Annotated in this window: 42 protein-coding genes and 4 pseudogenes (1 of these 46 only partly in view); 30 read left to right on the top strand and 16 right to left on the bottom strand. The window is 60.2% G+C overall.

From position 1 onward, the window contains the following. Positions 1-105: 105 nt before the first annotated feature. Positions 106-921 (top strand): hypothetical protein, encoded by an 816-nt coding sequence (locus tag MJ602_RS13140; RefSeq protein ID WP_243021197.1) that lies wholly within the window; start codon positions 106-108, stop codon positions 919-921. Between the two features lie 12 nt (positions 922-933). Here the strand turns inward: MJ602_RS13140 and MJ602_RS13135 are convergent, their stop codons facing one another. The 4 genes from MJ602_RS13135 to tcmP form a co-directional block, all read right to left on the bottom strand. Beyond that, the gene (locus tag MJ602_RS13135; RefSeq protein ID WP_243021196.1) at positions 934-2199 is read right to left on the bottom strand and encodes a three-Cys-motif partner protein TcmP; all 1266 of its coding nucleotides are present in this window, start codon (positions 2197-2199) and stop codon (positions 934-936) included. A 62-nt stretch (positions 2200-2261) separates the two neighbouring features. Continuing rightward, complete coding sequence (locus MJ602_RS13130; RefSeq protein WP_243021195.1) at positions 2262-3041, bottom strand: DUF5131 family protein; 780 nt, start codon at positions 3039-3041, stop codon at positions 2262-2264. Further along, positions 3038-3589, bottom strand: a complete 552-nt coding sequence (locus MJ602_RS13125; protein ID WP_243021194.1) for a LexA family protein — start codon at positions 3587-3589, stop codon at positions 3038-3040. The genes MJ602_RS13130 and MJ602_RS13125 overlap by 4 nt, the downstream gene beginning before the upstream one ends. Before the next feature lie 177 nt (positions 3590-3766). Beyond that, positions 3767-4624, bottom strand: coding sequence for a three-Cys-motif partner protein TcmP (tcmP, locus tag MJ602_RS13120; RefSeq protein WP_243021193.1), 858 nt, complete (start codon positions 4622-4624; stop codon positions 3767-3769). 10 nt (positions 4625-4634) lie between these two features. Here tcmP and MJ602_RS16815 point away from each other — a divergent pair, with 10 nt between their 5' ends. Further along, positions 4635-5249, top strand: coding sequence for a DUF4926 domain-containing protein (locus MJ602_RS16815; protein WP_243021192.1), 615 nt, complete (start codon positions 4635-4637; stop codon positions 5247-5249). A 23-nt stretch (positions 5250-5272) separates the two neighbouring features. Here the strand turns inward: MJ602_RS16815 and MJ602_RS13110 are convergent, their stop codons facing one another. Next, positions 5273-5578, bottom strand: a complete 306-nt coding sequence (locus MJ602_RS13110) for an MbcA/ParS/Xre antitoxin family protein (protein WP_243021191.1) — start codon at positions 5576-5578, stop codon at positions 5273-5275. A 71-nt stretch (positions 5579-5649) separates the two neighbouring features. Between MJ602_RS13110 and MJ602_RS13105 the strand changes: the two genes are divergently transcribed. Further along, positions 5650-5940 carry a hypothetical protein gene (locus MJ602_RS13105; RefSeq protein WP_243021190.1) on the top strand — a complete coding sequence of 97 codons (291 nt, stop codon included), beginning with the start codon at positions 5650-5652 and terminating at the stop codon, positions 5938-5940. A gap of 3 nt (positions 5941-5943) precedes the next feature. Here MJ602_RS13105 and MJ602_RS13100 read toward each other — a convergent pair. The 3 genes from MJ602_RS13100 to MJ602_RS13090 all read right to left on the bottom strand — a co-directional run bounded on the left by MJ602_RS13100 (position 5944) and on the right by MJ602_RS13090 (position 8727). Further along, a protein-coding gene (locus tag MJ602_RS13100) for an IS3 family transposase (RefSeq protein ID WP_243021189.1) occupies positions 5944-7166 on the bottom strand; the annotation gives its coding sequence in 2 pieces (ribosomal slippage) (positions 5944-6899 and positions 6899-7166; 1224 coding nt in all). A gap of 366 nt (positions 7167-7532) precedes the next feature. Further along, complete coding sequence (locus MJ602_RS13095) at positions 7533-8399, bottom strand: ImmA/IrrE family metallo-endopeptidase (protein ID WP_243021188.1); 867 nt, start codon at positions 8397-8399, stop codon at positions 7533-7535. A gap of 1 nt (position 8400) precedes the next feature. Then, on the bottom strand, positions 8401-8727 hold the full coding sequence (locus MJ602_RS13090; RefSeq protein WP_182342510.1) for a helix-turn-helix domain-containing protein: 327 nt from the start codon (positions 8725-8727) through the stop codon (positions 8401-8403). 147 nt (positions 8728-8874) lie between these two features. Here MJ602_RS13090 and MJ602_RS13085 point away from each other — a divergent pair, with 147 nt between their 5' ends. The 4 genes from MJ602_RS13085 to MJ602_RS13070 are packed head-to-tail and all read left to right on the top strand — an operon-like array spanning position 8875 to position 13943. After that, the gene (locus tag MJ602_RS13085; protein WP_243021187.1) at positions 8875-10482 is read left to right on the top strand and encodes an SAVED domain-containing protein; all 1608 of its coding nucleotides are present in this window, start codon (positions 8875-8877) and stop codon (positions 10480-10482) included. Positions 10483-10509: 27 nt separating this feature from the next. After that, the gene (locus MJ602_RS13080) at positions 10510-11751 is read left to right on the top strand and encodes a nucleotidyltransferase domain-containing protein (RefSeq protein ID WP_243021186.1); all 1242 of its coding nucleotides are present in this window, start codon (positions 10510-10512) and stop codon (positions 11749-11751) included. Then, positions 11708-13465 (top strand): ThiF family adenylyltransferase, encoded by a 1758-nt coding sequence (locus MJ602_RS13075; protein WP_243021185.1) that lies wholly within the window; start codon positions 11708-11710, stop codon positions 13463-13465. The genes MJ602_RS13080 and MJ602_RS13075 overlap by 44 nt, the downstream gene beginning before the upstream one ends. A gap of 7 nt (positions 13466-13472) precedes the next feature. Beyond that, complete coding sequence (locus MJ602_RS13070) at positions 13473-13943, top strand: Mov34/MPN/PAD-1 family protein (RefSeq protein ID WP_243021184.1); 471 nt, start codon at positions 13473-13475, stop codon at positions 13941-13943. A gap of 101 nt (positions 13944-14044) precedes the next feature. Here MJ602_RS13070 and MJ602_RS13065 read toward each other — a convergent pair. Continuing rightward, a pseudogene (locus MJ602_RS13065) lies at positions 14045-14192 on the bottom strand (IS481 family transposase); the annotation flags it as partial. A gap of 512 nt (positions 14193-14704) precedes the next feature. On the opposite strand from MJ602_RS13065, the gene MJ602_RS13060 reads away from it, so the two are divergent. The 5 genes and pseudogenes from MJ602_RS13060 to MJ602_RS13040 form a co-directional block, all read left to right on the top strand. After that, entirely contained in the window at positions 14705-18256 is a 3552-nt protein-coding gene (locus MJ602_RS13060) for a DEAD/DEAH box helicase (protein ID WP_243021183.1), read from the top strand. Continuing rightward, a complete protein-coding gene (locus MJ602_RS13055; protein WP_243021182.1) occupies positions 18253-20013 on the top strand; it encodes a phospholipase D-like domain-containing protein in 1761 nt (586 codons plus the stop codon). The genes MJ602_RS13060 and MJ602_RS13055 overlap by 4 nt, the downstream gene beginning before the upstream one ends. A gap of 30 nt (positions 20014-20043) precedes the next feature. Further along, complete coding sequence (locus tag MJ602_RS13050) at positions 20044-21552, top strand: SMODS-associated NUDIX domain-containing protein (RefSeq protein ID WP_243021181.1); 1509 nt, start codon at positions 20044-20046, stop codon at positions 21550-21552. A gap of 502 nt (positions 21553-22054) precedes the next feature. Next, positions 22055-22818 (top strand): IS5 family transposase gene (locus MJ602_RS13045; protein ID WP_243021171.1). Its coding sequence is split into 2 segments (ribosomal slippage): positions 22055-22373 and positions 22373-22818, totalling 765 coding nucleotides; the frame shifts between segments, so codons are not numbered across the junction. Positions 22819-23097: 279 nt separating this feature from the next. Continuing rightward, positions 23098-23727 (top strand): annotated as a pseudogene (locus MJ602_RS13040) (tyrosine-type recombinase/integrase); the annotation flags it as partial. Between the two features lie 4 nt (positions 23728-23731). Here the strand turns inward: MJ602_RS13040 and MJ602_RS13035 are convergent. Continuing rightward, positions 23732-23977 (bottom strand): annotated as a pseudogene (locus tag MJ602_RS13035) (IS110 family transposase); the annotation flags it as partial. A 273-nt stretch (positions 23978-24250) separates the two neighbouring features. On the opposite strand from MJ602_RS13035, the pseudogene MJ602_RS16870 reads away from it, so the two are divergent. The 18 genes and pseudogenes from MJ602_RS16870 to MJ602_RS12945 all read left to right on the top strand — a co-directional run. Further along, positions 24251-24409: pseudogene (locus MJ602_RS16870) on the top strand (helix-turn-helix domain-containing protein); the annotation flags it as partial. A 158-nt stretch (positions 24410-24567) separates the two neighbouring features. Continuing rightward, positions 24568-25137 (top strand): Hsp20/alpha crystallin family protein, encoded by a 570-nt coding sequence (locus tag MJ602_RS13025; RefSeq protein ID WP_243021200.1) that lies wholly within the window; start codon positions 24568-24570, stop codon positions 25135-25137. 93 nt (positions 25138-25230) lie between these two features. Then, on the top strand, positions 25231-28080 hold the full coding sequence (gene clpK, locus MJ602_RS13020) for a heat shock survival AAA family ATPase ClpK (RefSeq protein WP_243021180.1): 2850 nt from the start codon (positions 25231-25233) through the stop codon (positions 28078-28080). A 16-nt stretch (positions 28081-28096) separates the two neighbouring features. Beyond that, positions 28097-29527 (top strand): cardiolipin synthase, encoded by a 1431-nt coding sequence (gene cls, locus MJ602_RS13015; RefSeq protein ID WP_243021179.1) that lies wholly within the window; start codon positions 28097-28099, stop codon positions 29525-29527. Positions 29528-29554: 27 nt separating this feature from the next. Continuing rightward, the gene (gene ftsH, locus MJ602_RS13010; protein WP_243021178.1) at positions 29555-31372 is read left to right on the top strand and encodes an ATP-dependent zinc metalloprotease FtsH; all 1818 of its coding nucleotides are present in this window, start codon (positions 29555-29557) and stop codon (positions 31370-31372) included. An 89-nt stretch (positions 31373-31461) separates the two neighbouring features. After that, positions 31462-31920, top strand: coding sequence for a small heat shock protein sHSP20-GI (gene hsp20-GI / locus MJ602_RS13005; protein ID WP_005409665.1), 459 nt, complete (start codon positions 31462-31464; stop codon positions 31918-31920). A gap of 22 nt (positions 31921-31942) precedes the next feature. Continuing rightward, complete coding sequence (gene yfdX1, locus MJ602_RS13000) at positions 31943-32857, top strand: heat resistance protein YfdX1 (protein WP_243021177.1); 915 nt, start codon at positions 31943-31945, stop codon at positions 32855-32857. Positions 32858-32959: 102 nt separating this feature from the next. Continuing rightward, positions 32960-33847: a heat resistance protein YfdX2 gene (gene yfdX2, locus MJ602_RS12995; RefSeq protein WP_243021176.1), complete on the top strand. Its 888-nt coding sequence runs from the start codon at positions 32960-32962 to the stop codon at positions 33845-33847. Positions 33848-33943: 96 nt separating this feature from the next. After that, complete coding sequence (gene hdeD-GI, locus MJ602_RS12990; RefSeq protein ID WP_111197259.1) at positions 33944-34555, top strand: heat resistance membrane protein HdeD-GI; 612 nt, start codon at positions 33944-33946, stop codon at positions 34553-34555. A 79-nt stretch (positions 34556-34634) separates the two neighbouring features. Continuing rightward, a complete protein-coding gene (locus MJ602_RS12985; RefSeq protein WP_243021175.1) occupies positions 34635-35780 on the top strand; it encodes a hypothetical protein in 1146 nt (381 codons plus the stop codon). Continuing rightward, positions 35770-36210: a heat resistance system thioredoxin Trx-GI gene (trx-GI, locus tag MJ602_RS12980; protein WP_000787151.1), complete on the top strand. Its 441-nt coding sequence runs from the start codon at positions 35770-35772 to the stop codon at positions 36208-36210. Before MJ602_RS12985 ends, trx-GI begins: the two co-directional genes overlap by 11 nt. Before the next feature lie 3 nt (positions 36211-36213). Continuing rightward, a complete protein-coding gene (gene kefB-GI, locus MJ602_RS12975; protein ID WP_243021174.1) occupies positions 36214-37929 on the top strand; it encodes a heat resistance system K+/H+ antiporter KefB-GI in 1716 nt (571 codons plus the stop codon). Next, on the top strand, positions 37926-38423 hold the full coding sequence (gene psiE-GI / locus MJ602_RS12970) for a heat resistance protein PsiE-GI (protein ID WP_012761374.1): 498 nt from the start codon (positions 37926-37928) through the stop codon (positions 38421-38423). The genes kefB-GI and psiE-GI overlap by 4 nt, the downstream gene beginning before the upstream one ends. Continuing rightward, positions 38401-39366 carry a zinc metalloprotease HtpX gene (locus MJ602_RS12965; RefSeq protein WP_243021173.1) on the top strand — a complete coding sequence of 322 codons (966 nt, stop codon included), beginning with the start codon at positions 38401-38403 and terminating at the stop codon, positions 39364-39366. The genes psiE-GI and MJ602_RS12965 overlap by 23 nt, the downstream gene beginning before the upstream one ends. Before the next feature lie 23 nt (positions 39367-39389). Next, on the top strand, positions 39390-40541 hold the full coding sequence (locus MJ602_RS12960) for a S1C family serine protease (protein WP_243021172.1): 1152 nt from the start codon (positions 39390-39392) through the stop codon (positions 40539-40541). A gap of 232 nt (positions 40542-40773) precedes the next feature. Beyond that, the gene (locus MJ602_RS12955; RefSeq protein WP_124082457.1) at positions 40774-41688 is read left to right on the top strand and encodes a LysR family transcriptional regulator; all 915 of its coding nucleotides are present in this window, start codon (positions 40774-40776) and stop codon (positions 41686-41688) included. A 373-nt stretch (positions 41689-42061) separates the two neighbouring features. Continuing rightward, positions 42062-42825 (top strand): IS5 family transposase gene (locus MJ602_RS12950; protein ID WP_243021171.1). Its coding sequence is split into 2 segments (ribosomal slippage): positions 42062-42380 and positions 42380-42825, totalling 765 coding nucleotides; the frame shifts between segments, so codons are not numbered across the junction. Between the two features lie 556 nt (positions 42826-43381). Then, positions 43382-44173, top strand: a complete 792-nt coding sequence (locus MJ602_RS12945) for a heparan-alpha-glucosaminide N-acetyltransferase (RefSeq protein ID WP_279236249.1) — start codon at positions 43382-43384, stop codon at positions 44171-44173. 59 nt (positions 44174-44232) lie between these two features. Here MJ602_RS12945 and MJ602_RS12940 read toward each other — a convergent pair whose 3' ends face one another. The 6 genes in view from MJ602_RS12940 to MJ602_RS12915 are tightly spaced (at most 47 nt apart) and all read right to left on the bottom strand, a layout consistent with a single transcriptional unit that may run on beyond the window. Continuing rightward, positions 44233-45018 (bottom strand): peptidylprolyl isomerase, encoded by a 786-nt coding sequence (locus MJ602_RS12940; RefSeq protein WP_162016170.1) that lies wholly within the window; start codon positions 45016-45018, stop codon positions 44233-44235. Between the two features lie 47 nt (positions 45019-45065). Continuing rightward, positions 45066-45335: a BolA family protein gene (locus tag MJ602_RS12935; RefSeq protein ID WP_243021170.1), complete on the bottom strand. Its 270-nt coding sequence runs from the start codon at positions 45333-45335 to the stop codon at positions 45066-45068. Further along, a complete protein-coding gene (locus tag MJ602_RS12930; RefSeq protein ID WP_162016172.1) occupies positions 45332-45886 on the bottom strand; it encodes a septation protein A in 555 nt (184 codons plus the stop codon). Before MJ602_RS12930 ends, MJ602_RS12935 begins: the two co-directional genes overlap by 4 nt. A gap of 21 nt (positions 45887-45907) precedes the next feature. Further along, the gene (gene msrB, locus MJ602_RS12925) at positions 45908-46321 is read right to left on the bottom strand and encodes a peptide-methionine (R)-S-oxide reductase MsrB (protein WP_243021169.1); all 414 of its coding nucleotides are present in this window, start codon (positions 46319-46321) and stop codon (positions 45908-45910) included. Beyond that, on the bottom strand, positions 46318-47820 hold the full coding sequence (locus MJ602_RS12920) for a protein adenylyltransferase SelO (protein WP_243021168.1): 1503 nt from the start codon (positions 47818-47820) through the stop codon (positions 46318-46320). Before MJ602_RS12920 ends, msrB begins: the two co-directional genes overlap by 4 nt. 44 nt (positions 47821-47864) lie before the next feature. After that, positions 47865-48167 carry the 3' portion of an AraC family transcriptional regulator gene (locus MJ602_RS12915; RefSeq protein ID WP_243021167.1) on the bottom strand. Its footprint extends 723 nt past the window's final position, so 303 of the gene's 1026 nt are visible here — the last part of the coding sequence; the start codon falls outside the window, past its right edge; its stop codon occupies positions 47865-47867.

The following is a 48167-nucleotide window of genomic DNA, read 5'->3' as shown; positions in this document are numbered from 1 at the left end:
TACGGACAGGCCGGCTTGCGCCGGCGGTGGATTGTCCGTTTACACAAAATTCTGTACACCCTCGACTATGCGTGACAACGACGGTCTGAAAGACGAGCATCCCGCATGCCGATCAGTTTCCTCATTCAGCCTGATGAATGGATCAGTCATAAAAAGCAGGTCAAGAGCGCGCGGGGTACCGTTTGCTTTGGTGCATTGGCCGCACATTTCGGCACGGAATCAGCCAGAGCACTGGAGTGGCGCGTTGATAGGCGAGAGCCTTACGATTGCGATGGCGACTTGTCGCCCTCCCACAAGTACCTACGCTGGCGGCAAGGCAAAGCACTCCCGCACGACGAGTCGGTGGACCGCATTCATGCACGCACAGCCGGAGCTGTACGGCTTGGGTTCTGGCGGGATCTACCGCTTTGGGAACTCCTTGGATCTCAAGCACCGCCCATCTCATGGATGCTTAGACTGCTTGAGAAATCCCCCGTGAATATCCGGCGCATCCTGTTCGCTGATGACCAGGCCAGTCGATATGGACGATTTCACCATGCTGTGCCAACTCGAACACAGATCCTGGGAATCCGTAACCTGTATTCCCTCGACGCATTCATCGTTTTGCTTTGTTTGGCCAGAAAAGGGGAAGTGCTGGAGGATGATCCCCAGCACTTTCTTCCGTCCGCTTGCGCGTTCGACATCTTTCCACGCATTCTCTACAGCCACCGCCCGCTACGCTATCGCTGGGAAGGTCTGTTCACGTGTATAGAGCGGTTGTTTTGGAACCGCGTCTACTTAGATGGCATCTATTACAGGTTCCCAATAGAAGTGATTCGTGCCAACCTCGCTCTGCTAGATGCAAACCCAAGTTCTTGCTTCCATCAGATCTCGGGCAAACGGCTTAGCGTTGTGAGCGAAGACAACATACCGGTGACCTGAACCTGAGCGCGGCTAGAACGTAAAGCCGAAAGAGCGTTGCGAAGGCAGACGTAGCACGTAGTCGGCCTTAAGCTTTACACGTGCCTTGGACGCATCGCCGCCTTCATCCTGCACGATGATCTCACCACTCTGATGCAGTTCTAGCAATGTGGCTTCCACCATGCTGCGTGTTGCAGGCGTCGTATTGATCAGCTTCAGGAAGAACTGCTCAAAGGTCATGCCCTCAGCTCCGTCGAAAAGCATGGCAGGAATTTGTTCCATCATGGTGCTCTTACTGACGGTCGCCGCTACTTCGCTGAAATCGAAGCCCATCTGCATCCGTTTTTCGTCGTCGATTTTTCCGATGTATCCCGTGCTGAACATGTGAAAACCCGCCTCGCCGTAGTGCGCAAAGTGGTTGTGGTGTTGCCAATGGGTGGTTGCCATCACGTCACGCGCCTTCCAGTGCTGCGAGAGGTGCAGCAGCCAGAAGTCACCATGCCCACGTTCGGGACGGATGAAGAAAGGCGTATAGAACTGAGCTGAGCACTGGCTGGTCAAGCTCTGGTACAGCGAGGACTGCAACTGAACCCGCCAGCGCGGCGACTTCTTAATCTCGTCGAGATCGGCTGCGCACACGGAGGAGTTGATACCCGTAGACAGCTCAAAGTCCGCGAGGTTCTTTTCGTTGAGATAACTGATCAGACTGTCGATATAGAAAGTGAGGATGACCTCGGCGTGCTTAAGCTTGGCGAAGATATCGCGCAGGCAGTGCATCGGTACCGCCGAATAGCCGTATTGGTCTAGGACAAACAATGCGCGCCCCGACCGTGGGCTTCGATCTTGTGCACGCTGGATGGCAGCGTCGCAATGCGTCGCAAATTCACCTTTCACGAGCTTCACCTTGCCGATGGTGAGAGCTTCCCCGTAGCCGCGTTCAATCAGCACATGACGTAGGTAACCCAGGGCGTAGTTGCAGTCGTCGATACAGATCAACTCCACATCGATCAGGATTGGCTTGCGGCGCTCCTGGCGCACATTTACACGGACCTCCGCTTCGCGGATTGCCTCCAGAATCACCAACGGAGAACCAGGAATCTCCTCGCCGGACTCGCTGAGGTAGAGACCGCCACCGCAGAAGCCGTCTGTGATGGTTAGCTGAATCTTGTCCTGTTGCGGCATCGAAACCAGCGTCAGGAAATAGTCGACCAAATAGTTGCGCAGCAACGCGTGCTTAACTTCACTATGGCGCTTGAGCAGCGGAGGCGGATTTCCCCAAACCCAGTCGTAATGTGGCATGAATGGTACGCAGCGCGCGTTTTGATGACCTCTACCCAATGTGCCCGCACGGGCCTGCAGAATCAAGCGCGCTGTGGTTCCGCGCCGACGGCTGAGACGCGATGGACCACGTGTACCGGCATTTCATCCCAGGTTCGGCCATTCAGTTCGCGACCATTGGCGGCCTTGGCGCGCCTTTTTCCATCTGCGCCCCAGCCCCCCCATTGCTTGAAAAAGAAGGCTACGCCTTGCTCCTGGCACTGCTCGCGCACAGCCTCCGCCCATTCCATCTTCATCGGGCGAGCTTTCGGCCCGGATTCTCCGCCTACGATGACCCAATGGATGTCCTTCAGGTTGAGCTTGCCAACGTCAGATAGCAGAGGCTCGACGGAAAGGAATCGAATGGTGGCCGGCACTTGGCGTAGATAGTCGATGCGCGGAACACCATACTTTCGGTCTTCGACTGAAACACCCAGCCAGGCATTGGTCGGTACCGTGCGGGTGCGGAAATACCGGGCCATCCGCGCCGCGCGCTTTGTGAGGATCTGGTACGTGTGGTGAGGCGTCTGTGCGATGACCTCGAACACCTTATCAATGTAGTGATTCGGCACCCGATCATGGAACAGGTCGGACATGGAGTTGACGAAGTAAACAGTAGGCTTCTTGCGCTTTATCGGATCGTTGAGCCGCTCCGGCAAAAGGGTGAGCGCGAAACCATTCTCATACCCTGGCGTGCCCATCGCGGTAAGGCGCTTTGACATGGTCTCCGCGTAGCAATGCTTGCACCCGGGCGAAATCTTGGTACATCCGACGGTTGGATTCCAAGTCTGCTCGGTCCACTCGATTTTGCTGGTTGTTGTCATCGCGATGCTCCCGATTTTGATAGCCTAGCCCCATCTGCTGTCGATGGTCTATAACTTCGCACGATCCCCCTGACTACGCCGATGATGTTCAGCGTTTCCCTGGCGCTCATGACGCGTTTATCTTGCCCATGTGCAGCCAACCGCGGCGCGCCACGATCGGTCTTAAATTCCTTGATGGTGTGGCTGCCGTCAACCTCAGCAACCACCACGTCCCCGTGGACTGCCTGCCGGCTTGTCTCAACGACTGCAACGTCGCCGCTGAAAATGCCGGCGTCGACCATTGAATCGCCCCGGACCTTCAGGAACACCGTTTTTGATGGCTTGGTGAGCAGCAACTGGTCAAGCGCCTGGGCCTGAAGAAGGCCCGTTGCGTTCCCCTCCCACCCAAAGCCCGCCCGCACCTCGTCGTCACTGAGCTCGACGGCGAAGAATCTGGTCCCGGGAACTAAGCGTCCACCAACGGATTTCTGCAGATGGCCTGACGCGATCAGGCGCTGCGTCAGCTTGAAGGCCGCATTCTTGGCCTTGAATCCGAGTGACTTGGCCATCTCGCTGTACGAAGGCATGCAACCCAGACGAGCGTACAGATCACGTAGACCTCGCAGATGCCGGGCGTCATTGTTAGTTCTAGCCATGCGGCATTTTAGTGTACGTTCGTCCACTAATCAAGGAAATTTATGCGCTTGAACGTGGCCGGAGCCACGGCCACGGCATTTGCGAGTCTCCTAATAACTGGCGAACAAATCCAGATTGGCGCTACGCGCAATGTCGTTCCAGATACGGTCAGGCAGTGGGTGGCGCGAGAAGAACACCAACCGATAGATTGAGCGGCCTTTGCCGTCCGTGATCAAGGGCATCTGACCGCTGATCTTGAAGCCCAGGGCCTGTACCGCTTTGCACCAGGTATCGAAGAACCAGGCCGGCAAGCTCGATTTGGACAGTTCGTTGGTTGGCGCAGCAAGGCGCCAACCAGGCAAGGCATGATCGAACCGGTCCCGCTTGGGGTCCAGTTCCATATCAATGTTGCGCGTCAGGTCCATCAGACTGAAATGCACTGCAAAGTCTACGTACTGCAGCCTAGCTAGACGCTCAATGATCGAGAAGGAGAGAAATTCTAGGTTGTAGGGGTCGATGTAGGCCAACGCCAAGGCGCCGAAGGGCACAGCTTTGGTCATCGCACTCACGGTCTCCTCGGCTGGTCCCACAAAGCTCTGCACCGTGGCGCCCGCTGCCTTGAGCCGCAACTCATTGGCGTGGACACGCTTGCCCTCAATGTCGCCGACCAAGAGCTTGGTGAACGGCGCACCAGACTCAACCGACTGGCGGTAGGCGGCGACAGAGCCGCCGTCGCGCGTGAAACTCTCTCCCTCTACCTGAATGCGCCCCGGACCACAGAAAGGGTCAATCAGCACGCGCTGCTTGAACTTCTTCTGCGCTTCGCGGGTGGCGTCCAGATACCGCGCAAGGTAACGGTGCTTTTCCTGCACCACCCAGCGCCCGACGCCACGACCGTGCGGGCCGCGCTCAATCGGCAGAGCGGGATAGGGGTCAGGCACTACTTGAGCTGATTCGTCCGTTTTCAAGTCTTCTCCCGTGGAATCGCACGGTCACAATGTATTGCTTAGCCCCCATCGCCGCATTGATCGGCCGCAATCGACCAATTCTGTTGAAAAACTCGCCTTGAAAGGCAACCTGGGTTCAGTGATACATCATGAGACTGCGGGTTTGCGGGTCTTAGCTGAAGGACTGCTCGGGTCGGTTCCGCACGGCACCTTAAGCCGAACCGGCCCTTTAGGATCGGATCGCCGCAGCCAGTTGTCGAGAGGCGGGTTGCGGAGCACTGCCGGTTTGCTGGTGGGCAATGTGCCAGGAATCCCAGGTGCGCACACTCAAGGTGAAACTGTCGAAGAACTCTGCGCCCACCTGACCGAGGTATTGGAGGTGCTGCAAGAACACACCGGAGTCATCCTCAAAAAGCCCATTCCAGAGATTGGGCTGGATTCAGGCTCGTCGGGCGTGGTGGTCCATGTTCATGGACAAGGAGGGGCCTACGAGGTGGAATTCTTGACTCAGGATGGGCAGGCCATTTGCGTTGAGACGATCAAGCCAGAATACCTGACTCTGGCACCGCTTCCCGCCATGCACGACGATGTCCGCAAGGACTTGCCTATCTGCGAAGAACACAGCCGCAAGCCCAAGCCACTTTGATCAAATCCAAAAGGTTTGCCGTGTCATCGTGCTTCTGCAGGCGAGGTCATTAGCTGGCACACCCGCGCAAAACCCTCAGGTGTTTTTGCCACCTCTTCAGGCGTCAAGCCATCCAGTGCCTGGTTGGGGGCATCCAACCACCGGCGAGCCGCAAGCAGGCTGCCTTTGGCCTTGACAGCCAGATGGTCGAGTTCTTCCAGCCGCTCATAGTCAGGACTGCCGAATTCTCCACCCACGGGTGCCATGCGATCCCAGTCTGTCAGCTGGTCCTGCTGTGCCTTGTCGCCCATATCATGCGTGGTCGGAGCCTGGGTTCTTTTCATTGCCATACAACCCTCGCAGGTTCTGTCTTGAACATTCGCGCTGAGTATTCACATCGCTCCTTGGGGGAAGGATCCACATGAAGAATCCGCATTATGAGTATCTGGGCAGGCGCATGCGTGAGTACCATCGCACGCACCAGTGGCGCCTGTCAGAGGGCGGCCTGTACGTCCCACACGCCTACTGGAACATGGGGCCGGAGAGTCTGTCGTACTGGGATGATGTGGGCTTTATCCTCAATGGGCGGCGCGTCATGGTTTGGTGGCGGCATCCTCGGGACATCTTTAGAGCAGCCATCTCCTCGCTGGCTTGGGAAGAGGCAGGTGACGGTCTGGAGTTGACCCGCTTTCGTGGACGGGTACTGGTTTGATACTCAAACCGTTTCGGGTGTTGTCTCGGCATGCACATGGGCATCCTCGACAACATCAAACAGGGCTTCGTTGCTCCTTTCAAAGTTCAGGGGTGAGAGGTAGCCCAGGCCGCTGTGGCGGCGCCTGGGGTTGTACCAGCCTTCAATCCAGGTAAAGACTGCCATGCGTGCCTGCGCCTTGCTCTGGAAGGTGCTGCGCTCGATGAGTTCGCCTTCCAGGCTGGCAAAGAAGCTCTCGGCCATCGCTTTGTCGTTAGCGTCGCCCACCGTTCCCATGGAAGGCCTGACCTGCATCTGCTGGCAGCGCTCGCCAAAGGCCAGGCTGGTGTACTGACTGCCCTGGTCGCTGTGATGAGTGACATTCTTGGGCTTGCGCTGCTCCAGCGCCATGTTCAAGGCGGTGAGCACCAGGTCGGCTGTCATGCGTTCACCCATGGACCAACCCACCACGCGCCGGCTCCAGACATCGATGACCACCGCCAGATAAAGGAAACCCATCCAGGTCGGCACGTAGGTCATGTCGGCCACCCAAAGCTGGTTCGGGCCAGTGGCATGGAGCCGCCGGTTGACCAAGTCATGGGCCGGGGTCTGGCGCTTGTCGCGACGGGTGGTGGCGGTGAAGCCTCTGCGCTTGCTGATGCCGTGGATGCGGGCTTCTCGCATGAGACGGGCCACACGCTGGCGGCTGATGCTCACGCCTTGCTCGATGAGCTCGGCTCGCACCCGGGGCATGCCGTAGGACTCGTAGGAGTTCCGGTGAATCTGGCGGATGCGCTCGGTCATCACTGCGTTGGCGATGCTTCGCTGGGACGGGGCACGCTCTCGCCAGGCATAGAACCCGCTGGCAGAGACACCGAGTACGCGGCACATGGTTCGCACAGGGAGGTCGGCCTGGTTCGCCATCATGAGTCCGAAGACTTCGTGGATGTCGCATCGCTGCGACCGGCAAACCAGGCCGTAGCCTTTGCCAGGATGTCTCGCTCCATCTGGACCTGGCGCAACTGCCGGCGCAGCCGCACCAACTCTTCCCGTTCGGCGGTGCTCAGGCCTTCCTTGCCAGGTAAGGGCTTGCCCTCATCAATGGCGGCTTGGCCGACCCAGTTGGTGATGGACTGGGCGGTGACGCCGAACTCACGCGAGAGCTGCGCAGGTGAGCGGCCGGCTCGAACCAACTCGACCATCTGCTGGCGAAACTGCGCCGGGTACGGCGGTCGTACTTTGGACATTGGTGACTCCTTGAACACAAAGCATGATGTGTCCACGGAACCGGGTCAACTCCACTTCCACCATGCTGCGCGTTGCAGGCGTTGTATTGATCAGCTTCAGGAAGAACTGCTCAAAGGTCATGCCCTCAGCTCCGTCGAAAAGCATGGCAGGAATTTGTTCCATCAGCGTTGCCTTAGGCTACGAGCGCGAACGACTGTTGAAGGCTGGATGCAGTCGCTCAACTTTTGCGCACAAATGACCGCTGATGAACACAGCATTCACTGCAAGGTGCTTTGACTGAAGTAGTGGTCTGCACCTAAAGGCCACAGGATTAGAGACTGGTCGAAGGCTTTGAACTATTCACTTGGTGATTCACGCGGCTCATTTCAAGCATTGCTCCACTCCTTGGGCTCCCATACCTTGTCACCATTAGACAAACTCAATAGAGTGAGCGTGTAACCATAGTTTTCACAAACGAGCTTCATTTCCTTGGCGACGGCGTCGCGATGTGCGTGCTTAAACCAAGTGTTCAAACTGATTGGGTCACCACTGCGGTTGGACGCAATCGTCTCATCCGCGGCGAGGGACCTTGGAGGAAGCTCAACTACGCGGCCTTTGGTTCTGTAGAACGCGCCATTGGCTCTGGCCTTGTCGGACGAGATCGCCCAATCCATGAACCCATCCCTCGACAAGATGAGGACGGCGCTTTGTTCCGTTGAGCGTATCCAACGCAGCGCGGTTGCGGTCAAGGACACGCCGAACTTGCTTGAGGCGTCGGAAAGAATGTCGAAGTCAATGTCCGAAGTCGAAGTGCACGCACGGAACTGCTTCATGGGCATCAGCAGGTTCGATGCGAAGTCATCGGCCTCTGCTTCGATCGACCTCATTTCGGGCCCCCAGTGCACCATGTCTGCCTGAGAGCATTCAAATTCCTGCTGTGCAAGGCGGTGGACAAGGTAGTGCCCAAGTTCATGGGCTTGGGTGAACCGAATCCGTCCTTCAGACGTCATGTTGCGGTTGTACAGAAGCGCCCAGCCTTGATCCTCAACGTGAAAGAGGCCACCTTCAAATGACGGGATGTCCGCCGCCACGACTTTGAAGATGGGATCTGGCCACTTGAGCTCCTTGCCTACATGAAGCGCAAGCTGCTCGACATCGATAGGAAACCGCTGTAAGCCGGCTGCCGCAGCGGCGTCAAGCCAATGCGTGAGCCGTATCGCGGCGGTCGTGGGCGTGAAAGTCGCCTCGGTCATGTCAGGATTTTTTCAGCACGTCCAGGATCTGCCGCAGCTTTTCCTTAGCTTCAGGTTCCAGCTTGGAATAGCTGCGGAAGAACTCCTTGTCCTTGTTTGACTCCTGCGGCGTGTCAATCGTGTCGTCCAGGAAGAAAGACACATCCTGTCCAAGCACGTCCGCTATCGCCTGCAGCTTCTCCGCTGATGGCTTCTGGGATTCGCGATTCTCCAACTCCCAGAGGTAGCTCTTACTTAGCCCGGCTCTACGGGCTGCCTCCTCAAGCGTTAGGTTGACCTTCGGCGAAGTCCGGCACGCTCGAAGTTTCTCGCCAAGTTTTGACGCCATCTTGCGCTCTCCTTCTAGACAGCCTTCAATTATATCGCTACTCCGAACTTCCTATAAGCAAATTCCGATCAAAAATTGCGCCTTCAAAAGTTCGCTATACCGAACTTCCTGTTATGCTGTGTCGTAGTTCGATTCTTGGAGCAATGAATGAGCACACCGATGGTTGGAGGTTTGACCGATGACGAGTTGGCCGCGGCCTTGCGCGCCCGAGCGGCGGCGGGAGAGCCTCATGTCCTGGTGATTGCCAACAAATTCAGCGCCCGGATGCTCACAGCCGCGACTGCGTCGCCTGCTGCCTGGAGTGATCTGGGCGTTGGGGACATCGGTCCAGGTGCGCTGAAGGCGTTGGAGGCGGCTGCGAAGCAGCAGCAAGTCCAATGGATCGAGACCTCCGAATCGGATGTGGGTGAGGTGGACCACGTTGCGTCAGGTCCAGTCATTCGGGCTGTTCCCGCCCAGATGCGTGCTTGGTGCAAGGAGCGAGACAAGATCACAGGAACGTCCGGCCGACATGGGGAGGTGGATACCGCAACGCGCTTTGAAGTCGCATCGCTGGCCGGCTGGCGGTGCCAGTTCGATGGTTGCGGAGAGGACCTGCGCCATCACTTTGTGCCAGGGGCCACGGGGAACTACAGCTACTTCGCGCACATCGTGGCCTCGTCGGCCGACGGTCCTCGTGGGGACAAGGTGAAGTCACCGCTTCTGGCGAATGCCCCGTCGAACATCATGCTGATGTGCGACAAATGCCACCGCCTGATCGACCGCGTAGCTCCGAAGCGATACAGCGCTGACTATCTCAACGAGATGCGTCAGCGCAACGTCGATGAAGTTCGTCGGCTGCTGAACACGCTTCGCTACCCGGCAGCCCAGATGCTGGTCATCGGCGGCAACATCGAAGGGCAGTCATTTGCTTTTGATGAGCGGATCGCGGAAGAGGCCATGTGGTTGCGTCAGCTGCGCACCGGAGGGGTGCGTGCGGAATGGTTCGCGCGCAATGGTCCGCATCTCGGTGCATCGAACTCGGATGGCTACTGGCTGAGCCTGTTCCAACTGCTCAAGAATGACAGGCCGAGATTGGCGGGTCTGCTGGACGGGACGGTGTACGGTGGTGCGCCACGACCGCCGCTCGCGGTCTTTCCTGTGCATGCCACCTCGGTCCTGGTCCTGTCGGGGCGGCTCATCGGAGACTCCAGCAGTGCCCATATTTTCCAGTTTCATCGCGATCAAGTGAGCGGCCAACGCGGTGGACAGTGGACTTGGCCAGAAACAGCGCCACTACCAGCCAATGACAAATTCAAGGTTCAGGTTCACCGTCATGCCAACGGCGGTGAAGCCGAGGCATGCCTGCGGATCAATTTGACTGCAGCGGTCCCGGCGTCCGATTTGCCTGCACACTTGTTTTCCGATGGGAAACACGAAGTGCCGACGATTGAGATCACGGTTGACAGTCCGAGTCACCGCGTTATGGGGCACCCCGCCGATCTTGATCTGTTTGGACGCGCTGTCGACCAGGCGCTGCAGAAGCTCCAGGATGAATGGCGGGTGTCAAAAGTACATCTGGTGCTGATCGCGCCAGTGTCTGCTTGTTGCCGTGTTGGGCAAAAGATGCAAGCCCGTCACCACGCCGAGTTCATCCTGTACGAACGCAAGCCCAGCACTACGCCCGGTGCGCGCGGTGAGTTTGCCAAGACGATTGCGATTTCTCCCACCGAGGTGACCCTGCTGTCGACCGGCGAGTCCCTTTCCATCTCGTAAACAAGGTCGGCACAAAGGTACTTCATCATGACTACGAACCCGCCAAACAACATTACGTTCACCACTCGCTTGCAGAAGTCTTTGGGCATCACACGAGATGCCGGCCGCTGGGAGCAACTCATCATGTCCTTGCTTCAACGACTTGAACTCGACAAGGTCGATCGCGCCAAGGCCATCAAGCAATACGAACTCTTGGCAGATGACATCGCCACCAAGTTGGATATTCCGCGCCACAACGTGGATGTCTATTCGCAGGGATCGATGCGCACCCAGACCACCATCCGCCCCCGGGGCAATGCGAAATTCGACATCGACATCATGGTGGAGCTGTCAGGCCCGAAGTACAACAATCCCAACTCAGAGGCGATGTTTGAAGAGTTTGGGAAAGCCCTTGAGGGCAACGAAGAAGTTACCGGTGACCCAGATCCGCGGCGCCGTTGCTGGCGACTGCAGTACCCGGGAGAGGCGTTCTACTTCGATGTGACGCCGGCGGTGGCGGACATGTACAAGACCTATGGTGCGGGCCTGCGGGTACGAGACCCGGACACGGTCTGGAGTCCCTCGAATCCGAAGGAATTTGCTGATTGGTTTTGCGAGCGCGCCGATCTGCGGTTTTCGTTTCAGGAGAAGACCGCGCTGGCAGCAGTGGTCGAGGCGCGTAAGTCGATCGATCCCGTACCCAGCGATCCGGTCGGCATCGACGACATGTTGCGTCGAGCTGTGCAATTGATGAAGCTGCATCGTGACAACTTCTACTTCTACGCGAGCCCCGACCAGAAAAACACGATGCCGATCTCGGTCATCATCGTGACCCTGGCGACTCAAGCGTTTGAGAACATCTGGCGAACCAGGCGTCATAGCTTCAATTCGCCTATTGAGGTGGTGCTTGCCATCGTGGAGGAGATGCCCGACTACATCAAGCGTGATGCAGCGGGTCGCTTCTATGTGGAGAACCCGAAGCTCTCCACGGAGAATTTCGCGGATCGTTGGAATAGTGATCAAGGGGCCCGTGCACGCGAATTCAAGCGTTGGCACAAGCAACTGGAGACGCACCTCGAGGCACTGCTCACAGATGAGTATTCCAGGAGCACTGAAGAGAAGCTGCGCGGCGTGTTCGGGCAAGCCGGGGTTGATGCGTGGCGCGACAGTCTCGGCAGTTCGACCGAGTCCACGCCGCTTCTCAAGAGCTTGGTTGTGGCATCTGGGGGGCAGGTGGCAAATCCGAATGTTGCAACGCCCGTCAGCCATCGCACCAACACGTTGGCGTAAGGGGGTCAAGGTGCCGACCATGCCATTATTTTTAGCCGCGATCGGCATGGTCACGGCGTGGTTTGACGGACTCGGGCCCAGCGCTGCAACGCGATGCCCGGACAAGGAGTCGGAGCAGCGTTGTCGCGTCTGGCGTTTGGCAGAAGGTGCGCCGGTACTGAATGGCGCCGCGCCACTGCTGGTGCTTCAGCACGATTTTCCGCTCACGCCTGCCCGCATCGAATTGGACCGGAAGTTCTGTTTGCAGCTGCCCCACATCGAGGTAGATGGCCATTTCTGCCACGGTGTCGAATTCGACTCGGCAGACGTCGCCGCCCCGGTGGCGGCAGTCGGTCGTGTTTTGGCCAGGTTTTCCGACTTCCTCGATCGATGCGCCGATCCAGGTTGGGTGGAGGCTGAATTCAGTCGGGAACGTCAAGATTACTGGGCCCGCTATGCGGCTGGGGCCAAAGAACCAGCCAGCTATCGCACGGTAGAGCTATTGCTGGATGCCGATGTGAGAATTGACGAACCACAGGAGGCTGCTGCGCTTTCTCTTGGGGACGGCAGGGCCCTCGCCACGACGTCTACGACGGAGCCGGAGCGTGTAGCAAAGGCCAGAGCATGGCCATTGGGCGGCATCATTCGTGGCGGCGCGCTGGTGATGAAGCTGCCTACCGCCGAACGATGGACGCCCAGTGTTTGGCCGAGGAGTTTTCATGATCTTGATGAGCTTCTTTCGCAGCTCAGTGGTTCCGCGGGGAAGCTGAAAAATTGGTACCAGGCGCGCCGTTGGCCGAACAAGGCGCCCGTGTTCGTGGTGCTCTTGCAGGGCCCGGCCGTGTACGGATGGCGGATAGTGCCGCCGCAGGTCGCACGTCAAGTCGAGCCGGCCCTTGTGCCCATCGACGTCACCCGTGTCGACAGGCAATGGAGCCTGTCTCGAGATCATCGGGCTGAGGGCTTGGCTCATCTTGCCACCAAGAAGGTGGTGGTGCTCGGATGTGGCTCGCTGGGTGCGCCGTTGATTGAGCTCCTGGCGCGCGCAGGCGTCGGAGCCATTGAGGTGGTGGATCCGCAGACATTCGAGCCAGAAAATATCTCACGTCATGTGCTCGGTGCGCCACATATTGGCCTTGGGAAAGCTGCATCACTATGCGCTCGATTGCGGCAGGCCATCCCAGGGGCACAACTCGAAGCTTTCGGTGAAAAGGCCATGCAGTGGTGTGCCAAGGCGGATCAACGGCCACTGCCGGATCTCATCGTGGATTGCACGGGCGAGCGCTCTGTAAGGATCGGCATTTCAATGCTGCGGAAGCAGGTGTTGAAAGACTCCCCTGTCGTGATGGCGTGGATGGAGCCATTTGGCGCAGCGGCTCATGCTGTTCTGATATCTGGCAGCGATGCGTGGCCTGCTTCGGACCCCTCCGATACAGCGGTCAATGTTGCGACTTGGCCAGACGACGCTCAGGTTGATCTTCCGGGATGTGGCCAGGGCTTCCATCCGTATGGTGTTGCCGATGCCTGGGCAGCTGCAGGCATGGTGTCCGAGCGTGTACTGAAAATTCTGAACGGCGAACAGGTGTTCTCTGGGACGTGGTCCATGATTCGTCATGAAAACTACTTCAGGAGTAAGTCGCCTTCGGTGACCTTTAATCGTCCGCCACCGGTTCCCGTGGGGGTGGATTCGGTCATTGAGCATCGCCCGTTGGCAGAGGTACTGCAAGGTGCCTGAGCCGCTAGTGAAGTTTGCACTCCCTGGGGCGGAGTGGAGTCTTCAGTTTGACGAAGCCGCAGTCTCGATGCTGCAAAGGAGGATGCAGCGCTGGTCACGTTCAAAAGAGTCCGTGGGTCAGCTCTTCACAAATGACCTCACGGCGTCAACCATCGTGATCTCAAAGGCCACCTCGCTCAAGGCGCGGCGTGCGTCTTGGTCAAGCGTGGCGTTCGATCCTATCGAGGCGATGCGGCAACGACAGGATTTGCTTCAGGAAGGTTTGTATTGCATTGGCCTTTGGCATACCCACCCTGAAGCGATGCCCGCCCCCTCCGGCACAGATGAGAGACTTGCGGCAGATCATGCGCGCGCGGCCATTTCTGTTTTGAACGGGTTCGCTTTTGTCATTGTAGGAAATCGACGTTTCCCAGATGGGTGGTATGTTGGGTTTCACGACACGGCTCGTTTTCTTAAAGCAGAATTTTCTCGTTCGTGATGATTTCTTGATGCGTGAACAACTCTACGAACAGGCCCAATGAACAGCCCTCTGGAATGCATTATTTTTCAAGGAGCCTAGTCTACGGTGCTGTTCATCAATTGTTTGCTCTCAACATGCATCTGGGGCAGGTACTTCACATCCAAGTGAAAGTAGTCTGGCTCGTAGCTCTTAAAGGCCTTGTAGGCCAACACAGGCTGCTGGGGCTTGAGGGCATTTGAGGTTGCCCGCTCCATGGCGGCGCAGGCAGCAATGCGCGGCAATCGAGTCATTCGATATCGCATAGGTTCGCCTAACTACGCGGCTCGGCGGGTCCGTGCAGTCACCGCGACCTTGACCTTCCGTTGGCTGAGCATTATGGAATCGCAGGGACTGGTGCGACGCGACGTGAAAATTCGACTTTGCGGTCAGCAGATGACCGCGCTCCTTTGCACGCAGCTCTGGCAACGACACGTCCCGATCGCCTAGGCAGGTCATCGGGACGATCGGCAAGATCCCCCAAAGCACGCCGCACGTTACGACTTCATCCCTCATTCGATCAAATTGAGGACGTTTCGGGCAATAGCCCAGAACAGCGGCGTCACATCTGCGGCATGCCGCGGGGCGGCTTGAGCATGTGATTACAAAGGGTTCGCAATACTGGCCCTACAGATCTCCAATCTCGAAGTGCTTCAACTATCAAGATGATTTGCCGTAAGCTTGCAATGAAGAGGGGGAATCCTATGAATTCAAACGCTAGGCGTCGCCTCAAAGATGGTTTCTTGGCTGCCTATACCGTCGATGAAGACTACCAGCAGAAGCCCGACGTAGCGAGTGGCCGACCCGGCGTCGTTGGAGGACGAGATCCCGACGGCAACCCTGTCCTCATCCGCGAGTGGCGCAGGAATGCCAAAGCACCCGATAGCGACTTGGAACAGATCTGGCGCCACGAGCTGAGGCAGTTGCACCGTTTGGCCGGCTATCCGGGTTCTGCGTCCTGCATTGCGCATCTTCACGATGCAGGGTTCGACAACAAAGGCTTTTATCTAGTCATCGCGCCCGGTCAGAGACAGCCGCTCGCATCCTTGCTCCAGAACGTCCCCGCTGACCACTGGCTGCGCCAGCCTCGCAGCACGACAAACCGATTGCGTGTGTGGGCCAATTTAAGGCTGCTCGCCCACGGATTGGAGACACTGCACGCACAGGGGATGCTCCATCGCAGCGTGGATGCTTGGTCGGTGCTCACCGCTGGAGGCGCAGAGCCGGATTTCCAGCTCACGGGGTTTGAATGGACGATGCGTATCGCCAGCGTGGAAGGTGTGTCAAGCCGCAGCACGGTGGCGGGTGCAACCCGGTCCTTCGATTCGTTCTCGCAGGATTGGATCGATTTCGGACTTCTCGCTACCGACCTTCTAGGGGCCAAGCGCGCGCGCGTTCTCGACCCAGCGATCGCCCCATTCCAGATCGCGGAACATTTGACACTTGAAGAGGCACGACTGCTACGGCTCATCGTCCAACTGAATCCCAAACAGCCGCTCGATGGAGATGCAATCGCCACAAGGATTGACGGCGTACTAGGGACATTGAAAGCGGAGGCGGCCAACCGCAGAGCCAAGCTTCATCTCGCGCTCCGCATTGGGCCTGGCAGCCGGTTGGGCGAGCGTATCCGCCACGCTTCCGGACTCGACATCGAAATGGACGATCTCCAGGCGCAGCTCCAATTTGTCAGGGACGATCTGGCCAGTGAGCCGCTGCTGCTCTGCGTTCGACTACAAGATAGCTCGGAAGAGTTTCGCCTTGTGTTGCGCGGCAAGCACCTCCTGTACCGCCTGCAGGAATTCCGCGCGCCCAAGACCATGGCTCTCAGCTGGGACTTCGCCTACTGCGAAGCCGTGGATACCACTGCCCCAGCCCCAGTCAATCTGCTCAACCAACGAAGGCTGCAGCCGGAATCGCTAGAGATACTGGGACTGCGAGATGCGTCCGACTTGTTTCCACGCATTCGTGGAAAGCTTATGTCCTGGGATGAGGTGCGGCAGGACTTCGGCAAGCAGAATGTACCGCTCTCCCCCGAGCAGACGGCTCACAGAGCTCTCACGCTGCTCCAGTTACTGGAAGCGGTCTACGCTGCAGCTGATGCTTACGCTGTGGAGCTTCAGCCCTTGCCAGGCAACCTGCGCGAATCCACAGAGCATGGCCGCGACCGCCTTTGCGTTCAACTTCGGTCGGATCCAGAGAGATCTGCTCTTTCTACCGCTTTAGACCTCAAACCACCCTCCGATCGATTCTTGAAACGACTGGAAGCCGACGGGCTCGGTTCCGAGGAGTGGATCCTCGCAGATGGACACTCGCTCGGCGAAAGAGATTCGACGGACACCGATTGGACTTTTCGACAGGTCGTCCAGCGGCCAGGTCGTCCAGACGTATTTCTATTCGACGGCCCCGATGCAATCCCGTTCCTTAACGACCCTGTCCTGGTTCCCGCGTCGGTCGGCCGGGACGTGCAGTTTCGTCGTCGGCTCAAGGCACTCAAGGCGTTGAAGAACCATCACGAGTTGCTGCAGATGATCGTGGATCCCCGACACCACGTGTTAGATAGTCACGACTCGGTAGTCGAGGATGATGCATTCGCGAAGCTGGACGAGCCGAAGCAGTTGGCGTTGAAGCAACTCACATCCACTTTGCCCTTCTTCCTCGTGCAAGGTCCTCCAGGGGTGGGAAAGACCCGCCTTGTGCGGGATCTCGTGACGCGACGGTTCGCTGACGAACCGACCTCCCGCTTGCTTCTGACTGCCCAAAGCAACGCAGCAATCGACCATCTGATGGACGAGCTGGCTGGTGTCCTGAGAGCAAATGACCCTTCTGGTCCGCTCGTCGTTCGGTCCAGCAAGCGCGATGCCATTGAGGCTCCCAGCCAGTTCGACATTAGAGAACAGACACGTCGGCTGGTTCGGCGACTTGCAGCCAGCCCACTTTCCAAGGAAGTTCCGCTGAGGCTGCAGCAGTCCCTTTCAGATCTCGCGAAGGCTGCAAATCCTGCCCAGGGCGCTGGACGCAGGACTGCTGCGGTCGCTGGCAGAGGCTCAGAACAGTCGCTTCGAGCCTTTGAGGGCGTCGTCGCACGCGCGGCGAATGTGGTCTTCGCGACGACCAACTCGGGAGAGTTGGAGCGTTTGATCGACGAACGCGGACAGTTCGACTGGGCCATCGTAGAGGAAGCTGCCAAGGCAACGGGAAGTGAGCTCATATCTCCTTTGCTTCTCTCGCATCGCAGGCTCATGATCGGCGACCATAAACAGCTTCCAGCGTTTGCGTCCGACCAACTGAAACAGTTGCTCGCGCAACCCGAGCGGATTCACGAAGCGATGAAGCTCGGAGAAGAGTTTGTTGGTAGGTCCATCAGGGATGTAACGACAGAGGAATTGTTAGAGGACGTCGCTGAGGACAAATCACAGCTACCTGCTCTTTGCTCCGAGGCCTTGCGGCTTCTCACCTTCTTCGAGTCTGCGATTGAAGCTGAGTTCAGGCGACAGGCCAAAGGCCGGGGCGGGCGCCCGATCGCTCAAAAATTGACTGCGCAGCACCGCATGCACCCTTCGATCGCGGAACTCGTCTCCGGCTGCTTCTATGGAGACCTCAGAACCGATCCGATGTGTGAAAAGCGTTTCGCCGTCGAACCGAGGCCGTTTGCCTCAGTAGATGAAAGCCGACTTCCCCTGGCTCCAATCGTGGTAATCGACATGCCCTATGTCCAGACGACGCAGAACCAGAAGCAAGGCGATCAGTACCCAGCCTGGCACAACCCAGCGGAAGTGCGCGCCGCTATCGAAGTTCTAAGTCTATTGAGGAGCGTTCAACAGGACGCCGAGGAAGCGCCAACGCTGGCAATCCTCTCTCCGTATGGTCGACAACGCCGCATAATCGACGAAACCATCAGCGAAGAACTGAATAAGAAGCTTAGCTGCCTTAGGGGGTTTCGTTCGCCCTCCTCTAACGGCCAGTGGTGCCACACAGTAGACTCGTTTCAGGGCAGCGAGGCAGATATAGTTGTGGTCTCGCTCGTGCGCAACAACCACCACTCAACGGTGCAGAGCGCACTCGGCTTCCTGAGCGATGCCAGGCGAATGAACGTCCTGCTGAGCCGCGCGAAGTGGCAGCTCGTACTGATCACTAGCACGGAGTTCCTGAGGGAAGTTTTGCAAGCGGTTCGAGGCAAGCCGGACGAGAACCGTGTTGAGTTCTTGAAAAAGCTACTTGAGGGCCTCGACAACGGACAAAACAAGGGTGACGTCAAACGCGTTCCCGTCCAAACCTTGCTCGGGAGTCGCAAATGAGTGTCGTGCGCGTCGCTATCCCCTTGCTCAAGGGAAAGCGCAAGTTTTTCCTCGAGAAAGGAAGGCCTTGGAGCCTTGCTGAACACGTTCTCCTCGCGGCACTGATAAATAAGCCGAGGACCGTTGGCGAGCTCGCCGTAGCCGGCGATGTTCCGCAGCGGCTTGTGTTAGAGGCGCTCATTCGGCTGATGCGTGCAGGTTGGGTCACGTTGCAGCAGGAGAGCCAGGGCGTCGTCTTCAGTGCGACCGCGGCTGGCCGCAGCGTTGTGGGAGACGAAGAGCTTCCAAAGTTGGCCAAGAGCACAAGCCGCTGGATGAACTTCGTCATCGACAAGATAACCGGAACACTTTATCGAAGCCGCGAGATGCCCTTCTTGGAGCAGCGTATCGTCGAGAGGCGCGCCGCTCGTGAGCGACTGGTCTGGCTGAGGCCGCGCGACCTCGACGCCTTTGACGACACTGCCGGCGTTCTCGCAACACTTTTCGAGGACGACGAGAAGTTTCTCGGAATCGAGCCCTCTGCGGAGAAGATGGTCAATCGCTTTGCGATCGCTACGGTCCGGGGGACGAGCGTCGAGGGACTACCTCCGCGTGCACCAGCCGAGCTCATCGAGCTCGTCAAGCGGGCAGCGCGCAACGCTCCGCCAGCGCCAATGGCCGAGAACTCACCCCATCATGACACGGGGCGTCAGGTCTCGTTTGTAGATAGGCCTGCGCCACGTTCCATAGATGCCATATACAGACCCGAGGACCTGATTCTCGGCGGAGCGATGCATGAAAGTGTGCTCCACGAGGCCATCAGGAAGGCCAAGCACAGGATCATTATCCATTCGACGTTCATCTCCGAGCAAGGATTCGCGCTCGTGCAAGCTCCGCTTATCGCAGCTGCAAAGCGTGGGGCGGTTATCGACGTCCTGTGGGGAGAAGACGAGAACAAGACGGATGCGGTGACCACGGCCAAGACCATAGCGAAGGTTCGCGCGAGCATTGAGGCTGAGGGGCTGAGCTTAAGTATCCGCGTTCATCCTTTCTCTACGCGATCTCATGCGAAGATCCTTGTATGCGACGATGGGAGATCCGAGCGTCTTTCCGCAACCGTCGGTTCCTGCAACTGGCTCTCGTCTGGATTCCAGAACTACGAAGCGTCTATACGCTTCAGCGACCCCCGAGTTGTCTCGGCCATTCTCGAGCAGGTCGCAGACCTTACACGGGGCGGTGATCGGCATTGGACGGAGCTGACAAGCGAGATGGCCAGACTGGCCTCCGATGCGCGCCTCCAGAAACCACCGACCGGTGTCAAAGCGAAAGTTACTTTGGTGCTTGGTCCGCAGCATGCCCAGTTTGCACGCATTGCTCGAGACGCAGCCCGTCGCCGAATGTTCGTGACGAGTCATCGGATCGGCGCAGCCGCCCGCCCATCTGTCGTCTTGCCCGCCATCACAGCAGTGCGCGAGAATGGTATCGAGGCGCGCGTGTTCTATGGCTTGGCAAGCGAATCGCCGGTTGGTGCGTCAACCTCGCACAACGGTCATCCAGGCTCATCTGTGCTGCCAGTTCTCGTGAGCAAGCTGCACGCCAAAATACTTGCCTGGGACGATGACCATGTCCTGATCACTAGCCAGAATTGGCTTTCCGCTGATCCGGGCGAGTCGAATCTTCGACGGGAGATAGGGCTGATGGTGCATTCGAAAGGAATCGCAACCGCAGTCATCGACAACTTCGATGCCGCTAAAGGCGATGCCGGCGCAGCCTCATAGTTAGACAACGTGTAGAGCCAGGACTCAGCAATGTACAAGTACGGAGTTTTTCAAGGTGGCGGCGTCAAGGGCATCGCACTCGTCGGTGCCCTGCAAGTGGTTGAGAGCCGAGGTATTTCGTTCGAGGGCGTTGGCGGGGCATCGGCTGGCGCGATCGTCGCGGCGCTTTACGCGGCCGGTTTTAGCGCCTCAGAGATGCGCTTGATCCTAGAAAATATTCAGTTCGACTCCCTGCTTGATCGCTGCAGTCTGCCTCGCCTCGCCTTGGCCAGAACACTGGGGCTCTACAGGGGAAAGCGCTTCCAAGATTGGATCCATAAGCTTCTTGCACAGAAGAACGTTCGATTCTTCAAAGATTGCCCCAAGAAGCTTCGCATTGTTGCAACTAACCTCACTGAGCGGACGCTCGTCGTCTTGGATTCCAATAGCCACCCCTGTCTCGAGGTTGCTGAGGCGATCCGGATGTCGATGAGTATCCCGCTGGTGTTCGAGCCGGTGCACTTAGGCCGGAACTTGATGGTCGACGGCGGCGTGTTGAGCAACTTTCCCTTGTCGTTGTTTGACGGGAATGAGACCCTCGGCTTCAGACTGTGTGCCAAGTCAGCGCCACTCCCGTTCGCTCCGGAGGGATACCGCGACTACCTGCTGGCAATCGTGGGTGCGATGCTGGATGGGCGCGACAATTACGACGTTCAGACAAAGAAGCTGGCAGGCCTAATCGAGATCGACCCGGGACATATCTCGAGCACTCAGTTCAATTTGAACGACAGAGAGAAGGCCGACCTCTACGAACAAGGTGTCTCGGCCGGAAATCGTTTTTTTGTCGAACCGGCCAACATGCACCGCGCGCAGCAGTTTTCCGTCCTTGGCGCCACAGCCAAAATTCATCTGAACGTCCCCGCAGGCATTGACGACGGGACGGAAATCCGCTTCTCCATCTCTGCACTTGTGCGCGTCGAGGTCGATGGACAGTACCTGCTGACCAAGGGCAATCGCATCGACCAGTTTCAACCCGTTGGAGGAGTGCTGAAGACTTACGGCGCCGCGCGCGCGAATCTCGCCAACCTCGGTGTGAAGGCCGACAGTAAGATTCCCATCGATCAGGACAGCCGAGACGACCTTCGAGTCTTCGTTCCCCGGCGGTCCATCGAGGCATTCGTTCAGTGGTACCTGAAGGGCAGCGGCAGGGAATCGTCCCCCTGGCGGGAGTTTAACGAGGAGCTTATAGAAACGGGTATTCTGAGTTCCGGAAACTTCCGAGCCCCCGCGTTCAACTATGTCGGGCGGCGAGTCGAGGGTATCCGTTGGACCAACCACTTTCAGTGCTTTGAAGTGCTGATCGCCGAATTGTTCGAATTGGTGCCGACCCCCAAGCAGATCGATGAACTGAACGCGTTACGTGGCCGAAGTGACTTGCCTGGCATCATGTGGGCAAACCCTGCACTGATTCGCGCCCTCGGATACGACGCGGCCAGCCAGCGACAGGTAACCAGGATCTCCGACCATTCGTCCTGGATCCTGGATGCAGGCATCTGCTGAGACGCTGGCGGTTCGAAAGCGAGTCATCTAGGTCGCCCAGGCACTGCTTTCGGCGGTCGTGGTCAACCCAGGACGTGAGCGGGCAAGCTTGTTTGCTTTCTGGAGCGACGCAGATTGGAATTTCTGCACAAAGAGAGCCATGGTGCTGACACCGGCTCCAACAATAAGCGCTGCTCCTCGTGCTTGTCCCTTCTTACGCCAGAGCGCCGTCGCAAGGTACCGTGCCTGTGGATAGTCAGGGAGGGTCTCGAACATTGGGGATGGTCTCCTGAGTTTGGAGCGATATTCGCTCCAGATTGGAGATTGTCCCTTGAGCGCCGATTCGCCTGAGGCTTGCTCGGATTGGTCGCCCCAAGCCGCCGCGCGTCAGTGATGTTTGCCTCAGTTTTTTGGTAGAAGTCAGCTTGAGACCACATACCTTCACATCGGGAGGATAAATGTCTGGACTAGGGCGTGTTAACACTAATGTCGATCATGGCGATTGCGCCGGACAATCTCGGACATGGAGATCACGCCCGAACAATTCGCCACCATTGAGCGCTGCCTGCCCAGGCAGCGTGGCAACGTCAGCCTGAGCAACCTGCAGGTGGTCAATGCGATCCTCTATGTGGCCGAGCATGGTTGCAAGTGGCGAGGACTGCCCAAGCGCTTCGGTAACTGGCACACGATCTACACGCGCATGAACCGCTGGACCAAAGCCGGCGTCCTTGATCGCATGTTCGAGGAGTTGCAGCGAGCACAGGTCGTGCGTATCAAGATTGAAGCGGTCTCACTGGACTCCACCAGCATCAAGGTCCATCCCGATGGCACGGGGGCGTTATAAAAAACGGCCCACAAGCCATCGGCAAGTCCCGAGGCGGATGGAACACCAAGATTCATATGGTTGCTGCGGATGCTCGAACGGCCGTGACGTTCTCGCTTTCGCCTGGGCAGGCGCACGACGCCCCTGAAGGCCGGCGCCTGCTCAGCAGTCTTGGGCCGACCAGCAGACCGGTGCATTTGTTGATGGACCGTGCCTACGAAGGCAACGAGACACGGCAGCTGGCACTGGATCTGGGTTTCATTCCGGTGGTACCGCCAATGAAGACGCGGATCGAACCTTGGGAGTACGACCGCGAGATGTACAAGCGTCGCAATGAGGTCGAGCGCTTGTTCCGTCGGCTCAAAGGCTATCGCCGTATCTTCTCGCGGTTCGAGAAGCTCGACCTCATGTTCCTGGGCTTCATCAGCTTCGTGCTCGTCGCTGATGGGCTGAGGATGTGTTAACAGGCCCTAGCGACCGGGTGCTGTTCCCATCACCCGCTCCACTGCATCGTTCCAGGGAATTCTGAGGAAGCCCAAGAAGCATCGTAAGTCGTTGATTCTGGTTGAGTTTTCGACGCCTCGATGTTCCAGTGGGCTCCACGGAAATCCACCTGAAGCCACGACGTTTATGTCCATTTTTGTGTCCATTTTTGCGGGCACGACGGCTTCCGGATTGTTGCTAGGGCGCTGAGGTCGATGGGTTAAGCATCTGGTTCCTGACTCATGTTCAGGAGCTAGAGCATGGCACTCTCAGACTTGGTGGTCCGCCAAGCCAAAGCCACCGGCAAGGCCTACACACTTCCAGACATCGATGGTCTCTCCCTGGCCGTGACGGCCACGGGCAGCAAGAGCTGGCACTTCCGTTACTACTGGATGAAGGAGCCCAAGCGCATGTCGCTGGGCACCTATCCCGAGGTCTCCCTTCGTGAGGCACGCGCCCTGCGTGACGAGGCGCGCGCCTTGGTGGCCAAGGACATCAACCCGCGCCTTCACCGCAAGCAAAAGCGCGCCGCGGTCAAACTCGCCGGTGAAAACACCTTCGAGGCGATCTACAAGAAGTGGCTTGCCCACCGCGAACTCGGCCTCAAGAAGGGCCGGCAGACCACCCTCTCGATCCTCCCTCGCGTCTTCGCCAAGGATGTGCTGCCCTTGCTGGGCAAGCGCTCGATCTACGACATCAAACGCCCTGACCTGCTGGAAGTGATCGCCAGGATCGAGCGGCGCAAGGCGCTCTCCGTCGCCGAGAAAGTCAGGACGTGGTTCAACCAGATGTTCCGCTACGCGCTGGTGGTCGTGCCGGGCCTGGAGCAGAACCCGGCTTCCGACCTCGACGTGGTGGCGCTGCCGCTGCCCCCGGTGAACCACAACCCGTTGCCGCCTCGCAGATCGCTGCGGCATCGGCCGCACCGTTCTTGCGTCCCTTGCCGGCCATGCGGTAGGGCGTGACGAAGTGGCCTGCAATCAGCCGCGCATCCAGCCCATAGCCGCGCAGCTTGCGTGCCCAGTGATGCGCACCGCCGCAGGCCTCCAGGGCCACCAGGCAGCCGGGAGGCAGCTGCGCGCACCAGGCCGCAAACTTGTCAGCGGCCAGCGCCTTGGCAACCACCACGCGCGCATCCACCGCATGCACCTAGATAACCCGCTTGGCCAGATCCACCCCGACTCGGGCAATCTCGTTCATGGACTTCCCCTTTCACATGGCTGCAGATTGATGACTTGGGGAGCACCATCGCGGTGGCAGCCAACATTTGTTTCCTGGCTGCTTACGATTGAGTCACATCAATCGCCCAGCAGGTCGCTGGATGTTGACTCTTGAATTTCGGCATGTCAGGTGCAATTTCTTGCAAGAATTTCCTCAGGCAAGGCCGCGTGACGACGGAACTTGTGGGGTAGTATGACAGCGCGCCAGCAGGCGATCTGCACACTCGACGAGTTCGCTGCCTACTTGAAAGTCGGCAAGCGGACGCTCTACCGGCTCGCCGCGCACGGGGAAATTCCGGCCTTCAAGGTGGGCGGGACGTGGCGGTTTCGTCAAAGTGAAATCGATCGATGGATCAATGATCAGATCCAAGCAGGCAGAAAGAAGGAGGTGATACGCACAGATGAGCAGCCAAAGTCAGCGGAACACTCCGTGTCGTCTGGGCGCGCTGTCCGTCGCCGCAGGCAAACGGAGTGGGCGAGAGTCTTCAATTTTTCTTCTGGAGGTGTGACATGGACTTTGATTTCAAGAAATTGGCTCCCTGGAACTGGTTCAAGAAGGAGCAGGAAGAACAACAGAGCACTGCCTCGCTGCCGGTGCAGCGCAATGACCTGCCGGTGGCGGGTGGGCCCGTCAGTCCCATCTTGCAATTGCACCGCGAGATCGACCGCCTGTTCGACGACACGTTTCGAGGCTTCGGTTTCCCGACGCTGGCCATGCCACGCTGGCCGTCGGACTGGCCGGGCCTGCTGAAGCCGGCGCTGGACATCCAGGAGACCGACAAGCAGTACAAGATCGCCCTGGAAGTGCCCGGCGTCGAGGAAAAAGACATCCAGATCACGCTCGACAACGACGTGCTCCTGGTGCGCGGTGAAAAGCGTCAGGAGCAGGAAACGAAAGACGGCGGTTTCCACCGTGTGGAGCGCTCCTACGGCAGCTTTCAGCGCGCTCTGAACCTGCCGGCCGATGCCAACCAGGACACGATCAAGGCCGCTTTCAAGAACGGCGTACTCACGATCACGATGGAAAAGCGCGAGGCCAGTGCGCCCAAGCAGGGCCGCTCGATCCCGATCAACGGCTGACGCGGGGCAGCGCGTTTTTCTCAAAAACCACAAAGAGATGAGGCACCGTGATCGGCGGTGCCTCGTCAGATCAATCTTTACAGGAGCATCAGCATGGCCAGAAAACAATGCCAAGTCTGCGGCCAGCCCGCCACGGTGCGGGTGGAAGCCAATCTCAATGGTCGCCACAGCACCATGCTGTTGTGTGACGATCACTATCGCCAACTGGTGCGCCAGCAAAAGCGCACCGTCTCACCGCTGGAAGCCTTGTTCGGCTCGCGCAGCGGGCTGTTCGAAGACTTCCTTGGCAGCGACTTCTTCCGCATCGGTGACGACGCACCGTCCATGGCAGCCGATACCGACGAGGTCGTCGATGCCTCGTTCGGCGAACCCGCCCCGGCCGGTACGGGCACCGCGCGCCGTCGCGGCAGTGGGCTCGCCAGCCGTATCAGCGAACAGTCCGAGGCCCTATTGCAGGAGGCCGCCCGCCACGCTGCAGAGTTCGGGCGCGCCGAAGTCGATACCGAACACCTGCTGCTGGCGCTATCCGACAGCGACGTGGTCAAGACCATCCTGGGGCAGTTCAAGATCAAGGTCGATGACCTCAAGCGCCAGATCGAATCCGAAGCCAAGCGCGGCGACAAGCCGTTCGAGGGCGAGATCGGCGTGTCGCCCCGGGTCAAGGACGCGCTCAGCCGTGCTTTCGTGGCCTCCAATGAACTCGGCCACTCTTATGTCGGGCCGGAGCATTTCCTGATCGGGCTCGCCGAGGAAGGCGAAGGTTTGGCGGCCAACCTGCTGCGCCGTTACGGCCTCACGCCGCAAGCGCTGCGCCAGCAGGTAAGCAAGGTGGTCGGCAAAGGGGCCGAGGATGGCCGCGCCGAGACGCCGACCAACACGCCCGAGCTGGATAAATACTCGCGCGACCTCACCAAGATGGCGCGCGAGGGCAAACTCGATCCAGTCATCGGCCGTGCGCAGGAGATCGAGACCACTATCGAGGTGCTGGCCCGGCGCAAGAAAAACAACCCGGTGTTGATCGGTGAGCCCGGCGTCGGCAAGACCGCCATTGTCGAAGGGCTGGCGCAGCGGATGGTCGCCGGCGAAGTGCCCGAGACGCTGCGCGACAAGCGTCTGGTCGAACTCAACATCAACGCCATGGTGGCAGGCGCCAAGTACCGCGGCGAGTTCGAGGAGCGCGTGCAGAAGGTGCTCAAGGAAGTGACCGAGCACCAGGGCGAGCTGATTCTCTTCATCGACGAGGTGCACACCATCGTCGGTGCAGGCCAGGGTGGCGGCGAAGGCGGGCTGGACGTGGCCAACGTGTTCAAGCCGATGATGGCGCGCGGCGAACTGAACCTGATCGGCGCCACCACGCTCAACGAGTATCAGAAGTACATCGAGAAGGACGCCGCGCTGGAGCGTCGCTTCCAGCCGGTGATGGTGCCCGAGCCGACGGTAGCGCAGACCATGATGATCCTGCGCGGCCTGCGCGACACCTTCGAGGCGCACCACAAGGTCAGCATCACCGAGGATGCGATCATCGCCGCCGCCGAGTTGTCGGACCGCTACATCACCGCACGCTTTTTGCCTGACAAGGCCATCGACCTGCTCGACCAGGCGGCCGCACGCGTGAAGCTGTCGGCCACGGCCCGCCCGGTGGCGGTGCAAGAGCTGGAGTCCGAATTGCACCAGCTGCGGCGTGAGCAGGACTATGTGGCCTCGCGCAAGCAATACGACAAGGCCGCCGAGCTGGGCAAGCACATCGAGGCCAAAGAGGCCGAACTCAAGAAGCTCGTCGAGGAATGGGAACGCGAGCGCGCCTCGGGCAGCGCCGAAGTCAAGGCCGAGCATGTCGCGCAGATCGTCTCGCGCCTGACCGGTATCCCGGTCAACGAGCTGACGGTGGAAGAGCGCGAGAAACTGTTGCACCTGGAGCAGCGGCTGCACGAGCGCCTGGTAGGCCAGGACGAAGCGGTGCGCGCGGTAGCCGATGCCGTGCGTCTGGCGCGCGCGGGGCTGCGCGAAGGCAGCAAGCCGGTGGCGACTTTTCTGTTCCTCGGGCCGACCGGCGTGGGCAAGACCGAACTCGCCAAGGCGCTGGCCGAGTCCATCTATGGCGATGAAGGTGCGCTGCTGCGCATAGACATGTCCGAGTACGGGGAACGCCATACCGTGGCACGCCTGGTGGGCGCGCCTCCGGGTTATGTGGGCTATGACGAGGGCGGCCAGCTCACCGAGAAGGTGCGTCGCAAGCCCTACAGCGTGTTGCTGCTGGACGAGATCGAGAAGGCTCACCCCGACGTCTACAACATCCTGCTGCAGGTGTTCGACGACGGGCGGCTCACCGACGGCAAGGGCCGGGTGGTGGATTTCACCAATACCATCATCATCGCCACCTCGAACTTGGGCTCGGACATCATCCAGCGTCGGCTGAAGGCCCGTGGCGCCGCCGGCGAGGAATACGAGAAGACCAAGTCCGAGGTGATGGACGTGCTGCGCGGACACTTCCGCCCCGAGTTCCTCAACCGCATCGACGAGATCATCGTCTTCCATGCGCTGGGCAAGGAGGAGATCCGCCATATCGTCGGCCTGCAGCTCGATCGTGTGGCCCGCAACGCCGCCAGCCAGGGCGTGACGCTGACCTTCGATCAGACCTTGATCGATCACTTCGCGGAGGAAGGCTACAAGCCCGAGTTCGGCGCGCGTGAGCTCAAGCGGCTGATCCGCAGCGAGCTGGAGACGGCACTGGCGCGCGAGATGCTGGGTGGCGGTATCGGCAAGGGCGATCACGCCAGCGCCCGCTGGGACGACAAGGCCGAACGGGTGGTCTTCGAGCGCCAGGAGCCACCCGCGAAGCCGGCCGAGCCTGAAAAGCCCGATGCCGCGAACGTGGCCGAGGCACCGCCTAGCGACGCGAGCAAGCCTGCGCGCAAGAAGAAGTCAGCGGGCGGCGAATCTTGAGCGATGGGAGGCTGTCGTGTCCGACCCCAACGGGCTGACATGGGCAGCCACCCTCGTGTCGCTGGCGGTCGCTATCCCCACAGCGGGGCACGCGGTCATCTACAAGCGTGACCCTCGATCGGCCACGCTGTGGGTACTGCTGATCGCCTTGTTGCCGCTGGGCGGTTCGCTGCTGTATGGGCTGTTCGGCATCAACCGTTACCAGCGGCGGGCGCGGCGGCTCTTCCCGGGGGCAGATCCTGCTGTTCGGCAGGACCTCTCGCCCACGATGCCCGAGGCTGTATCGCCGCCGCTTGCCGGTCTGGCCCACCTGGTGGGACGCGCCACCGGCCAGTCGCTGACCGGCGGCAACCGCATCGAGCCGCTTGTCGATGGCGAGCAGGCCTACCCGGCCATGCTCGCCGCCATCGAATCGGCGCGGTACAGCGTCGCCCTGGCCTCGTACATCTTCGACAGCCAAGGCATCGGGGCGCAGTTCGTCGATGCGCTGCGCCGGGCTCATGAGCGCGGCGTGCAAGTGCGGGTGCTGATCGACGACGTGTATGCCCGCTGGACGCCCCGCAGCGCCTACCGCGCCTTGCAGCGCGCCGGCGTTCCGGCGGCGACGTTCAACCCGACGTTGATTCCCGCGCGCCTGCATGGCGCGCATCTGCGCAATCACCGCAAGCTGCTGGTGATCGATGGCAAGACGGGTTTTACCGGCGGCATGAACATCTTCAGCCCGTATTGGCGGCCCGATGCGCCGGGCCAGGCCTGTCACGATTTACACTTTCGTCTGCGCGGGCCGGTGGTAGAGCATCTGATGCGGAGCTTCACCGATGATTGGTGCGATACCACGGGCGAGCGGCTCAGCAAGGGTTTCTGGCGCGAATCTCCCGCAATGGCTGATGAGCAAGGAACCTCTTGGGCGCGCGGCATCGAGGCCGGTCCCGATGAGGCCCTGGACAGGATGCGCTGGACCTTCATGGGCGCTTTGAGCGCGGCGAAGCATTCGGTGCGCATCTGGACACCTTACTTCGTCCCCGATCAGCCGATGATCGCGGCGCTAAGCACGGCCGCGTTGCGCGGCGTGCGTATCGACGTGCTGACGCCCGCAAACGGCGACCATCCCACGGTGCAATGGGCCGCGCGCGCCCACTACTGGCAGGTGCTGGAGCACGGTGTGCGCATCTTCGAACGGCCTGGCCCGTTCGACCACAGCAAGCTGATGCTGGTAGACGGAGCGTGGTGCTGCCTGGGTTCGGCCAATTGGGATGCGCGCAGTTTGCGCCTCAACTTCGAGTTCAATGTGGAGGTGTACGACACCGCGTTGTCTACGCGGCTGTCATCCCTTTTTGATGCCGCTCGTGATGCGTCGGGCGAGATATCGGCGAAGGCGTTGCGCGCCCGCCCGCTGGCCATCCGCTTGCGCGACGGGGTGGCCCGTCTGTTCACCCCCATTCTCTAGCGACACGACTTGCGAGGAACATTGCCCATGGAAAAGAAAGATCAATGGAACATTGGCTACTGGATCGTCGCCGGCCTGTTGCTGCTGACGCTGCAGAACTACTGGCAGGCGGCCAAGACCGTCGAGCCCGTGCCCTACAGCGAATTCGAGAAGGCGCTGGCCGAGGGGCGCGTCGCCGAAGTGCTGGTGTCGGACCGCACGGTCACCGGGCGCCTGAAATCGCCGGACAGCCGGGGCAAGACCACCATCGTGGCCACCCGTGTCGAACCCGACCTGGCCGAGCGGCTGTCCAAGTACGACGTGCCCTATGCGCGGGTGGTGGAAAGCACCTGGCTGCGTGATGTGCTCTCCTGGATTCTGCCGGCGGTGGCCTTCTTCGGCGTCTGGTTCTTCCTGTTCCGCCGCTTCGCCGAGAAGCAGGGCATGGGTGGCTTCCTGAGCATCGGCAAGAGCCGTGCCAAGGTATTCATGGAGAAGAACACTGGCGTGACCTTTGCCGATGTCGCTGGCGTCGATGAAGCCAAGGCGGAGTTGGTTGAGATCGTCGATTTCCTCAAGAATCCGCAGGAGTATGGACGGCTCGGGGCGCGCATTCCCAAGGGCGTGTTGCTGGTCGGCCCGCCCGGCACCGGCAAGACGCTACTGGCCAAAGCCGTCGCGGGCGAAGCCGGGGTGCCGTTCTTTTCCATCTCAGGCTCGGAGTTCGTCGAGATGTTCGTCGGCGTGGGTGCAGCGCGCGTGCGCGACCTGTTCGAGCAGGCCCGCGGGCAGGCGCCGGCCATCATCTTCATCGACGAGCTCGATGCGCTGGGCCGCGCGCGCGGCGTCGGCGGCCCCATCGGCGGCCACGACGAGCGCGAGCAGACCCTCAACCAGCTGCTCACGGAGATGGACGGCTTCGACAGCTCGGTCGGGCTGATCATCCTTGCAGCCACCAACCGGCCGGAGATCCTCGATCAGGCCTTGCTTCGCGCCGGTCGCTTCGACCGTCAGGTGCTGGTGGACCGTCCCGACAAGAAAGGCCGTCTGGATATCCTGAAGGTCCATGTCAAGAAGATCACCCTGACCCACGGTGTAGATCTGGAACAGGTGGCGGCGCTGACCACCGGCTTTTCCGGCGCTGATCTGGCCAATCTCGTGAACGAAGCAGCGCTGAACGCGACGCGGCGCAAGGCGCAGGCTGTGGAACTGCAAGACTTCACCGCCGCTATCGAGCGCATCGTGGCCGGCCTGGAAAGGAAGAACCGTGTGCTCAATCCGAAGGAGCGAGAAACCGTGGCCTATCACGAGATGGGGCATGCGCTGGTGGCGCTGGCGCTGCCCGGCACCGACCCGGTACACAAGATTTCAATCGTTCCGCGTGGCATCGGTGCACTCGGCTACACCCTGCAGCGGCCCACCGAAGACCGCTTCCTGATGACGCGTACCGATCTCGAGCACAAGATCGCCGTACTGCTGGGCGGGCGTGCCGCCGAAAAGCTGGTGTTCGGCGAGTTGTCCACCGGGGCGGCGGACGATCTGGCGCGAGCCACCGACATCGCCCGCGACATGATCACCCGCTTTGGCATGGACGAAGGACTGGGCTACATCGCCTTCGAGGCGCAGCGGCCACGCTTTCTCGATACACCGGAACTGGCCCAAGGCGGCTGCCGGGTGGCCGAATCGACCCAGGCGCGCATCGATCAGGCCATCCGCGACATCGTGATGGGCGTGTTCGAGCGCGCCTACCGGATCCTCGACACCAACCGCGCGGTGCTGGAGCGTTGTGCGCGCGAACTGCTGGCGCGGGAAACGCTCGACGAAAGCGATATCCGTCAATTGACTCAAGGACTTGTTCGGAACTGAAAACAGTAGTAGGTGCCATTCAGAGTAAGCCGGCGGCTCTGTTCGGTGCGTCATCCAATTCGCCGGCATTGTTCAAGGAGAACCGATATATGTCTGCATTGACTCCGTGGGACCCCTTCCGGGAACTGGATGAATTGCAAAACCGCCTGGCGACGATGTTGGGACGGACACCCCAGCGACAGGGCGCCCGTACCGGCAACGAAGCCATGACCACGGCGGACTGGGCACCAATGGTGGACGTCAGCGAGGATGAGAACGCATTCATCCTCAAGCTGGATCTGCCGGAGGTCCCCAAGGATGCCGTGCGCGTCAGCGCGGAAAACGGTGTGCTCACCATCAGCGGCGAGCGCAAACTGGAAAAAGAGGAGCAGGGCAAGAAGTTCCACCGCATCGAACGTGCGTATGGCCGCTTTGTGCGCAGCTTTGTCTTGCCTGACAACGTTGATCCGACCAAGGTGACGGCTTCGATGAAAGACGGCGTGCTGGAAGTGCGGCTTGTCAAGGCCGAGCAAGCCAAACCGAAACAAATTGAAATCTCAGTCAACTAACTTTAATTAGGAGCCCAAGATCATGAATATCAAACATCCCCAATCAACCTTCTCCGCACTTGCCCTGGCGGTCGTCGTCGGACTGAGCGGACCGGCTCAGGCCCAATCGGCGGCAGGTTCTAGCCCAGGTGCTGCAGCACCCTCTGCCGCATCCAAGGCGGCGCAGCCACAGGTAGATGACAAGGCCGCCCGGGAAGCCGAAAAAAAGCGTGCTGAGCTCACTCAGGACGCCATCACGGCGCTCACCAAGACCCAGGAGGCTTTGACACTCCTTGATGCAAAGAAGACCAAGGAGGCGCTCGCTGCGCTGGAACTGGCCAGCGGAAAGCTGGAACTGGTATTGGCACGCGACGCCAAACTTGCTTTGGCGCCGGTCCATGTACGCGTCATCACCCGCGATATCCACGCCAACGTGGAAACGGTGAAGAAAGCGGTCAAGTTGTCTCAGGAGTTGTTGGGTGATGGCGAGGTGCAAAAGGCCCGGCCCATCGTCGCCAATCTGGCCAGCGAAATCGTGATCGAAACCGACAACCTGCCGATGGCAACGTACCCGGCAGCGATCAAGTCGGCCGCACGGCTCATCGACAGCGGCAAGATCGACGATGCCAAGGCGGAACTCGCCCGAGCACTGAACACGCTGGTGGTGACCTCGGTCGCCTTTCCTCTGCCCGTGCTACGGGCTGAAGCCGCGATGGCAAAAGCTGAAAAGCTGGCCGAGACCGACAAGCGCGATGCCAAGCAGAACGAGGAGCTCAGCACCTTGCTGTCGTCCGTGCGCACGGAGATCGAAATGGCGCAGATCCTGGGTTATGGCAAGAAGGCGGATTTCAAACCCATCTTCGATCAGGTGAAGTCCATTGAGCAAAAGTCGGCTGGTGGCAAAAGCGGCAAGGGATGGTTCGACGAGTTGAAGACGCGCCTCCAAAAGCTGTTTTGAGGTGATGAAGGGGCCGACTGTTCGGTCGGTCAGTCTCGCGATGTTCGCAGTCAGCCCCAATAGATTCGCCTATTTTCACTAACTCATACGAGGCATATCATCATGAATGAGCAAACATCGAATCCCAATGCGACGAACAAAGAAATAAACGAACAGGCCGCGGTAAGCAGCCTTCCTGTCAGTCCACAGGCCAAGCCTGAAGTCGTCACGGAGGTACAGCCTGAGGTTCAGAAGGAAACGGACTCGCAGGCGGCAGACAAACGTAAACAAGTCCTCGATGAGGCCGTCTCGGCCTTGGCGCTGACCAAATCAGCGCTGGCCGCACTTGACGGCAAGGACGCTGCACGCGCATTGGCAACGCTGGCCGAAGTGACGGGAAAGCTGGAGCTGATCGTTGCGCGCGAACCCACGCTCGCCCTGGCCCCCGTTGATGTGCGCACCATCGTGCACGACTTGTTCGCCAACACGGAAACCATTGAGGCGATGACCGACGAGGCGCTGGATGCCCTCAAACATGGCGAGGTGCAACAGGCACGGCACGTGCTGGCTTTGCTGGCCAGTGAAATCGTGATCGCGGTCACCAACATCCCTCTGGCGTCCTATCCCGCAGCCGTGAAGGCAGTCGTGCCGCTGATCGATCAGGGCAAGATCGAAGAAGCCAAAGCCGCGCTGCAGGCAGCGCTCAGCACGCTGGTCGAGACGCGCAGCGTGCATCCGCTGCCCGCCCTGCGCGCCAGGCTGCTCCTGAAGCGCGCCGAGACCTTGGTAGAAGATGGTCAGCGGAGCGAAGCGTCCAATGAGCGCCTGGAGACATTATTGAACGAAGCGCGGCAGCAGTTGGAAATGGCAGAAATGCTGGGCTATGGAAAGAAGAAGGACTTTGAGCCCCTGTATGCTGAAGTCAAGAAAGTGAAGCAAAAGACGGCTGGGGGAGGCGGCGGAAAAGGCTGGCTCGATGAAATCAAGGCAAAGCTGTCCAAGTTGTTCTGAAACCGCTGGATAGGGCGTAAGAGGGGCGCGTCGCGCCCCTCTCTTGGCTCAGGAGTGTTTGCTTTTTCACCCCATTAGATCTTTAGGAGATATAGCATGAATACAGATACCATCACCGATTCCAGTGCGGATGAGCCCACCAAAACACTGTGTTCATTGACCGAAAATTGGTGGATTTTTGCGTTGCGCGGTGTCTTGGCATTGATTTTCGCAGCCCTTGCGTTCTGGATGCCACAATCGGCTCTGTTGGCCATGACCTTAGTGTTCGGCGCATTTTCCTTGGTCAATGGCGCTTTCAACTTGGTTGCAGCGGTGCGCCATATCCAGAAAAAAGAGCGCTGGGGCTGGCTGCTGTTCAGCGGCATTGTCGGCATACTTACCGGCGTCGTCGTCCTGGTTGCTCCTTGGGTCGCCACGATGGTCATGGCTTCTTTTTTATGGGCTAGCGTGGGGTTCTGGGCGATTTTCACCGGTGTGCTGGAGATATCCGCCGCCGTTCGGCTGCGTCAAGAAATCAAGGGTGAAATCTGGCTTGCCTTCAGTGGACTGCTCTCGATTGTCCTTGGCGCTATCGTCTTGTGGATATTTTTTTCCCGTCCGGTCGAGTCATTCCTGGCCGCAGGCTGGCTGTTGGGCTTCTATGCGGCAGTCTCTGGTGTCACGCTTTTGTTCTTGAGTTGGCGTCTTCGCAAAACGCGCCAGGGATAAGATCGGGTCAAACTAAATTCTATGGATATGAGCATTTTCGGTTCGTGCCTCCATAGAAATGACATCAAAGGAGTCATGCATGCAGATGCAATATAGCTATCGAGCTATCGACAAAGAGTTTCATGAACCATGGCAGAGAGCTTTGGGAAATGTGATCGAGCACGCCCTCAAGCCATTGCTCGACAAACACACTAAAGATTCAGTGCGACTTCAAATCGTCCTTGATCGCGACAAGACCAAGCGGCAATTTCTGGCCAGTGGCTATATGCACCTGCCCGGCAAAAAGATTGTCAGCGTTACTGCATCACATGACGAGCTGACGCCCCTCGCGCAGATGCTCGCACAGTCGTTGTTCCGTCAGGCCAAGAAGCATTTTGACCGGCTGCATGCTCAGGACCAAATCAAGCGCAAAGCACGACGCGAGCGCTTGCGCGAGCTCAAGGTGCGAATTGCCGCAAAACCCGCGTCAGCCGCCCATGAGGCCAAAGTGAACCGAATGCCTCTACTGTCGAAACTTGAGGCTGTCGCAAGGCGTGAGCTGGCTTATCTGCGTGCCGTCGGCGATTTACCGCGCGATTATCCGACGCTGCGCGACGTGGTGGATGAAGCGATTGTCCAAGCTGAGGTGGAATGGCAATCCGTGCCGGAAGAAAAAGCGGCTTACTTCGGTCTTCTGAAGCATCTGTTCGCCGTCCTGGATCACGAAGTGGCAAACAGCCGGCAATTTGGCGAATTCGTTTCTCTGGACGCGCCGGTCGAAGCGGATGCCCAGGACGTCGCCGAGGCCATGGTGGAAGAGGAAGTCTTCGAATTTTATCAGCCCGATGACACACTCAGGCTGGCCGATATCATCGCTGACAGTCAGCATCCCGATTCCGCAACGATCGCGGAACAGGAGGAGCTAGTTGATCGGTCGAGCGAGTTCGCTTTTGCATTCGACCTGCTGAAGGACATGCCGCGTTTGTGGCGGCGCATTTTTCTGCTTATCCGGGTGGATGGGCTGGATGCAGGCTGCGCTGCTGAAATCCTGCGGATGCCTAATAAGATAGATGCTGTCAGAGCGGGGCTCATTCAAGCCGAAGCCTTCATTGCGGCTCACGTGGAAGATGCCGGCGTGAGCGAAGACGGGAACGATTGGATCAAAGGCGTAAATTGGTCGGCGATGTCGGTGATCCGAAGCGAGGCAACCTCACCGCAGTCCAAGGAAGCGAACCATGAAAAATGAACTCCACATCGTCTGCCCACATTGCCAGTCCATCAACAGCGTGCCGGCCGCCAAGCTCGCGGATCGTCCCAACTGCGGCCGCTGCCAGCAGCCCTTGTTCACCGGCGAGCCCATCGAGTTGACGACGGCGACGTTCTCGCGCCACGTGGAGCGCAGCGATCTGCCGCTGCTGGTCGATTTCTGGGCGCCCTGGTGCGGGCCGTGCAAGATGATGGCGCCGCAGTTTCAACAAGCCGCGCGCCAGCTCGAACCCGGGATCAGGCTGGCAAAGGTGAACACCGAGGCTGAGCCCCACCTGGCCGCGCAGTTCGGTATCCGCAGCATTCCGACGCTCGCCCTGTTCCAGGGCGGACGTGAGATCGCCCGCCAGGCAGGCGCCATGGGCTCGCAGGACATCGTGCGCTGGGCATCTGCACAGGTGGGGCGCTGACCGATGCAGGACTTGCTCGGCGCCACCCTGATCCTGCTGGCGGCATGCAGCCTCGCGGCGGTGGCGACGGCGGCGTTCAGAGTACCCGCCTTGCTGGGTTACCTCGCCGTCGGCGCCTTGCTGGGCCCGTCGGTCGGCGGTGTAGTCGCGCCGGGAGAAGCGCTTGATTTTCTGTCCGAGCTGGGCGTGGCGCTGCTGCTGTTCATGGTCGGACTGGAATTCTCCCTCGGGCACTTTTGGCTCACTCGCAAGACCGTACTGGTGGCTGGCGGTTTGCAGATGGTCGTTGTGGCCGCACCTCTGACCCTGATGCTGATGGGGTTGGGGCAGCCAGCTCAGAGCGCTGCGCTGCTCGGCGCTGCGGCGGCCATGTCGTCCACGGCGCTGGTCAGCCGACAGCTGGCCGACCAAGGCGAGCTCACCACCCGCCACGGCCGCAGCGCCATCGCCGTGCTGGTCTTTCAGGACCTGGCCAGCGTGCCCCTGCTGGCCCTGCTGGCGATCTGGGCGCGCGGCGAGTCGCCGAAGATCGAGAGCGTGCTGCTCGAAGTGTTGGGCGTGCTGATGTTGTTCGCGGCAGCGGCCCTCGCCTCCCGTCGTCTGTTGCATGGCCTGCTGGGCTGGGTGGCGCGGCAGGGCCACGAAGAATCCTTCGTGCTGGTTTCCTTGTGCGTGGTGGTGGCTGCCGCCGCTGCTGCACACGCGGTCGGCGTATCCGCCGCCCTGGGTGCGTTTTTGGCCGGCATGGTGCTGGGCGAGAGCGACTTCCGTCACCACATGGAAAGCCACCTCAAACCGTTTCGCGATGTGTTGTCGGGGGTGTTCTTCGTGACCATCGGCCTGCAGTTGGACGGAGCGCAGATTCTTTCGGCACCACTGGCGGTGTTCGCGTGGCTGGCAGTGCTGGTACCGGTCAAGATCGGGCTCAACACCCTGGCCTTGCGGGCGACGCGCCTATCCGCCCTCGATGCCTGGCGCACGGGCATAGCGTTAGGGCATGGCGGCGAGTTCGCCCTGCTGTTGTTGGGCATGGTCTTGCAGCAGCATCTGATTCCCGCGACCGTCGTACAACCCATGCTGGTCGCGCTGGTGCTCAGCATGGCCTTGGCACCGCTGCTGATCCGCCATCACGATGTACTTGCCCGGTTCTTGAGCCGCACCGGCGGCGTCATTCAGCCACCCCAGGCTGAAGAAGTTGAGATCACCGCGCAGACAGCGCGATTTCGAGACCACGTCATCATCTGCGGCGCGGGCGAGCTTGGCCTGACCGTCAGTGAGATTCTTCGCCACGCCGGCGTGGCGCATCTGCTGCTGGAAGCAGACGAGCAGAAGGTAGAGGCCGAGCGTGCCGCCGGCGTGCCGGTGTTCCATGGCGATGCGAGTCGGCCCGATACCCTGCTGGCTGCCGGGTTGGCGCAAGCGCGTCTGGTGGTGCTCACGTTCGCCCATGCCCAGCAAGTGCTGCGCATCGCCCAGGCGATTGCCGAGCGCCGTCCGGCGCTGACCTTGTGGGTGTCATGCAGAAGTACGACCGCGGCCGATGCATTTCGCGCCATGCCCAACGTGCGTGTGTACCAGCAATCCTTTGCCGCAGGCCTTGGGCTGGCGGAACAAGTGATGTCGTCGCTTGGCATGTCGGCCGAGCTCGTCGAACGAAACATCAGTGCGATGCGCCGCCGTCTCGACAGCGGCAATGTCGCAGGGAGTCCATCTGCATGAAGTCAACAGGCCGCAATCCATTTCAGGTCTTCCGTGACCAATGGGCCATCATGAGTTTATACGAGCGCTTCGAGCAGGTCGTCGCCCTCGTTCTGTCGGCGGTAATTGCCGTCATCATCGTGGTGTCACTGTTCCAGCTCATCGCCATCGTCTTCACGCTGCTGGTCCTCGATGCCTTCAATCCCCTGGATCACAAGGTATTCCAGAGTGTGTTCGGCATGATCATGACGCTCTTGATCGCGATGGAGTTCAAGCATTCCATCGTGCGCGTGGCGCTGCGTCGGGACAGCATCATCCAGGTCAAGACCGTGATCCTCATCGGTCTGATCGCGCTGGCGCGCAAGTTCGTGATCCTTGACCCCGAGGCGAGCCCCGCAAAGATAGCCGCGCTGGCAGGCGCCACGCTGGCTCTGGGTGCGACCTACTGGCTGCTGCGCAAGCGCGGCGACCGCGCCGCCGAGACCTCTGAGCATGACCCGTCATCATCCCAGTGATCCGCGCACGGCGCTGTTGCAACACCGCTGGCTCAACCGCCTGCAGACCGGGCTGTTGGTCCTGACCCTGGTCGGGATCGCAGCCGCCGCAGGGAGACTGCCGTTTGGGGAAGGCGGCCTGTGGCTCGCGCTGTTTGCCGTTGCAGGTGCGTTGCTGCTGGAACCGGTAGCCGCGTCGGCGCTGAGCTTGCGCCTGTACCGCGTACGGGCCTTGCACCCGCAAGAAGCCCACGAGATGTGGGCCCTGTTGCGCGAGCTGCCCGCCCGTGCCGGTTTGCCCGCCACGCCGGTGCCGCACTATGTGCCCAGTGCCGTCGTCAACGCCTTCGCCACCGGATCGAAGCAGGAGGCATCGATCGCCCTCACCGATGGGCTGCTGCGCAGCCTGAGCCCACGCGAGCTGGCGGGTGTGCTCGCGCACGAGGTTGCGCACATCGCTAATGAGGATCTGCGTGTCATGGGGCTGGCGGATTCCGTCAGTCGCCTCACGAGCCTGCTGGCCCTTATGGGACAGATCGCGATCCTTCTGAGCCTGCCCGAGCTGCTGGTTGGCGCGGCGGAGGTCTATTGGCCCGGTCTATTGTTATTGGCCGCAACGCCCCAGCTGGCCCTGCTCGCACAGCTCGGCTTGTCTCGCGTGCGTGAGTTCGACGCTGACCGCCTCGCGCCGGAACTGACTGGCGACCCGCAGGGGCTTGCGTCTGCGCTGGCGAAAATCGAGCGGGTCAGCCGCTCCTGGCGTGCCTGGCTGTCGCCGGGATGGGGCAATCCCGAGCCCTCCTGGTTGCGCACGCATCCGGCAACGCAAGAGCGCATCTCACGCCTGCTGACGTTGGCGCCCAGGCCAGCATCAGCGTTGCCGTCTCACGAGATCCATTTCTTGCCGGAATCCGCTGTGACGCTTCGCCCCCCGCGCTGGCGCCCGAGTGGACTGTGGCGCTGATTGCCCTCAACAGGAGACTTGTCATGGCCTACCCCGACCCGTACGCGCGCCCGCCACAGGACCACTTTATCCGTCGCTGGCTCTTCATCACCGCCTGCATTGCCGCGCTCATGCTGCTGTGGCAGTTTCTGCCCGCCATCGAGGCCTGGTTCAGTCCGCGCGAGGCGGCAGAACGCACTGTGACGGCGCGCGGCGACCTGGCGGCGGACGAGAAAGCCACCATCGAATTGTTCGAAAAATCGCGCGCCTCGGTGGTCTACATCACCACCGCGCAATTGGTACGCGATGTCTGGACGCGCAACGTGTTCTCCGTGCCGCGCGGTACAGGCTCGGGTTTCATCTGGGACGACGCCGGCCACGTCGTCACCAACTTCCACGTCATCCAGGGAGCGTCCGAAGCCACAGTCAAACTGGCCGACGGCCGCGACTACCAGGCCGCACTGGTGGGGGCAAGCCCAGCGCACGACATCGCTGTACTCAAAATCGGTGTGGGTTTCAAGCGCCCGCCGGCCGTGCCGGTCGGCACCAGCGCCGACCTCAAGGTGGGTCAGAAGGTGTTCGCTATCGGCAACCCCTTCGGCCTGGACTGGACGCTCACCACTGGTATCGTCTCCGCGCTCGACCGCTCGTTACCCGGAGAAGCGGGCGGCCCGGCCATCGATCACCTGATCCAGACCGACGCCGCCATCAACCCTGGCAACTCCGGTGGGCCGCTGCTCGATTCGGCAGGAAGGCTCATCGGCATCAACACGGCGATCTATAGCCCCTCCGGCGCCTCGGCCGGGATTGGTTTCGCCGTGCCGGTGGACACCGTCATGCGCGTAGTCCCGCAACTCATCAAGACCGGTAAGTACATCCGTCCGGCGCTGGGCATTGAGGTGGACGAACAGCTCAATCAGCGCCTGCTGGCGCTGACTGGAAGCAAGGGCGTGTTCGTGTTGCGTGTTACCCCTGGTTCGGCAGCGCACAAGGCCGGCCTCGCGGGTGTCGAAGTCACGCCGCAAGGCATCGTGCCGGGCGACCGCATCATCGATGTTGATGGCAAGGCGACGGACGATGTGGCCAAGCTGCTCGCGCAGCTAGACGACAGGAAGGTCGGCGATGTGGTGGTCTTGTCAGTGGAACGGGCCGGCAAATCGCGCGAGGTGCGTGTGGAGCTGCAACCCGGGAATTGATTGAACTGAACCTGTGGATCAGGCGGTAGTGCAGCGTCGCGGCGATTGAGGTTCTCAGGTCTTCGGCCAGGTAGCGTTCCGCCTCAACCTCCGTAATTTTCGGATGCGATCTGCCTATCCGAATAGGCAAGCATGCAACGCCGGAACCTCTTGCCAATCATCGAAGGAGAAAGCGAGGCGCAATCCGCATGAGGTGGACGCAGGCCAGGAACGAGGCAAACAGGAGGCCGCATTGGAACTCAGACTACTGCGCTATTTCGTTGCGGTCGCGGAAGAACTGCATTTCGCGCGAGCGGCCGAGCGCCTTGGCGTAGAACAATCGCCTGTGTCGCGCGCAATGCGCAATCTCGAAGCCACGCTCGGCGTGCAGTTGTTCGACCGCAGCGCGCACCAGACGCGACTGACCTGGGCCGGTCAAGTGTTCCTCGGTGAGTGCCGGCGTGTGCTGGCCACCGTGGAGCAGGCGGTGAGTGCCGCAAAGGCGGCGGCGCAGGGCTATCAGGGTTATCTGCGCATCGCCATCTGCGACAGCTTGGCGCAGCCCCACATTGCCACCTTGCTGGCGCGCAGCCGCGAGGAAGAGCCCGAACTGGAGATTCGCGTCTTCGAGCTGCCTTTCGCGCAGCAGCTCAAGGGCCTGCACAACGATCTGCTGGACATCGGCTTTGCGCTGTCGGACGCGGTGAGCGAAGGCCTTGTCGCCGAGCCCGTGTGGACCGATCCTCTGTCGGTGATCGTGCCCGTGCGCCACCCCTTGTTGGCGCACGCGGAAGTGCCATTGGATGAAGCCTTGAAGTTTCCGTTGGTACTGTGCCATCCGGACGCGGGATCGGGCTGCCACCACCAGATCCAGGCGGTGCTTCAAGGTGCGTCCAAGCCGCTCAAGCTGGTAGATCAGGTGACGAGCCTAGGCGTGATGCTGACTCTGGTCGGTGCCGGTTATGGCCTAGGTTTCGCCATTGCCTCGCAGGTGCAGACCCTGAACCGCCCCGACATAACCGTTCGCCCCTTGGCCGGCACGCCGCCCATGCTGTCCACCTACCTGCTGCGCCGCAGCGCCGAACCCTCTGAGCCCATGAAGCGGTTTCTGCAGCGCGCCCGCGAGGAGTTCCTGCCAAAGGGAGATGAACCGGCCTCGTGGCGTTGAGCGCTCGGGTACATTGGCTACTGCTGGCTGTCCATGGCTCGCACTGGACTTGCTCGGAGCGCGCGTTGACCAAGCGTGGTTTTTCAGTCCATAATTATGTCCATCTCGGTTCGCCGAGTGCGGAAAACTCGTTATCAATCAACGAGTTGGGAACACGATGATGTTCCCATCACCCGCTCCACAAAAACAAAGAGCCTGGCGCGCACCGTGCGCCAGGCTCTTTTTTCGTGGGCAGCCGCTTCATACGGTTTTGCCTTCAAACGTATAACGTTGTTGGGTCGCCTTGCCGTGCTAAAGCACTGTCTTCGGCTCCCCGCCTAGGGCGTGTTAACACTAATGTCGATCATGGCGATTGCGCCGGACAATCTCGGACATGGAGATCACGCCCGAACAATTCGCCACCATTGAGCGCTGCCTGCCCAGGCAGCGTGGCAACGTCAGCCTGAGCAACCTGCAGGTGGTCAATGCGATCCTCTATGTGGCCGAGCATGGTTGCAAGTGGCGAGGACTGCCCAAGCGCTTCGGTAACTGGCACACGATCTACACGCGCATGAACCGCTGGACCAAAGCCGGCGTCCTTGATCGCATGTTCGAGGAGTTGCAGCGAGCACAGGTCGTGCGTATCAAGATTGAAGCGGTCTCACTGGACTCCACCAGCATCAAGGTCCATCCCGATGGCACGGGGGCGTTATAAAAAACGGCCCACAAGCCATCGGCAAGTCCCGAGGCGGATGGAACACCAAGATTCATATGGTTGCTGCGGATGCTCGAACGGCCGTGACGTTCTCGCTTTCGCCTGGGCAGGCGCACGACGCCCCTGAAGGCCGGCGCCTGCTCAGCAGTCTTGGGCCGACCAGCAGACCGGTGCATTTGTTGATGGACCGTGCCTACGAAGGCAACGAGACACGGCAGCTGGCACTGGATCTGGGTTTCATTCCGGTGGTACCGCCAATGAAGACGCGGATCGAACCTTGGGAGTACGACCGCGAGATGTACAAGCGTCGCAATGAGGTCGAGCGCTTGTTCCGTCGGCTCAAAGGCTATCGCCGTATCTTCTCGCGGTTCGAGAAGCTCGACCTCATGTTCCTGGGCTTCATCAGCTTCGTGCTCGTCGCTGATGGGCTGAGGATGTGTTAACAGGCCCTAGATCTGGAAGGCGCCGCCTCTCTCCCTTACGCCCAGCAGCGGCGTCGATCAAGATGACACGACACCCCCGACGGACTTTGTTTGCTTCCGACGGACTTTCTTTGTTGCCATCAGGGCGACTGCTACCGAATAGCGCTTTGTGCGTCCCCCATGTGTGTCCACTACCATCCGGGCCGATTTGAGCCATGATTTGAGCCACGGCACCTTCCATGGCCCGTTGCGCTGGCATCGTCGGTTGTCGTTTCAGCAGTAAAGTCGCTAGGGCCTGTTCAAACTATTTTTACCAGATGCGTTGCGATCAAAAAGGGCCAGGCGCAAGACGCCAAACGAAGCTGGGGTGCGGCCCCAGCGAGGCTTGTCAACGCCGCGCATGGCCCTTTTTGGTCGCAACCCGAAGGGAACACGGTGAGAACCGGGCCACTCGTCGTTGCACTCCTAGCCAATGCCCCGGCCTTGGCGTCGCCCCGCGCCTAGATTGGCGCGGTTTGCACCCCGTTCGCACTGGCAAAAATAGTGTGAACAGGCCCTAGCCAATACTCCCCACTCTTTGACGGACGTGATCTCCATACTTTCCCACACATCGAACTTGGCCCGCACGGATGCGAGGTACGACACGGTGGATGCCCTGCGTGGGTTTGCCATGGTCTGGATGACTGTGTTCCATTTTTGTTTCGATCTGAGCCATTTTGGTTATTGGCCTCAGGATTTCCGTCATGACGCGTTCTGGACGGTGCAGCGGACCGCGATAGTGAGTCTGTTTCTTTTTTGTGCAGGTCTGGGACAAGCCCTTGCATGGCACCAAGGGCAGGGTTGGGGCCGTTTTGGCAGGCGTTGGGGCCAGATTGCCGGGTGTGCGTTGTTGGTGTCTGTGGGCTCGTGGCTCATGTTTCCACGCAGCTACATCCACTTTGGTGTGCTGCATGGCATGGCGGTGATGTTGCTGCTCGCACGTCTCACAGCGCCTTGGGGGCGATGGTTGTGGTTGACGGGGGCGGTGGCGCTGGTGTTGCCTTGGGTCGCGCGGTGGGCGCTGTCCGAACCCTTGGCAAGCTGGGCACCCTGGTTCAATGGAAAGGGGCTGAACTGGCTGGGGTTGGTAGCACGCAAGCCCTATACCGAGGACTATGTACCGGTATTTCCCTGGCTGGGGGTGATGTGGTGGGGACTGGCCAGCGGCCAGTGGCTGTTGCGGCATCGCCGCAGCGCTTTGCAGCAGCCTTTGGGCGTTGTGCTGAGCAGGCTTGCGCTGCTGGGGCGCTGGAGCCTGAGTTATTACATGCTGCACCAACCCGTGATGATCGGCAGCCTGCTGTTTGTGGGCTGGGTGCTGGGCCGCTGAAGCCGCCAAAACACAACGCGGCCTTGGGAGCCGCGTTGTGCTGGTGTCAAGGCTATGGATTATTCCACTTTGGCCTTGGCGCGCATTTCGTCCTGGAACTTCGTCACCTTCATTTGCTGCAGTTGCTGCGAAATCTGCGGTTTGACTTCTTCCAGCTTGGGCAACTGCGCTTCACGCACGTCGTCCAGGCGAATGATGTGCCAGCCGAATTGGCTCTTGATCGGGGCCTGGGTGGTTTTGCCCTTTTCGAGCTTGACCATGGCTTCGGTGAACTCAGGCACGTAGCTGCCAGGGTTGGCCCAATCCAGGCTGCCACCTTGGGCGCCAGATCCAGGGTCCTTGGATTGCTTCTTGGCGATGTCCTCGAACTTTCCGCCCTTCTTCAGCGAGGCGAGGATGGCCTTGGCTTCTTCTTCCTTCTCTACCAGGATGTGGCTGGCCTTGTATTCCTTGCCGCTGTTGGCGGCCACGAACTTGTCGTACTCGGCCTTGATTTCGGCGTCGGTCACCGGATCCTTCTTCTGCTGGTCGAGGAACAGTTCACGGATCAGGATGGTCTGGCGGGCCAGTTCCATCTGTGCCTTGAAGTCGGGCGAGGCTTCCAGGCCGCGCTTTTGCGCTTCCTGCATGAAGATTTCGCGGGCGATGACTTCTTCCTTGATCTGACCTTCCATCTCGGGGGTGAGCGGACGGCCGGAGCGTTGCACCTGCTGCTTGAGCTGCTCAACGCGCTCGGAAGGAACGGGTTTTCCGTTCACGATAGCAAGGTTCTGGGCATGCACGGGCAGGGCCACGGCGCCCGTCAGGGCTGCGGCCACGAGGCCGGACAGGAGCTGTTTCTTCATTCGAGTTCCGTAAAAGAAAAGGTTTTCAGGCGAGAAATGGGGCCTGTCTAGACGATTTCGATGGCAATGGCGTGTGCGCCACGGTCAATGAAATCTTGCAGCGCATCATACACAAGGCGATGCTGGCGTACCCGGGTCAAACCGGTAAACAAAGGTGACGCGATACGCACACGGAAATGGGTGCCAAAACCCGTTCCGTTGGCGCCGGGATGGCCCTCGTGCTGCCAGCTTTCGTCCAGCACCTGCACGGTGGTGGGCTGGAGTTTCTCGCGCAGTGCGACTTCCATGTCGGGAGCGGTGATGGCCTGGGTATTCATGCCAGGGGGTCCTTTGCGTTGTCGGTTTCCTTGATGTAGCGCCCCAGGAACAGGGCCTGAACCACGATGAATACCAGCATCAGCCCAAGCCCGCCGAACAATTTGAAGTTGACCCAGGTTTCAGTATCGAACTCATACGCCACCCAGAGGTTGAGTGCACCCATGGCAGCGAAGAAACCTATCCAGCTCCAGTTCATTGCGTTCCATGCAGCCTCGGGCAGTTCCATCTGGCTGCCCATCAGGCTCTTGATCAGGTTCTTGCGCAGCACCAGTTGACCCACGAGCAGCGCGCCACCCATCAGCCAGTACAGAACGGTGGGCTTCCATTTGATGAAGGTCTCGTTCTGCGCCAACAGCGTGGCGCCACCGAAGACGACGATGACGCCCAGGCTCAGCCATTGCATGGGCTCGATCTTGCCTTGGCGCAGCCGCAGGTACGCAATCTGTGCCACCGTTGCGGCGATGGCCACACCCGTGGCCACATAGATGCCCCAGATCTTGAAGGCGACGAAGAACAGGATGATGGGGAAAAAGTCGATCAGCAGTTTCATGGTGGGGCCTGGTGAGCCGGGTCAGGGAGCGTCGGGGGTGAAGTCCAGCGACGCCGAGTTCATGCAGTAGCGCAGGCCCGTGGGGGCCGGGCCGTCGGGAAAGACATGGCCCAGGTGCGCACCGCATTGTGCACAAACGGTTTCGGTGCGCAGCATGCCGTGGCTGCGGTCGGTGATTTCGCGGATCGCACCCGGTACGGCATGGCTGAAGCTGGGCCAGCCGCAACCGGCGTCAAACTTGGTCGCGGCGTTGAACAGCGTCTGGCCGCAGCAGATGCAATGGTAGCTGCCATCCTGCCAGTGCGCTTCGTATTTGCCGGTGAAGGGTCGCTCGGTGGCGGCCAGGCGGGTGACCTGGAAGGCGCCGGGCTCGGCACCCTTGTCACGCAGCAGGGCCAGCCATTCGGCGTCGGATTTCTGGATGGGGTAGGTCATGATGAGCAACTGATGGCGATGTGCCGGGCCCAGTCCGGCGGGAATCCGGCATGCGCTTCGAAGCCGGGGTGTGCGTCAAAGGGGCGTTCCAGCAGGGCTTGGAGGGTCTGTATCTCGGAAAAATTCCCTTCCTGCGCGGCGCGGATCGCCTGCTCGCCCAGGTGGTTGCGCAACACCATATGGGGATTGGATTGGAGCATCAAATCGGGCTCTGGCGCTCTACCATCAAGCGCATCAAGCTCCGAATAGGATAGCAACCAGCGATCGTAGCCCGCCCGGTCGGCGAACAGGTCGCGCACCGGTTCGAAGGCGCCGCTCGCCACCGCATGCGAAAGACGGCGCCAGAAGATGGGGTAGTCCACCGCATTGTCGGCCAGCAGGTGCAGGATGCCGTCGATGAGGGCGCTGTCGTTCTCTCGTGCGCAGCGCAGGCCCAGCTTGGCACGCATGCGATCCATGAAGTGCTGGGGATACAGCGTGCGATAGGATTCCAGGGCGCCCATGGCGATCGCCGGATCGCCAATCAGCGGCTGCAACGCCTGGCCCAGGCGGTACAGGTTCCAGAGCACCACGCCCGGCTGCTGACCGAAGGCATAGCGCCCCTGGTGGTCGCTGTGGTTGCAGATGTGGCCTGGGTCGAAGTGGTCCAGAAACTGGAACGGCCCGTAATCGATGGTCAGGCCCAGGATGCTCATGTTGTCGGTATTGAGCACGCCGTGGCAGAAGCCCACGGCCTGCCACTGCGCCACCAGGGCGGCGCTGCGCTCGCTCACCGCCTGCAGGAGCGCCGCGTAGCGATTGCCTGCCTGGCCGCCGCAGTCGGCACCGTCCTGGCAGTCTGGGTAGAAGCGTTCGATCACGTAGTCGGCCAGTTGCCGCAGTTCATCAAACTGCCCGCGCGCCGCGAAATGCTCGAAATGCCCGAAGCGGATGAAACTGGGCGCCACGCGGGTCACCACTGCCGCCGTCTCCACCGCCTCGCGTTGCACGGGTTCGGGGGAGCCGCACAGGTACAAGGCCCGCGTGCTGGGAATGCCCAGCGCATGCATGGCCTCGCTGCAGAGGAATTCACGGATGCTCGAGCGCAGCACGGCACGCCCGTCGCCCATGCGCGAGTAGGGTGTGAGCCCGCTGCCCTTGAGCTGGATTTCCTGCGGTCCTTGCGGCGTTTGCACTTCGCCCAACAGCAGCGCCCGGCCATCGCCCAGCTGCCCGGCCCACACGCCGAACTGGTGCCCGCTATAGACGCTGGCCAGTGGGTCGCCTCCCAGGGGCAGGGCATTGCCGCTGAAGAGCCGCAGGGCGTCTTCGGACTGCAGCCATGTGTTGTCCAGCCCCAGCAGGAGGGCGGTGCCGGGGCTCTGGGCGACAGGGTAGGGCGCGGGCAAGGGCCGGGGTGGCAGGCGCGTGAAAAAAGCCGGGCCCAGCGCGGCGAAGCTGTTGTTCCAGGTGAGGCCGGTGTCCACAAGGGGCTGCGCGGTGGTGGCGTGCGGGGTCATCGGGGCATTGTCCCGCAGGGCCCCAATGCATGCGTGCAGCAGGGCTATCCGGTCACGGCAGGGCCTGCCTGCAACTGGCTGCGGTACTGTCCCGGAGGCATGCCGAACCAGCGCTTGCAGGCTCGGAACAGGTTGCTGGTGTCGGCAAAGCCGAGCAGATCGGCAATATCGGCCAGGCTGTGGCGTTCGTTGGCGAGGTACTGGCGTGCCAGTTCGCAGCGTGTGTCGTCCAGCAGTTGCTGGTAGCACACCGATTCGGCTTGCAGGCGGCGCTGCAGTGTGCGATCGGTCAGGTGCAGTCGCGCGGCCACGTCTTCACGGCGCGGCTCACCCAGGTGCAGGATGCG

Source organism: Simplicispira sedimenti, from assembly GCF_022760965.1.
Classification (GTDB): domain Bacteria; phylum Pseudomonadota; class Gammaproteobacteria; order Burkholderiales; family Burkholderiaceae_C; genus Simplicispira; species Simplicispira sedimenti.
This window is presented reverse-complemented; position numbering and strand designations above follow the sequence as displayed.

Coding starts and splice junctions, on each gene's coding strand:
- MJ602_RS12920 (WP_243021168.1), bottom strand. CDS start 47,820: ATGACCCCGCACGCCACCACCGCGCAGCCCCTTGTGGACACCGGCCTC.
- MJ602_RS13110 (WP_243021191.1), bottom strand. CDS start 5,578: ATGGCAATGAAAAGAACCCAGGCTCCGACCACGCATGATATGGGCGAC.
- trx-GI (WP_000787151.1), top strand. CDS start 35,770: ATGAAAAATGAACTCCACATCGTCTGCCCACATTGCCAGTCCATCAAC.
- hdeD-GI (WP_111197259.1), top strand. CDS start 33,944: ATGAATACAGATACCATCACCGATTCCAGTGCGGATGAGCCCACCAAA.
- clpK (WP_243021180.1), top strand. CDS start 25,231: ATGGCCAGAAAACAATGCCAAGTCTGCGGCCAGCCCGCCACGGTGCGG.
- MJ602_RS13125 (WP_243021194.1), bottom strand. CDS start 3,589: ATGGCCAAGTCACTCGGATTCAAGGCCAAGAATGCGGCCTTCAAGCTG.
- MJ602_RS13025 (WP_243021200.1), top strand. CDS start 24,568: ATGGACTTTGATTTCAAGAAATTGGCTCCCTGGAACTGGTTCAAGAAG.
- MJ602_RS13140 (WP_243021197.1), top strand. CDS start 106: ATGCCGATCAGTTTCCTCATTCAGCCTGATGAATGGATCAGTCATAAA.
- MJ602_RS13050 (WP_243021181.1), top strand. CDS start 20,044: ATGTACAAGTACGGAGTTTTTCAAGGTGGCGGCGTCAAGGGCATCGCA.
- hsp20-GI (WP_005409665.1), top strand. CDS start 31,462: ATGTCTGCATTGACTCCGTGGGACCCCTTCCGGGAACTGGATGAATTG.
- msrB (WP_243021169.1), bottom strand. CDS start 46,321: ATGACCTACCCCATCCAGAAATCCGACGCCGAATGGCTGGCCCTGCTG.
- ftsH (WP_243021178.1), top strand. CDS start 29,555: ATGGAAAAGAAAGATCAATGGAACATTGGCTACTGGATCGTCGCCGGC.
- MJ602_RS13105 (WP_243021190.1), top strand. CDS start 5,650: ATGAAGAATCCGCATTATGAGTATCTGGGCAGGCGCATGCGTGAGTAC.
- MJ602_RS12985 (WP_243021175.1), top strand. CDS start 34,635: ATGCAGATGCAATATAGCTATCGAGCTATCGACAAAGAGTTTCATGAA.
- MJ602_RS13080 (WP_243021186.1), top strand. CDS start 10,510: ATGACTACGAACCCGCCAAACAACATTACGTTCACCACTCGCTTGCAG.
- psiE-GI (WP_012761374.1), top strand. CDS start 37,926: ATGAAGTCAACAGGCCGCAATCCATTTCAGGTCTTCCGTGACCAATGG.
- MJ602_RS12960 (WP_243021172.1), top strand. CDS start 39,390: ATGGCCTACCCCGACCCGTACGCGCGCCCGCCACAGGACCACTTTATC.
- MJ602_RS12965 (WP_243021173.1), top strand. CDS start 38,401: ATGACCCGTCATCATCCCAGTGATCCGCGCACGGCGCTGTTGCAACAC.
- MJ602_RS13095 (WP_243021188.1), bottom strand. CDS start 8,399: ATGACCGAGGCGACTTTCACGCCCACGACCGCCGCGATACGGCTCACG.
- MJ602_RS13075 (WP_243021185.1), top strand. CDS start 11,708: ATGTTGCAACGCCCGTCAGCCATCGCACCAACACGTTGGCGTAAGGGG.
- MJ602_RS13135 (WP_243021196.1), bottom strand. CDS start 2,199: ATGCCACATTACGACTGGGTTTGGGGAAATCCGCCTCCGCTGCTCAAG.
- MJ602_RS13085 (WP_243021187.1), top strand. CDS start 8,875: ATGAGCACACCGATGGTTGGAGGTTTGACCGATGACGAGTTGGCCGCG.
- MJ602_RS12930 (WP_162016172.1), bottom strand. CDS start 45,886: ATGAAACTGCTGATCGACTTTTTCCCCATCATCCTGTTCTTCGTCGCC.
- MJ602_RS13055 (WP_243021182.1), top strand. CDS start 18,253: ATGAGTGTCGTGCGCGTCGCTATCCCCTTGCTCAAGGGAAAGCGCAAG.
- MJ602_RS12940 (WP_162016170.1), bottom strand. CDS start 45,018: ATGAAGAAACAGCTCCTGTCCGGCCTCGTGGCCGCAGCCCTGACGGGC.
- kefB-GI (WP_243021174.1), top strand. CDS start 36,214: ATGCAGGACTTGCTCGGCGCCACCCTGATCCTGCTGGCGGCATGCAGC.
- MJ602_RS13130 (WP_243021195.1), bottom strand. CDS start 3,041: ATGACAACAACCAGCAAAATCGAGTGGACCGAGCAGACTTGGAATCCA.
- MJ602_RS13090 (WP_182342510.1), bottom strand. CDS start 8,727: ATGGCGTCAAAACTTGGCGAGAAACTTCGAGCGTGCCGGACTTCGCCG.
- yfdX1 (WP_243021177.1), top strand. CDS start 31,943: ATGAATATCAAACATCCCCAATCAACCTTCTCCGCACTTGCCCTGGCG.
- yfdX2 (WP_243021176.1), top strand. CDS start 32,960: ATGAATGAGCAAACATCGAATCCCAATGCGACGAACAAAGAAATAAAC.
- MJ602_RS12935 (WP_243021170.1), bottom strand. CDS start 45,335: ATGAATACCCAGGCCATCACCGCTCCCGACATGGAAGTCGCACTGCGC.